Here is a 53,747-nt window from a genome sequence, read left to right as displayed (position 1 = left end):
TGGCAAAGAGATGTGGGCCTATGAGGGTAAGCCGCTTTACACCTATGTCGAGGATAAGAAAGCCGGTGAAGCCAACGGCGATGGCGTTGGAGGAGTGTGGCACGTGGCCAAATAGCTGACTGGCGACGGGTTCGAATGGGCGGTCGTCGGATCGCCCTGAACCAAAAGACCAACTTCTGGAACGACCTATCTCTCTGTGGCTTCGCCGACAAACCCGACCTGCCCGGCACGTCCCATGGAACCGACCGCTCAAGCCTGACTTTCCCGGAATTATGTGGCAAATGCCATCAATGTCCGCCTCTCGCCCGAAGCGGTCATGGACTACCGCAGATCTGACTTCAGCAGGATCCTTCTTCAGAGCGTTCAGGCCCGTGAAGCGCTCACGAAAGATTGGAGTGGCGCGGAGTTCCGACACCCGCGACACCCAGGCTCAAGCACTTATCGCGGCAGTTGGAGCGCCATTGGCCTTCAACTCAGTGGCCGACCCGGTATACGCGCCCGGTCAGCACGCCTTCAACGCTGCGTCTATAGGCCATTGCGACACGAGCTCCCGAGACGCTTTCATTACCGGGAAAGAACGGACCAAAGCGGTCCATCGATTCCGTTAGCATTGTCGGGCTTACTGCATTGATACGGATGCCTCGCGAGAAATCGCAGGCGGCGGCACGGACGAACCCCTCGATCCCGGCGTTGGAGGTTGCGGCGTTAGAGCCTTGCGCAATCGGCTCATCAACAGCGATGCCGGAGGTCAGCGTGATCGACCCTCGGTCATTCAGGTAATGCTGACCAACCAGTGCAACGCGCACCTGACTTAGCAGCTTGTCTTGCAAGCCTTTGTGGAAGTTGGCCGTCGTCATTTCTGCGATCGGCGCCAGGATGACATTGCCTGCAGCAACGATGATGGCATCAATCCGTCCAATCTTCTTGAACAGCGCATCCACGCTTTCATCACTCGCGATGTCGACCTGGTAATCACCCTGGGTGCGACCGACACGAATGATGTCGTGCTTACCATCGCGCGCAAGTTCTTCCACCACGAAGCGACCTACATCGCCACTGGCGCCGATTACAACGATCTTCATAGAATATTCCTTTCAAATTCAGCCTGAAGCGCCGCTATCATTTACCGAACCATTGAGATAATAAATGTGCCATAGCTTCGTTGTTCGCGAACTGGTGGTTAGCAATATGGATCGATTACGCGCCATGGAAACCTTCGTTGCCGTTGTGGAAGGAGGCAATTTCACCGAGGCTGCGCAACGGCTTGAAATGTCGGCTGTCATGGTTGGAAAATATGTGCGCCAGCTTGAAGACAGCCTTGGCGCGCGCTTGCTTGAGCGCACCACACGACGCCAAGGACTAACGGATGCCGGTCGCGTGTATTACGAAGACTCCAAGCGCGCCCTCGAATATGTACGCGTGGCCGAGATGTCGATCGAACGACTGCGTGCATCACCATCGGGCACGTTGCGTATCAGCGCTCCGATCACCTTTGGTTCATGCGTCATCGCTCCTCTGGTGGCGACGTTCCAGCGGACCTATCCGCTTGTGCATATTGAACTGGAATTAAGCAATCGCGTCGTCGATCTTATTGACGAGGGATTTGATATGGCCATCCGCATCGGCGAGCTGGGTGATGTCGACCTAGTAGCAAAACCGTTGACGATGTATCGCATGGTGATCTGTGCGTCGCCGGACTATCTAGCCCGGCATGGCCATCCACAGACTCCGCACGATCTTAGCGCGCATCACTGCCTTTCTCACACGGTATGGAACAGCCGTAATGCCTGGAAACTGAAAGGCTGGGATGAGGTGCAACCACCAATCGAACCGTCTTTCACATGCAATGACGGCAACGGATTGCGTATGGCTGCGCTGGCCGGGGCGGGGTTGTTACTGCAGCCCGAGGTTCTGGTGGCTCAGGACCTGGCGAGCGGGGCACTGATTTCAGTCCTGCAAACTTATCTGCCCGAACCGCGCGCGGTCCATATCGTGCATCGACAGGATCGAAGACCGCTCCCAAAACTCACTCGTTTCATTGGGCATTTGCTCGCGCATGTCGGGGAGCAGGAGACACACTAGCGATTTCGTGTCGAATGGATCTGAAGTCCGCAATTGAGGCATTGCGGACGATGACCACCGGCCGCGCTTTGGCCCAAAGCTGTCAGCGCCGCAGGGCTTTTGGTTGGTGGCATTGCTACATAATTCCGGGCTTTCCCAGCCTCGTCGATCCGGGATTGTCGCGCTGCTCGACCGATGCGTAGGAGGCGTCCATGTCGACATGCACGATCTTGCGCGGCCGCTCGCGGTTGTCTTCGCCTGTCATTCTCTAGCTTCCATCAGCGAGACCGTCACTTAAACATGGGAAGTGTGCCCCACACTTGTCACCCATGGTCGTCTGCATCCGCTCACAGCCCATGGCCATGCGCCGGCGGATTTCCGCGAAGGTGACGCGCTCGCGCCAAACGTTTTCACCAACAACCGGCGCTCGTGCGCACAAGGGCGATCGCAGATACGGCAGATGAGTTCGACCACGGGGACCTTGTGATCTTTCAGTGTCGGGACCGCATCGTCCACAAGCCGCGTTCGGCGCATACGAAAATATTCCTTCCTCATCATCCGATTGAATCTGCTGACGATTTTTTTGCTTTGCACCCGTGCTCAACCTCAGCGGGTCATATGCACATTGACTCATTTATCTCTTGAGAACAAATACAGAACATATTGCTGTTACTCAAGCTGAAAACGGGTTGCCGTCGAAGGAGATCATGAACCCAGCCGTCGCCCGAAACGCCGTCCTAGACGGTCTGCGCCAGCAGATCGCGCACCTTGAAAGCGCCAATCGGCGCAACCGAGGCGTTTTGCCTTTCGGCGTGGCGCAGATCGACGAGCGGCTTCCGGGCGGCGGATTGGCCTATGGGGCGCTGCACGAGTGTGCCGGCGGCGGGGCCGGCACCGTCGACGGGGCGGCGGCCGCTCTGTTCGTGGCCGGGATCGCCGCTCGCACCAAAGGCAAGGTCGTCTGGTGCCTGACACGTCCTGACCTGTTCTTTCCGGCCCTGGCGCAGGCGGGTTTGCATCCGAACCGAGTCGTCTTCGTCGAGTCCGATAGGGAAGAGGACGTCCTTGCGAACATGGAGGAGGGCCTTTCATACGGCGGCCTCGGCGCGGTGATCGGCGAGATCGTCCGGCTTCCGATGGCGGCGTCCCGGCGACTGCAACTCGCAGCCGAGAAGAGCGGCACCATGGCCTTGGTTGTCCGGCGATGGCGGCGGCAGACCGAGGCCAGTGACTTTGGCCAGCCGACGGCGTCGACCACGCGCTGGAGGGTGAGCGTCATTCCGAGCGAGGAGCTGCCAGTTCCGGGGGTCGGGCGGGCGAGGTGGCTTCTGGAACTGATGAGGGTGAAAGCGGGTGAGTGCGCCGAGTTCGAAGTAGGAGCCTGCAATGCCGAGGGTTGTATCGATATTCTTTCCCGATCTGCCGACGGACAGGATCAGGCGGGCCGATCCCGCCATTCCCGTTGAGGAGGCGATCGCCATCATTTCGAAGAGCGGTTCCAAACGCTGGGTGTCGGCCGCCGATCCCGCGGCCAGAAAGGCTGGCGTTCATGTGGGCACGCCGGCCGCCAAGGCGCAGGCGCTCTTCCAGGGTCTCCGGATGATCGACGCCGATGCCGCCGCCGATGCAGCGGCGCTCGAGCGGATCACCATGTGGGCGCTCAGCCAGTATTCGCCGATCGTCGCCATCGATCCGCCGGACGGCATCGTCATGGATACGGAGGGCGCTGACCACCTACAGGGCGGCGAGGAGCGGATGTTGACGAGCATCGCCAACCGCTTCCGCGCCAAGGGCCTGACAATACGGGTCGCCATAGCGGACACATGGGGTGCCGCCCACGCATGCGCCCGCGCCATCAACCGGGAAACCGTCGTCGTCCCGAGTGGGGAGACTATCCGGGCCGTCGAACGCCTTCCGATCTCGCTGCTGCGGCTGCCCGAGAAGATCGTGAGCGATCTGCGCACTTTAGGCTTTCGGACAATAGGGGAGCTTTCGGCGACGCCGCGCGCTCCCTTGGCGCTTCGCTTCGGACCGGAAGTGGGTCGCCGTCTCGACCAGATGTTCGGTCGCGTCTGCGAACCAATAGATCCCATTCGTAGCCCGGAACTCGTCGAGGTCAGTCGATCATTCGCCGAACCGATCGGCGCGGCGGAGACGATCAACAAGTATGTCGGACGGCTGGTCGTTCAACTCGTCGCCGAACTTCAGCGCAAGGGTCTTGGCGTCCGTCGGACCGATCTCATCGTCGAGAAGGTGGACGGAACCAGACAAGCGATCAGAGCGGGCACCGCCAAACCCGCGCGAGACGTCGCCTGGCTGACGAAACTGTTCCGCGACCGGACGGAAAGGATCGAGCCGGGTTACGGGATCGAGAAGCTGACCCTCGTCGCGGTGATGTCGGAACCGCTCGAGGAGAAGCAGAAGGCGTCCTCGCTTGTCGATGACGAGGACGCCGACATCACGCCGCTGATCGACGTCTTCGGCAATCGAGGCCAGCGCGTCTACCGGGTCGCGCCAGTCGCGTCCGACGTTCCGGAGCGTAGCGTCCAGCGGATCGCCGCCGTCGGCGAGGACGTGACGGAAGATTGGGTTCACCATTGGCGACGGCCGGTGCGGCTGTTTGCGCGTCCGGATCCGATCGAGGCGATAGCCCTGCTGCCGGATCATCCGCCGGCCAGCATCACGTGGCGCGGCAAGCGCCATCGCGTGAAACGCGCGGATGGCCCGGAGCGCGTGTTCGGCGAATGGTGGATGCGCGACAGCGAGCTAGAGGCGGTGCGGGACTACTTCGTCATCGAAAACGAGATCGGCGAACGATATTGGATCTTTCGCTCCGGCGACGGCATCGATCCCGAAACGGGCTCCCATAAGTGGTTCATGCACGGGATATTCGGATGAGATATGCCGAGCTTCAGGTCACGACGCACTTTAGCTTCCTTCGCGGCGCGTCCTCTGCCGACGAGCTCTTCGCGACCGCCAAGGAATTCGGCATCGAAGCTCTCGGCGTGGTCGACCGAAACTCTCTGGCAGGCATCGTCAGAGCGCTGGAAGCATCCCGCGCGACGGGCGTCCGCCTCGTCGTCGGCTGCCGGCTCGATCTGCAGGACGGCATGTCGATCCTCGTCTTTCCCACGGATCGTGCGGCTTATTCGCGCCTAACCCGTTTGCTGACGCTCGGCAAGGGCAGGGGTGGCAAGGCGAACTGCATCCTGAACCTTGACGACGTCGCCCTCTATTCTGAAGGCCTCCTCGGTATCCTTGTGCCCGACCTCCCGGATGAAGCCTGCGCCGTCCAGCTTCGCAAGATGGCGGAGATCTTCGGGGACAGGGCGTACGTCTCGCTCTGTCTCCGGCGCCGTCCGAACGACCAGTTGAGGCTGCACGCGTTGTCGAACATAGCCGTCAAGCACCGAGTGAAGACGGTTGTCACCAATGACGTACTTTTCCACGAGCCTTCGAGGCGGCAGCTCCAGGACATCGTCACTTGCATCCGCAATAATACTACCATCGACGACGTCGGCTTCGAGAGAGAAAGGCATGCCGACCGCTACCTCAAGCCACCCGATGAAATGGAGAGACTGTTTCCACGATACCGCGAGGCGCTGGCGAGAACGATTGAGATCGTCGGCCGCTGCCGGTTCTCGCTGGAGGAACTGACCTACCAGTACCCCGAGGAGGTGATCCTCCCAGACAAGACCCCGCAGGAATCCCTCGAGCACTATGTCTGGGAATGTGTGCCCAACCGCTATCCGGAAGGCCTGCCGCCGGAGGTTCTTAAAATCGTCCGTCACGAGCTCGATCTGATCCGGACAATGAAATACGCTCCATACTTCCTAACTGTCTTTTCGATCGTCCGCTTTGCCCGGTCTCAAGGCATCCTCTGTCAGGGGCGGGGGTCGGCCGCGAATTCGGCTGTCTGCTATATCCTTGGCATCACCAGCATCGACCCCTCGACCAACGACCTTCTGTTTGAGCGCTTCGTCTCCCAGGAGCGCGACGAGCCGCCGGACATCGACGTCGATTTCGAACACGAACGCCGCGAGGAGGTCATTCAATGGATCTACAAGACCTACGGCAAGGACAGGGCCGCGCTTTGTTCGACGGTCACGCGATATCGTGCCAAGGGCGCGATCAGGGATGTCGGAAAGGCATTAGGGCTGCCCGAGGATCTCATAAAGGCCTTGTCCTCGGGCATGTGGGCATGGTCGGAGGAGCTGGTCAGCGACCGCAGTCTTCGAGAGCAGGGCTTGAACCCGGAAGACCGCCGTCTGGCGTTGACCCTCAAGCTTGCGCAGCAGCTCATGGGCGCTCCTCGGCATCTGGGGCAGCATCCAGGCGGCTTCGTCCTGACGCATGACCGTCTCGACGATCTCGTTCCGATCGAACCCGCCGCAATGGTCGACCGGCAGGTAATCGAATGGGACAAGGACGACGTCGAGGCGCTCCACATGATGAAGGTCGACGTGCTGGCGCTCGGCATGCTGACCTGCATGGCAAAGGCCTTCGACCTCATCCGAGAACACAAGGACGAAGACCTTGACCTGGCGAAGATCCCCCAGGAGGATCCGACGACCTATGCGATGATCCGGAAAGCGGACACTTTGGGGACGTTCCAGATCGAGTCCCGAGCACAAATGGCGATGCTGCCGCGGCTCAAGCCGCGGACGTTTTATGATTTGGTCATTCAGGTTGCAATCGTCCGGCCTGGTCCGATCCAGGGCGACATGGTGCATCCCTATCTCCGCCGCCGGGAAGGCAAGGAGGCGGTCGTCTATCCGACGCCGGAACTGGAGGCCGTCCTCGGAAAGACCCTCGGCGTTCCGCTCTTCCAGGAGTCGGCGATGAAGGTCGCGATGGTCTGCGCCGGCTTCACCGGCGGCGAGGCCGACCAGCTTCGAAAATCGATGGCGACCTTCAAGTTCACTGGCGGCGTCTCGCGCTTCAAGGATAAGCTCGTGTCCGGCATGATCAAGAATGGCTACACGGCCGAGTTTGCCGAGAAGACCTTCAGCCAGCTTGAAGGATTCGGCAGTTATGGGTTCCCGGAATCCCATGCGGCGTCGTTCGCCTTGATCGCCTATGCCTCCAACTATGTGAAATGCCACCACCCGGACGTCTTCTGCGCGGCGCTGCTAAACTCCCAGCCGATGGGATTTTACGCGCCGGCCCAGATTGTCGGCTGTGCTCGGAACCACGGCGTCGAGATTCGGCCCGTCTGCGTCAACAATTCCCGGTGGGACTGCACGCTCGAGCGTATCGGCGATACAGACCGTCACGCTGTCCGCCTCGGGATGCGCATGGTGCGCGGCCTTGCCGCTGCCGCTGCCGCTCGTATCGTCGCTGCCCGCATGGATCAGTCGTTTGAAAGCGTTGACGACATGTGGCGACGGTCCGGTGTTCCGGTGGCTTCTCTGGTCGAGCTCGCCGAGGCAGACGCCTTCCTGCCGTCGCTGGGACTTCCGCGGCGCGACGCCTTGTGGGCGATCAAGGCCCTGCGTGACGAACCGCTTCCGCTCTTTGCAGCCGCCTCGGAACGCGAGGCGAGGGCGATCGCCGAGCAGCAGGAACCCGACGTCGCCCTCCGTCAAATGACGGAAGGGCACAACGTTGTCCAGGACTACAGTCATATTGGGCTGACGCTACGCGAACACCCCGTCGCATTCCTTCGGAAGGCCTTGACGGAGCGCCAGATCGTCACTTGCGCGCAAGCCATGAACGCGCGGGATGGTCGCTGGTTGATGACCGCTGGCCTCGTTCTCGTCCGGCAGAGACCCGGCAGCGCCAAGGGCGTCATCTTCATGACGATCGAGGACGAGACCGGTCCGGCCAACGTGGTCGTCTGGCCCAAGCTCTTCGAGCAGCGCCGACGCGTCGTCCTCGGGGCATCGATGATAGCGATTAATGGGAGAATTCAGCGCGAAGGCGACGTCGTTCATCTTGTTGCCCAGCAAGCCTTCGACCTGTCCGGCGATCTCTCCGGGCTGGCCGACCGCGACGCCGAATTCCGGCTGCCGACGGGCAGGGGAGATGAGTTCGCCCACGGCTCGCCGGGAGCCCCGGATTCGCGGGATACGGTGGCGGCCGCAAAGCCGAGGAACATCTTCATTCCGGATCTCCACATCGACACCCTGAAGGTGAAGGCGAGGAATTTCCATTAGTCTCCTCTGGCTAGCTTGCTTCGGCACCGTCACGAAAACGCGAGATACGCTCGCCGATTGCCTTGCCAGAGGCTCTTTCGGCAAACACTATGAGCATTCTAATCCAAAGCGAGCGCATGAATGACATCGTATGCAATGGAGCTTCGCGGTTTGATTGGAAACCGCCTACTTCTGCTTCCCTCAGTTGCCGCTGTCATTCATGACCATGCAGGCAATTTGCTCCTCCAAGAGAAGACATCAGGGGAAAGGTGGAGTTTGCCGGCTGGTGCAATCGAGCCTGGCGAGGCGCCGGAGGAGGCTGTCATTCGAGAGGTTTTGGAAGAGACTGGCCTAACGGTCTCTTCAACCAGCATTGTCAGCGTGTTCGGCGGACATCAGTTCAGATACACCTACCCGAATGGTCATCAAGTTGAGTATGTCGTGACCCTGTTCAAATGCCAAGTGTTTCAGGGCGGAGGCGTGTGGACGGATGCCGAAACAAAGTCGCTTCGATATTTTGCCAAAGAGGACATGCCATCCCTTGCGCTGCCTTATCCGGTTTCGGCCCTGTTTTCCTAAACTAGCGGAGGAGTCCGTCGCGCCCGAACTCGTCCCAGCCGCTCAAGTTCGGACGGGAAGCATCGTCAGTGTTTCCCTTGGTCGAAGGTGTTTTGCCACTCCGTAGCGAACGCGTGAGCTTCGCCTTAAGGGCCGCCCGCCGTCTATTCTCGGCCGCAGCTTCGGCGTCCTCTTCACGCCAGACGGTGACCAAGTCTCGGTCGAGGATGTCCTCCACGACTCGTGGGTCGAAAACGTGGAAGGTAATCTTCTTCGCGCGCCCTCGCAGCTTGACGGTGCGCGTCCCTGCGCTGGGTAAGCGGCCGTCATTGAGCCAACGATGCCTCTCAGTCGTCGACATCGTCAAAATGTCCTCAATCTCCCGAGGGATCACGGGTAGTATTTCAATGCCTTCAAGTGTGTTGGCAACGACCGCCGAAGCAGCGCGGAACTCGATCCTGGAGGTCTCCGACATAGCCAGGATTAAAACACCCGCCTCGATATCGAGCGATTTTCGCACTGTTGAAGGCAATCGAGCGCGAACTTCCAGGAGAATTCCCTTCGCGCGGACGGATGATCCGAGCGTAGCCGCAGGCGGCAACGGCCACTCCTTAATCAGCTCCGCATCGTCATTGTTCTTGGGTTTTGTCATGCAAGAGTTAGATGGGCCTTCCGCCCTGCAGCGTCAACGAATAGTGCAGGGCGGAAGCATCGAATAGCGGTACTCAGTCGCGGTGTTCGGGCATGTTCTTCAGTTCATCTTTCGTCCAGTTCGTGACGGCATGGACGTCGCCGTCTTCATCGCGCATGAACTCGAGATCCGAAATGGGAACCGCGACGGGTTTAGCCCCGATGCCCAAAAAACCGCCGACATCGATCACCACGGAGCTTCCGGCGCCAGCGACATGGATGTGGTCGACCTTGCCGACCTTGTTGTCGTCGGCTCCATAGATAGTTGCTCCCTCGAGAACCGCGGGAGTGAGTTCCGAACTCGTCAGGCGAACGTGGTTGGTGTGGTCCATGATGGTTTCCTCCAATATAGGAGGATGGATAATCTTGCATCGGGCCGAATGTTCCGACCGTCGGGAGCCTTGCGGCAGCGGAAGGTTGACCGATCAGGTCATCCGCTTCAGCCTTTCGATGAGCTTGTTCGTCTCGTCATTCGCCGCGATCGAAAGCATGTGGTTGTCGGCGAGGTCGATGAAGGCAGCGACAGCTTCGCTTTCCGACCATCCGGAGGCCACTGCCTGCCGCAACAAATGCTCGAATGCGAACTGGATCGCATCCTGGCAACGGATGTGACGATCAGGATGATCCTCTGGCACCGACGGTCGCGTGATCTCGGTCATGGAAGGCGAAGGTGAGCTGATTTGCCCGGGTTGGCAAGGCCCGCGGCGGCAGCCGTTTCCCAAAGCGTCACGAAGCCCGAGCGATCAACTCGACCAGCCGGGCCTCGTCGTATGGCTTTTCGAGGACAGGCTGGCTGTAGCGGCCGTCCATGGCGGCCTCGTCAAATCCCGTCGAGAAGATGAAGTCCTTCTTCAGTTCGAGGAGAAGATCGGCGACGGGGAAGGACTTTTCGGTTCCGAGCTTCAGGTCAAGAACCGCAATGTCGAACCTCGTCGTCTTGACCATCTCCAACGCCTCGTCGAGCCGACTTGCAATGCCGACCACCTCGTGGCCTAGCTCAACGAGCATTGCTTCCAATGTGAACGCAATGAGCAATTCGTCTTCGACAATCAGGATCCGTGACACAACGATTTTCCTTGGGTGACTACCCCGAGGATTGAGATGAAATTTGGACAGTTCGGAGCACCACCGACAGCCCACAATTGCAGAGGTCCGATATGATGTCCACGACCATCTCGGGGCACTGGATCGCACTAGATGCGCGAAAACCTTCTCGTTCAGGAGAGCTATTTTCTATTGTGGGGAACCGAGAACGCTTGCGTCCGAAAGAACTATTCGGCGGCCTGCCCCATCGGGTATTTCTCCGGGGGTGCCACCGGTCCGACGATCTCAAAATCGGACGGCATGGCGTGCTGGTCGGTGCCAGGCAGTGCAAGCGTCCAGTAGTTGGGCTCTTCCCCGAAGACAGTCGAGACCTGCACGACGGTGAGCTTCCCGTCGAAGTGCTTTGATGAACGCGCCCAGTAATAGGCTTCCGGAACCAAACTCGCGGTAAACATAACACCCACTCCGTTCGATCGCGGAAGATATCAGAATTCTTATAAATGAACATGCCTCATGATGCGCGATCCTCAGGCAGAATCTTTGCAGAAGAATTTTGAGCCCGATGCAACTAATGCCGGGTGTCCAGAAGCGGTTCGTCGTCGTCGAAATTGCCGTTGGTGACGGCATCGTATGAGTTTAAGATTGGCGCACTCCACCGCGCGTCCCGTATGCGGTCAACTGGACCATCATGGCCTTGGCTCTTTCGAGGGCTTCATCGTGATCCATCTGCCACCTAAACATACAAGGGATACGAGCATAACTATAACCCCTGTCGCGAAATGTGAGGTGGCAGGATCAACCTTGTTGGAAAAATTCAGGAGCCATGGCACTGCGAAGATCCAGACGCCGATCGACAAACATACCAAATTCAGCTTCGGCCAGCGGTCTGTTGCAGCAGCGACGGCGGCAACCATCAATGCCAGGCCACCGATCCATGCGTTGATTGATGCAAGCACGAGCCCGTCATAGCTCAAAACCCAGGGGCAGCAAAACAATACCGCTCCTGCTATAGCATTCACCGTATTGAGTTTGGGTAAAAGATTTCCCTGTTGTTCGACCTTCTGCATCCTGAGACCTCTCGATCTGGCGATGAGCCCGCGATCTTCCGTCAACTCCCATGAGCATCGAACAGGCCGGAAGTTTCTCGCTGTCCAGATAGCTCATTGTGGTTGTCCAGCGTCTTAACGCTATCAGACGCCCATGAAGCGAGAAGGGCACGCTTGTCGCCACGACTGATGTCTTCAGCGGCAAGTTCCTCACATGGATCAGCAAAATGTCGAGAAGGATGAAGCAGCTGCCCCGCAGTTATCGTGACAGCGACATCGTGCGTTTTATCTCTTGTCTTAATGTCCTCTCTCATTTCTGGCTCCATGGATAATCAATGGCACCTGTGCATTTATTCTCACGCCTTGGGAACAGGCGAGGCTCGATTGCTTGAAGTGGTGGGTATCTCGGCAATCCGCATTGTTTCAGCCAAAAGAGCGTCGCGTTCGCGGATGCCCTTGTTGTACAGCTTCGCGACCGTGATGGTTAGCGTTGCAATCGCTTGGTGGTCGCCCTTGAGGCCTCGCGCTTCGACAACCTCCTTGATGACGCTGGCGCATAGGCGGGCATCTTCTTTCGACGGTAAGCTCATTTGGTGCTCCGGAAAGGGCCCGCTTCTTGCGGTGAGGCGAGCCCGATTGATCGCTTAAAAATCCTTGCCGGCACAGGCGGGGAGCGCCGGAGGAATGATGATTCCGCCCTTCGTTTTCTCTTCGGACTCAACCCGGCGGACAAGAATGCGATCATGAAGCGGTCGGAACGACATGTTTTCCTCCGATGGACAAACAATGATGACGTTGTTCCCCTGGCCGGACCGGATGACCAGTCCGGGCGGGTGCAAAACCTCAGTCGAGCGTTTTGCGCAAAATGATCTGGTTTGCCGGTTTTTCGATTTCAAGAGGTCAGCACGAAAAAATTAGCACTCGTATTGATCTGCTGCTAACGTGCTGGAAAGGAACAATAAACTGACGTTCTTCCTTGAAAACCTGTTGATGGCCGCAAAATTTTGCGCCCACCTTCAGACTGTTACGAAACGGAGATGAAGCAAGCAATTTTCATCGGATCTGGAACGCCAGCTCAACGGCTATGGTCTCACCACCGCGAATGCATGCTTTGTCCTCGGGACCGTTCGGCGAGACCTATATATGCCAGCCGCGCTGGTGAGGTACTTGAAAGCGCCCTCGCGCTGCCATCGATCCCCTGCCGGCCGATCTCTATGACAGTGAGCCGGCGCCGATCGATATCGATCTGGAGGACGAGCTCGGCGAAATCGTCGACAGCCGAAGGACGGCTCTGTCCGCGAGGGCGGCTTCTTCGTCGACCGGTCAAAGGGCTTGATGCAGATGCTCGGCGGCGCTGCCGTCGGTCAGGCGACGGGATTCCGAAAAAGCATATCCGGACCATCAGCAAGCCGATCCGATCCCTGATGCCGTGCAGGAGGTGCTGAAAGCACAGATCGCCGAGCGTCCTGAAGCGCCCCAGCAGACGCGCGGCATCGATCGACTGACCGGTCATATCAAAGCTCCTTCCCTGTTCTTCGCGGCGACCGCGGCGGCGACAGCCCGGTGATCTCTTCATATTTGCCCGGATCGGTCGCGCCTTCCGTGTTGACGACAAAGATGCGGGAGCGGTGGTCGATCGAGAGGGCCGCCTTGATCACGGGATCGGCGATGGCCTTGAGGGCGCCTGCGAGGCCGACGCCGCCGCTTTCGCCGGCGACGATCGCCTGGTCGCCGGAAACAGGGCGGGCAAGGCGGTTCATGATCCCGGTCGCGTCCACCTCGTCAACCGTCATGAAGGCGTCCGCCGCGCGGGAAAGGATCCGCCAGGCGACAAGCGAGGGCTCGTAGCATTCCAGCATCGCCATAACGGTCGGTTCGCCATGTGCGATCGTCACGGGACGCCCGGCGCGCGCCGTCTCGAACAGGCATGCCGCGCGGGCGGGATCGACGACCGTGAAGACCGGGCGCCGGTCGCCGAGCGCGATCGCCAAATGACCGGCAACCGCCGCGGCAATGCCGCCGACCCCGGATTGGATGAACACATGGGTCGGCGGCTCCGGCATTTGTCTCAGAGCCTCCCTGACGAGAGCGGTGTAGCCCTGCATCACCAGGCCGGGGATCCGCTCATAGCCCGGCCAGGACGTGTCGGAAACGATGATCCAACCCTTTGCCTCGGCGATGCGAGCCGCTTCCCGGACGGAGTCGTCATAGGTTCCCTCGACGGGGATCATCTCCGCGCCGAAGCGGGCAATGGCGGCGACGCGCTCGTCGCTGACGCCAGAATGGACGAAGATTGCGGCGCGCGCGCCGACGAGTTCTGCGCCTTGTGCAACGGAGCGGCCGTGATTACCGTCAGTGGCGCAGGCAACGGTCATCTCACGCGCAACGGCGCGGACCTCCTGCGAATGCAGCTCGGCCAGATCGACGGTGCGGCCGAGTCGCTGCCCGGCCTCTTCCAGAACGAGGCGGATCACCGCATAGGCACCCCCGAGCGCCTTGAAGCTTCCAAGCCCAAGGCGGTGGCCTTCATCCTTGATATGGATTGCAGCGACGCCAACCTCGCGCGCCAGCCCCGATAATGCGACAAGCGGTGTAACCGCATGGTTTTCCCGGACCGAGAGGTGGCGTTCCACTTCCTCGGCAGCGGCGGGTCCGAGCGTTTCCGCATCCCTCGGATCAAGCGGCTGTCGATAGTCTGCGGTGGCGTTCAGGAGAACCATGAGGATCCTCAATGTGTGGTTTCGCTGAACTCTATTGCAACGATTGCGCAAAAGGCGCTGATATTTTGGCGTTTATTTGCAAGTTTGTTTCATCGGAGCATGGATTTGAGCAAGCGCGATCAGCCCACGCATCTCGACGAGTTCGATCGGAAGATCCTCGCCATTCTGCAGCGGGACAATATGACCCCGCAGCGAACGATCGGCGACGCGGTGAACCTTTCCGCGCCGGCCGTTCAGCGCCGAATCAAGCGCATGCGGGAGGAGGGCGTGATCCGGGCGGATGTCTCGGTCGTCGAGCCGGAGGCTCTGGGGCAGTCGATCACGATCTTCGTCGAGGTGGAAGTCATCAGCGAAACCGCCGAGCAGATCGAGCGCGCCAAGAGCGAATTCGCAGCCGCCGCCGAGATCCAGCAATGCTATTACGTCACAGGCGAAGCGGATTTCATTCTTGTTGTCATTGTGCCTTCGATGGCCCACTACGAAGCGCTGACGCGGCGGCTCTTCTTCGGCAACAACAACGTCAAGCGCTTCCGGACCTTCGTCGCGATGGATCGCGTCAAGGTCGGGCTTGGCGTGCCTGTGGGATAGCGCGATGCGGCGACTGTTTACCGCCGCATCGGTGTCTATGCCGCGCGCTTCAGCGCGTCGCCGAGTATCGAGACGATTGTGTCGATCTGGCCCTTTTCAATGATGAGCGGCGGCGAGAGCGCGATGATGTCGCCGGTGACGCGGATCAGCAGGCCCTTTTTGAAGCAATCGACGAAGACGTCGTAGGCTCGGGTTCCCGGCGCTGCGGCCCTCGGCGCCAGTTCGACTGCGCCGACCAGGCCGAGATTGCGGATATCGACCACATGAGGCGCGTCCTTCAGCGAGTGGAGAGCCTCCAGCCAGTGTTCAGCCAGCTCTGATGCGCGGGTCAGCAGGCCTTCCTCCTCGTAGATTTCGAGGGTGGCGAGGCCGGCGGCGCAGGCGACGGGATGGCCGGAATAGGTGTAGCCGTGGAAGAGCTCGATCGCATTGTCAGGTCCGACCATCAGGCCGTCATAGACCTTGCGGCTGGCAAAGACCGCGCCCATCGGAATCGCACCATTGGTGAGGCCCTTTGCCGTGGTGACGAGATCGGGCACGACGCCGAAGTAATCGACCGCGAAAGGCGTGCCGAGACGGCCGAAGCCGGTGATGACTTCGTCGAAGATCAGCAGGATGCCGTGCTTGTCGGCGATCCCGCGCAGCTTTTCCAGATAGCCCTTCGGCGGCAGGATCACGCCCGCCGATCCTGACATCGGCTCGACGATGACGGCGGCGATGGTTTCGGCGCCGTGCAACTGCACCAGGCGCTCGAGATCGTCCGCCAGTTCCGCGCCGTGAGCGGGAAGCCCCTTGGAAAAGGCATTGCGCTCGATGTCGAGCGTATGGCGCATGTGGTCGGCCGGTATCTGCGGGAAGACCCGGCGATTGTTGACGAGGCCGCCGACGGAAATGCCGCCGAAGCCGACACCGTGATATCCCTTTTCGCGCCCGATGATCCGCGTGCGGGTGCCCTGGCCGATGGCGCGCTGATAGGCGATGGCGATCTTGAGGGCGGTATCGACCGATTCCGAACCCGACCCGGTGAAGAAGACCCTGTCGAGCTTGGCCGCTGGGCCCCCGGGTGCGTTCGCGGCCAATTTCGCGGCGAAGTCGAAGGCGATAGGATGCCCCATCTGGAAAGTCGGGGCATAGTCGAGCGTTGCCAGCTGCCGCTCGACGGCGTGGGAGATCTTCTTGCGGCCGTGGCCGGCATTGCAGCACCAGAGCCCGGCTGTGCCGTCGAGAACCTGATGTCCGTCGACGTCGGTGTAATACATGCCCTCAGCGGCAGCGAGAAGCCGCGGCGCCGCCTTGAACTGCCGGTTCGCGGTGAACGGCATCCAGAAATTTTCGAGTACGGGCGCGTTCGTCTTGCTGATCTGGTCCATCCTGGCCTCCTTTGGGATGGTGTGAAGGATGGCGATTTCCTCTCTGCAAACAAGTCCTTTTCTTTGTCGGCGCAAGCCATTGAAATTAAAGAGATTGGAAGATATGTTTTGGGTATTCTGCACAACGCAAACGGACCCACATGTCAGTCGATATCGGCAGCCGCCTTCGCCATCTCCGCATCGCCCACAAGCTTTCACAGCGGGAGCTCGCCAGGCGCACCGGCGTGCCGAATTCGACGATCTCGCTCATCGAATCGAACGCCTCCAACCCTTCGGTCGGCGCTTTGAAGCGGATCCTCGACGGTATTCCCATCGGTCTGGCGGAATTCTTCGCCTTCGAGCCCGACCGTCCGAAGAAGGCTTTTTATGCGGCCGAAGAGCTGGTGGAGATCGGCAAGGGCGCCATCTCCTACAGGCAGGTCGGGGAGAACCTGTTCGGCCGCAGCCTGCAAATACTGAAGGAATGTTACCAGCCGGGTGCGGACACCGGAAAGGTTCCCCTTGTCCACGAAGGGGAGGAGGGCGGGATCGTGCTTTCGGGACGACTGGAGGTGACTGTTGACGACGAGCGGCGCATCCTTGGCCCGGGAGACGCCTATTATTTCGAAAGCAGGCGCCCGCACCGCTTCCGCTGCGTCGGGCCGGTGCCCTGCGAGGTCATCAGCGCCTGCACGCCGCCGACCTTCTAGATCTTGCTAATTCTTGCCTTCGATGCGGGCAAGCACGCCGTCGAGCGCGGCGGTCAGCGCTGCGATGCCGCCGTTCTTCTCGAAATCGGAAAGAACCTGCTCGTTCAATCCGCCCCTGGTCGCGAATTCGCGGCTCAGCGTGCTGAACGGCTCGCCGCTGGGGCCTGTCGCCTTCTGCGCCAGGCTTGCGAAGAGCGGGGCGATGTAGGCGTGGCCCTTCGCCCTTTCGAGGCCGCTTTTCTCAAGCCAGCCAGCAACCGTCTCCATGATGCCGAAATAGGTCGACATCATGGAACTCGCGGCTGCGAGAAGATCGTATTCCTTTCTCGACTGGCACTGGACGGCTGTTCCGAGCGTGTCGAACAGCGCTGCGACCGCGTCATCGGGCGGATAGAGGGCGGTTGCGCCTTGCCGCTTCGCGACGAAGGGCAGGGGGATCGCCTGGACGAGATGCACGTTGGCGCCGATCCAGTCGGAGAGGGCCTCGCGTTCCGTCGCCGCCACGAGGCTGACGACCATTTGGCCATCCCTGAACGACAAGGCGCGCACGACCTCCTCGGCGACCTGCGGCCGTATCGCCAGGAACACCATGTCGCTGCGATCGACAACGTCCTGATTGTCTTCTGCGACCCTTACGGCAGCGAATTCGTCCGCCAGTGTCGCCGCAATATGAACGCTTCGCGGAGAAACGTGAATCGCCGAGGCATAGGCCGGCTCAGTGAGAAGCCCGCGAACCATTGCTTCGGTGATCGCGCCGGTTCCGACGAACCCGATGTTGTCTATCGTCACGTGATTGCTCCAATATGCTCCGAGATGAAAATAACAGAAACGACCGGAGCCGACGAGTGGAACCGCACTCTTCGCCCGCAGTGCGTTCCCTGTATCGCTCGCTGACGCCGTCTCAAGTCATGATCCTGCTTTCGTTTTGGAATTCATACGCTTACAAGGTCGTGGCTCGTGAACATTCGACCGAACGGAAGGTTTCATGAATCTCATGCGTCGCACGCTTCTTGGGTCCATATTGGCGATGATCGGCTGGAAGCCGTCGTCGGCCAAGCAATCCGGCCCTGAAGCCGGCGAGCAAACCAAGGCGCATGCCGAGGCTTCATCGGTGACGCCCCGGCATGTCCTCTGCTTTCTCGGAAAGGATCGTGATCTGAGCCACCTGTCCGAGGCGGCATCGCAGGCGATCGCCGATTTCGCCGCCGGGTTCAGCATCGACGAGAGCTACTCGCAGGCCGAGCCGGATGACCGGATGAGCCAATCGTTTGCCGTATGCTGGGACCGCGTCGAGCCCGATGCCTGGAGCGCGGCGGACGAGGACGCCGTCGCTCATCATCAATCCGTCCTCTATATCCTCGGGCCGAGCATGCAGCAGGGCGAGACCGTGACGGTTTCGATGGCGGCTCTCCTCCTTGTCGAACGGTTGATTGGCGCAGGAGCGGTCGCCGTCAAGGGCGAATCCGCCGGCATCGCCCACGGGCTGGACCGATGGCGAGCGCTGATCGTGCAGGGCGCCAAGGCCCTGAAGGCAAAGGATACGCTCTCCCAGCAGCAAATCGGCCGCCTGGCTTTCGCGAAGCGGCCGCTATCGGATCAGGAATATCTGGAGAGCGTCGGGTTTCATCTCGTCGGACTGCCGGAGGTCTATGTGCCGAAATCGGCCGGAAGCGAAAGGCAGGTCGTCGCCATCATGGATGCGGTTGCCGATGAGATCGCCGAGCGGGGACTTGAGCCGACGCTTGAGGCGCGCCGCGCGAAGCTCTCCTTCGATTCGACCTACGACGTGGATGAGTTCAAGTTCAATCCGTACGGCATTGTCAGGCTCGCCGGGTGAGCCCTGCCGACAGCGCTGCCAGAAAGGATCGCCGTTGCAGCCTCTCGCCCATACTCAATCCGTCTGCTGTTCCAGTGTCTTGGCCAGCTCTTCATAAAAGCGGGCAGATCTCGCATTCTTCTCGGCGGCATATTTGGTGCTGACGGACCGGGCCGCCTCGGCTGCGACACGAAAGGCATCTATCCGGTTCTGCGGGTCGGACTCGGCTTGCCCGCCGATGTCGCCGTCGGTGAAGCTGCCGGCTTTATATCCCTCGCTGAGATCGACGACGCCGATCTCGGGCACACCGTCCTTCATTCGGCCGAAAAAGGCTGCACCGGCCTTGTCGCCGTCCCGGCGGCGCAGCATTCCTTCCCCGGAGGCCTTTCCATCGACACAGGCGCCGATCCAGAAGGTTGGGCCGCTGGTCAGGGAAGATGGCGCCACGAAATTGCAGTGGTTGCCCGGATCCTGCGACCATTGAAGATCGGCAGCCGCAGCAGTAATGCCCTGCGAACACACCATTGCCACCAGGCCGATAGGCACGAAGATAGGTAATTGCCGCATGCCGCTGAAAACTCTTTCCGCCATCACGTCATGCCCTTCATATCCAATCATTCATTGCGATTCCCTCGGAAAAGCCGATCCATCAACCAGCGGAAGCAATGCACAATTGTCGGCCCGGCGACAACGGCCTGAATGTCAGCGGACGGTTTGTTCGTTCGATCGCGACGGAGCCCGTGGCTCAGTTGTATTTAATCGTGTCGCTGACCCGGGGACGATTGAAGAAATGGTGGTCGAAGCTGTAGCCGTTCTGTCCGGTAAAGTTTGAAAAGAACGCCGAGACCGGTGTCGTCAGTTTGTATTGCACCCGCGTCAGTACGACCTGCACGCCGGCATCCTGTATTTGTGCCGGTATGTCGATCGTGCTCGCCGTGCCGGAAGCGGGCGCCGAAGTGTTGAATGAAGCAGACCAGTTGACGGTTGCCTTGCCGCTGCTGTCGACATCCTCGACCGCGACCGTGATCGTCAACTGGCTGGTGTCATACGGCTGCAGGATGAAGGAGGCGCCGGAAAGTAGCTTGGCGACGTCGGACTTCGTCCAGGTTCCCTGCTGTGCGATCATGTCGCCGGTGCTGGAGGTGATCTCGTCTATCTTCCGGCTGACGGTCAGGGCATGGCCGAGATCGACGGTGCCGAACAGCAGCATCACCAGGATCGGCAGCACGAGCGCGAATTCCACGCCGGAGGCGGCCGACCGGTCGCGCGCAAGACGGCGGATGCGGGATCGGACCAGGCGGAAGAAGGACGGGCTCCGGTTCTCGGTCATGTCAGAACGGCTCGTTGCGAAACAGCGCGGAAGATCCGAGGAGGTAGCGGCCGTCGGACAGTTTGGCGCTCGACAGGCTGAAGAAATTGGCGACGGTTCTCCAGGGCAGGAATGCCTGGACCAGAATATAGTCGCTGCCCTTGCCGATATCGAAGGTCTCGGCGACGACGAGATTGCCGCTCTTGTCGATGGGATTGGCGTTGGTGGCCGAAGACAGGTCGGAAAGTACGTTCACCTTGACCAGGAGATTGTCGGAGCAGCCGAACGAGAAAAGCATGTCGTTGCAGATTCGTGTTTTGAAATCGGCCAATGTGATCTTGGACGATGCAACCTCGCCGGTGCGGACCATGCGGGAGATCTTGTGAACCGAAGCATCCAGCGCGGAGTTGATGAAGAACATCAGCGACACTTCGATTATGGCGAAGATCATCATGAAAAGCGGCAGGGCGAGGATCGCAAATTCGATCGCAGCCGCTCCCTTGCGATCGGCAAGCAGGCGGCGAGGCCGCGTAAACAATTTCCCCGACATCATTGGGTCAGCCGGACGGAAGAGAGATATTGGTTGAAAAGTGCCGACAAGCCCGCCGTGATCTCGGTCGAGGACGCCGCTGAAATGAACAGGCTCTTCGAGGATGCGCAGTCGGCCAGAGCGTAGGGAATGTAGTCCCGCCGCGTGATGCTTGTGGATACGCCGCTGTCCATGGTGCCGCCCCAGGTGTTCTTCCAGTTGGCGCTGGCCATGGTCGCGCCGACGGTTGCGTTGTAGCCCCAGTCCGTGGTGATCGGCAGATATTCGGTGTAAAGCACCGCCATCGTGTTGGATTGATTTTTCAAGGGGCTGCACCAAGCCGGGTTGAGGGGCGCCACTTTGGGCCAATAGTTCGAGCCATTCGTCACCCATTCGCGCTGCGATTGGACACCGTCCGTCAGTAGCAGGATCAGCTTGAGCGGTGAGGCGGCGGACGTTCCGTCTCCTCCGGGGCCGACTTTCTGCTTGAGCGTCGCAAGCGAAACGTCGAAATAGGTAGCGGCCGTCGAGGTAGCGCTGGTCAGGCCGTAGCTCTGGTCCGCCAGGCGGTTTCGCGCCGTATCCGTGCTCAGCGTCGGGCTCAGAGCTTCCGTGAGAGTATCTCCCAGACTGTATAACCCGACCTTGATCCGTTCATGGCTTTTGTCGGATGCGTCGACCATGTCGAGCACGTCTCGGACGGCGTCGCCGGCGACGTCAGCGCGCAGTTTTATGTTCTTTGCCGTGCTGTATTCGTAGTTGTTGGCGTATTTCGTCTTGCCGACGGTATGCGCATCGCCGGTGTGGCAGGCGAACTGGCATTTGATGCCGGAATACATCGCCGACTGACCTGCCGTCGTCGCCGCCAGAAGCATCGACGGGGATGTGTCGATGACGATGTAGACATTGAGAAAGGATGTAGCCGGCCCCTTGACGGCGCTTGATACGCTGACATCGACGGTATCGATGTTGGCGATCTTCATGAAGGTCGTCGGAACGGTGCCGCTCGCCGTCGCCGTTATGTTGTGGTTGGTGGTATCGATACTGATTGCGCCCAGCGTGTAGCTGCTTTCCGCCTGCGCATGGAACCAGTCGGAGATCTTCCGTTTGAGAGCTTCGGTATCCCCGGTGTTGTTGATCTGCTTGACGGCGGCGATCAGTGCCGCGTCAAGGTCGCTCTGCATCCTTTGGCGGATATTGTAGCTGCGGATGTAGTCGAAGCTCGCGCCGACCGCGACGAGCATCGGCACCAGGCAGAATGCAACGACCATCGCGACGTTGCCGCTCCTGTTTCGACCGAAATTGCGAAGGGTTCGGGAGACCTGACCAAGTGAATATGAAAGAGCAGATTTCAAAAAATACACCGTTACGCAGCACGTAAAAAATAGTAAAAGCAGGATGGGTCGATAAAACCTAAACCTCTGTTAATTCTTCAAGTCTCGGCGGAAAGCCGGCCGTTGGCGTGCTGTTTTCTGCGCGCATCGGACATGGTTGCGGTTTATGGATATTCACGGGCGGCGCATGGTCCCGTCTTAGGAAGACTTGAAGGCCGGGTATGCCTCCTTTCCATGCGAGAAACCCGCAGTTTGAGCCGCGGGTTTTCGGGTCTGATGGCATGACGCCGCCGAGCTGTCGACGGAAGGACTGAAGTCAGGCCTGGTCGATTTCGGCGAAGACTTCGCGCGCCAGCCGGAACGCTTCCACGCCCGCTGGGATGCCGGCATAGATCGCGAGCTGCATCAGTGTGTCCTTGATTTCCTCGCGGGTGCAGCCGTTCGTCAGGGCGCCCTTCAGATGCAGCTTGAACTCATGGCTTCGGTTCAAGGTGCCGAGCATGACGAGGTTCAGAAGGCTTTTGTCGCGGCGCGTAAGAGCGGACCGCCCCCAGCCTGCGCCCCAGCAATATTCGGTGACGAGGTTCTGGAAATCCCGGTTGAAATCGTCGGCCGCATCCAGCGACTGCTCCACATATTCGGCGCCGAGAACCTCCTTGCGGATCGCCAGGCCGCGTTCGAACATTTCCTGCGACATTACAAGTCTCCTTTGTTGACGACGGGATTGTAGGAATACCTATGGCCGGGATTTCCACCAGTGAAGGGCATGTCTATGCGCTAAGCGCGCATCGATCCGAAATGGCGATAGACCGGCATAGGGGCTGCCGCTATGCGCAAGGGGCGCGGCCTTCGACAAAGGCGGCAACATCAGTCAGCAAAGATGATTTAGGCGTAAGAGCGTCGATGCGATAAAAGTCGTGCTGCTTGCCGGTATAGGTTTTGCAACATCCCGGAACAGTATCGTTCCAGCTTTCAGTTGGTCGATGTGGATCGAATTCTGCCCAGACAACCATGGTGGGTATATGCAGGGGAGATGTTTCGAAGCGTAGCCTGGTCGATGATACGCAGATCAGGGCCTGGAGATCCAACCCGGCTTTGACCGCTTGCCAGAGAGCCGTTCCGCCAGCGCTAAAGCCGATTCCGACGCAGGCGCGTCCATCAATTTCGCAAAGCGCCCGAACTGCACGCAATATGCCGTCTTCGTTGAAAAGTTGATCGTGAAGCTCGTCTCCACGCAGACCAGGACGCCCACTCAAGTCGGCCAGTTGCAACGCGCGATGCTCAAAGCGTCCAATACCCAGCAGTTCGACAGATGTTTCGGGAAAGCCATGGATATCGCCGACGATCAACAAGCGTTGCGTCCTTAAATCGTTCATGATGAGATTCATTTTCGCCGGCGCCCCGTTCATACTCAGCGGGCCGGCTGCCCAAGCGCGGCGATCAATGCGTCGGCGGCAATTTCGGCTCTCTCCTCCTGCTCCTGCAGCGACGGACCGGGCAGTCCCATCAGCACGCCGAGCATATGGGTGCCGAGCAGCCGGTCGATGAAACGAACGGCAAGTTCGTGCCGGCGCTCGGCGTTGGCGCCGGCCGCCTCCTGCTTGAGGCCGAGCATGAAGGCGACCATGCCTTCAAGATTGCCCACAAGGCTCTTATGGGCCATCTCCGCCAGGCCGGGAAACCGGCTGGCGCCTGCTATGACGGTGCGCATGAGGGCGATCGTGTCGGGATCCGTCAGGCGGCTTTGCGTCATCGCCGCCGCCCAGAGCAGGACGTCTCTCAGGGGCTTTTCCAGAAGCGCTTCCATTTCAGCCCGTTCGGCCTCGTCATCCGGATCGCAGGCATTGGAGATCACGGCCAGAAACAGATCGTCCTTGCTCTCCGCATGCCGGTAGAGCGTCATGATCGAGACATTCGCCGCCTTGGCGATGCTTTCCATGCTCGTTCCCTCATAGCCGGTATCAAGGAACGATGCTTTGGCGGCCGCCAGGATATCTGCCCGCTTGCTCGCCATCAGCTTTGCTTTCGGATGATCGGATGACCACGACTTCATGCGCTTGACTCCATGCGATAATCAATCATATCGTATCAACGATAATGAACGTTATCGTATCTCCAACCAGAATATACAAAGGTGCCGATCCATGAAAGCTGCCTGTCTCAATTCCTATGGCGATGTCGACCAGTTTTCGATCGATGACGTCGCGAGGCCCGAGCCCGAAGCCGGCCAGGTCCTGATCAGGATCGAAGCGTCCGCGGTCAACCACTTCGATCTCCTGATCCGCCAGGGCTATGTGGCCCAATATATTCCGCTGGAGCTTCCCGCCGTGCTCGGCGGTGACGCGGCCGGCACCATCGTCGAGCTCGGCTCCGGCGTGACCGGATTTGCCGTCGGCGATCGCGTCATTGCCGACTTCGCCCCGAACGGCCGTGGCTCGCATGCCGAATATGGTGTCGTTCCGGTTTCGGCGATTGCCAAACTCCCGGCCAATCTCAGCTTCGAACAGGGCGCCGCCCTGCCTAAGGCCGGGCTCACCGGCCGGCAATCGGTCGATGCTCTTGGCGTCAAGGCGGGCGACCGCGTGCTGATTTCCGGCGGTCTTGGCGGCGTCGGCCGCGCCGCGATCCAGTATCTCCAGGAGATCGGGGCCAAACCGGTGGCCGGTGTCCGCTCCGACAGGCTCGCCGAGGCGCGCCGACTTGCCGGCGAGGCGCTCGACATCGGCTTGGCCCCGGCCGACGCCGCGTTCGATTACGCGATCAGCGCTGCAGTCCCTGTCGCAGCCAATCTCATCGGACATGTCAGGGACGGCGGCCGGGTCGCCAGCATCGTTCCCGTGCCCGAGGGTGCAAATGCCGGCAATCGTGTGACTATCCACGAACTCTATCACCGCGCTGATGCCGCCACGCTTGCAGCCGTGGCCGACGCCGCGTCCCGCGGCATTTTGGTTGTGCCGGTTGCAAAGACTTTCCCGCTCGACGAAATCGGCGCGGCGCAAAAGGCCGTCGCCGCCGGCATCCAGGGCAAGGTCGTGCTGAAACACTGAGCACGCCATGGAATGCGGCAGGCGATCGCCGGAGGGCCGTTCCGCAATCGCCTGCCATGAAGACGGATCACGGGCTTTGCCCGCACGCTGCCGGCTCGTGCGGGCGAATTCTATTCGTCCTGCATCAGGAGGTCGTGCAGACGGTGCTGCGCGTCTTTGGCGGTGATGGTCCCATCGTTGAAAAAATCACCGATAACGCCGATCCAGCCTTCCGACATCTGGCTCGGCATGGCCTGGGATTGCGCGCTGACTTCACCCTTCCTGGCCTTGATCATCTCCAATCCGAGCTTGCCGCAACGATCGAGCCCCGATGGATCGACATCGGTGCGTACGGGAAGCGATCCCTTTAACCGGCTGAACGCAACCTGATTGTCCCGATCGAGCACCATGCGGGCGAAAGCCTGCTGCGCTTCCGCCGTGCCCTCCCGATTTGTCAGCGGGAAGGCAAAGGCATCGATTACCATGAAATATGCGATCGACGTGCCGGGAACGAGGCTGCAATCGAAATCCTTGTCGACGCTATAGCCGCGCGCGACAAGCTCGCCCTTGGCCCAGTCGCCCATGAACTGCATGCCGGCCTTGCCCTGGCCCACGGCCGCGGCGGCATCGGCCCAGGTCTTGTCCTTTCGCTGCTCGATCGGTTCCACATAGCTGGACAGACGTCGCAGCATGTCCAGGGCTTCGATCATGCGGGGATCCTGCACCAGGGCGGCATCGCCGCTCATGAGACGGGCATAACCTTCCGGACCGAACTTCAGATAGATGATGTTGTTGAAGATGAGGGACACTTCCCATCGCGTGCCGCCGAGTGCGATCGGCAGGCGCCCGGTCGCCTTGATCTTGTCAGCCGCGTCGAAGATGTCGTCCCAGGACTGCGGCGTCTTCACGCCGGCTTCGGCCAACGCCGCCGTGCTGGTCCAGAGCCAGTTTTCGGCGTGGATATTGGTCGGTGCGAAGTAGACCTTTCCCTTGTCGGAAATCCGGTCGAGAACCGTCGCGGGAATGACATCCTGCCAATGATCCGCCTTGGCGACGTCGTCTATATCAAGCACGATGCCCATTTCCGGTAGTTCGCGCGCGCCGTAGTTGGCGTTCCACTGCATCACCGCCGGCGCATATCCGTTCGCGATGCGGTCGCTGACCACGCGCTGGACGGCAACCTTGTTCTCCGCCGGCATGTCGATCCACCGGTTGCCGGAGGCGGCCCAGGCCGTGCGGTAAACGTCAAGCGCCGCCGACTCGCTTTTCGATACCCAGAAATGCACGACATCCACGGCCAGGCCCTGTTCCGCAAAAGCTTGTGCCGCGGGAGCCGCGGCCGCCAAAACCGCGGCAAGCCATGCCCGTTTGATTGCCTGTTTCATTCTTTCTCCCCTCGTTCATTGATCAATCCTGCCGCACCGTTCCCGCGGCGCTTTCCAGGAAAGGCTTTCAGCCCGCGATGTTCTTGACCGCTTCGAGTTTTCGCGGGGCTCGCCTGCGCGCCAATCGTTCGACCGCCGCAAAAGCTGCTTCCGGCTTGGCGTAGAGATAGCCCTGGCCGATCTCGCAGCCGGCATTCAGCAGGAAATCGCGTTGGCCCTCCTCCTCGATGCCTTCCGCGACGCATCGTTTGCCGAGGTTGCGGGCCAGATCGATGATCGCCCGGATGATCTGTTCCGAGCGAATATCCTTGCCGATCTCGGCAACGAAGCTGCGGTCGATCTTGAGTTCGTCGAAAGGGAAATCGCGCAGATGCACGAGAGATGCGAAGCCGGTGCCGAAATCATCAAGCGAGACCGACACTCCCTGTTTCCGGAAGCGGGAGATGGTCTCGGCGATCTGATCGGCGCCGCGATTGAGAAAAACGTCTTCGGTGACTTCGATGGCAAAATCGCGCCAGTCGAGCCGGTTGGCGTTGACCGCTGCCGCAATGAGGTCATAGCCGTCCTGGCTGACCAGCAGGGCTTCCGGCAGATTGATGGCGATCGACCCCACGTGCAGCCCCGCCGTCTTCCACGCTCTCAGATCACGAGCGACGATATCGACGATGCAGCGCGTCATGCTTTGTATGAGATGGCCCTCCATGAGCGGCAGGAAGCGGCCGGGCGGCAGAATGCCGAGCTGGGGATGACGCCAGCGCACCAGCGCTTCGAAGCCGAGATGTTCGCCGGTCTGCAGATTGACCTTCTGCTGGTAGTAGACGACGAACTCGTCGCGGTCGGCGGCGAAGGCGAGGGCGGCTGCAAGCCGGTTCTGTTCCAGGCGCTGGGCGAACGATGATTCATCGAAGATGACGGCCGTGTTGCGTTTGGCCTTGGCGGCATAGAGCGCCAGATCGGCGATGCGCATGAGGGTCACCTCCTCAGACGCATAGCCAGGCACGACGGCGCCGCCGACACTGGCCGAAACCGATATCTGCCGGCCCTCGAAATTGCATTCCGCCGCAATGGCGGCAACCGCGCGCCCGGCAATGTCTTCCAGCTTCGCCGCATCGGAAATTCCGGGAAGGAGAGCGGCAAATTCGTCGCCGCCAAGCCGTGCGACGAAGTCGCCGGCACGGAACGTCTTCTGCAGCGCGGCGGCGACATGGTTCAGAACCGCATCCCCGGCCGGATGGCCGAAGCTGTCATTGGTTGCCTTGAAGTGATCGAGATCGACCAGCAGCATGGAAAAGCCTGTGCCCGTCCGCTCGAGGGAGCCGAATAGCCCGTTCAGAGCCTCATTGAAGGAGGATCGGTTGCCGAGGCCCGTCAGCGTGTCGGTATGGGCGAGATGCGTCAGCTTGATCTCGAAATCGAGTGTGCGGCGGTGCTCCGTGCGCAGCTTGATAAGCAACGGGATGAAAAGGATGAGGGTCGCCAGGATGAGCGTGGCCGCCGTCAGGCCGAGGAGACCGGCGCTGATCAGGCGGGCATGATCTATGCTCCCATCGCTTCGGTCATGCGCGCTCTCGATCACGGCGCTGAACTGACGCATGAGCATGCTGTCGGACGAAACGGCGAAGTCGATCGGTCCCCAGAAGCTGTAGCGCTCCCGCCGCTCCTGCAGTTTCGTCGAGACGACGCGTTCTGCCCTTTGAAGGAAATCCTCCAGGCGTCCGGCAAGCTCGATGCGCATTTTTTCCGACGCCTCGTCGTGGCCGTTCAACCGTTCGAGGAGGTTTGCCTCCACCTGATTGTTGAGGCCCTCCAGCTGGACGCTCATGGCACGGATGTCGTCGATCGCCTTTTGAATGTCTTCGACCATCGGCCGGATAATATATTCCGGCATATTCGGATCGGCAGAGGCCCGCATGACCGCCCGCGTCTGGTTGGCGAGCTGCTGAAAGCGAATGAACTGGCGTCCGATGATGTAACTGATGTTCTGCTGCAGGGAGTGGCGATCGAGCGCCACCTTGACGGTGAAGAAGGTCGCCGCGAGAAGAGCCGTCATGACAACGACGGCGATGACGTAATGGCGCCCGATGGAGCGGATATATCTCGCCACGGAGGAATGGGACTCTCCTGACGGCGTCACCGTATTTTTCAAATCCGTACCCTCCGCCGATTGCGCTCCATCTGAAAGACATGAAGCCGGCTAAGCAGATTGCGGCGTCTTGCCCGTTCTGCTCGTCCTTGAAAATGCATTAAAAACCCCTGCTGCTTCCAGCCCGCGGCTTGGTGCCGAACGCCTTTGCGCCGGACAGTTGCGTCACGATGATGAGAGATCGGCCGTCATGGCCCAGGTCCGCGCGTCGAGCACTGGCGCGCCGGAAAACATAAAATATACCTGAGCCACGTGGCGGCGCCCATTCGGCCAAGGCTTTCAGCGGCCGTTCGCAGTCGGCCCCTTTAGTCAGTCGCTCCAGACAGTGCCCCGGTTTCCAGTGCCGGCATAATCGCGCCATCTGCATTGCTGGGAAATTAATGATCGTCATGCACATATGAATTATCGAACTTTTCCGCCCCGGCACGCGCGCCATCGTGCATTGACGAACAACGCGGATTGCCGGCTCGTCCCAAACCCGTTTTCTTGGGGAAAGTACAAGCAGCCCGCATCTGGATGCCAAATCTGTGACGCTCAGGTTTCAGAAGCGTAAATGTTTTTGTGAAAGGGCAGAAAAATCAGCTCATTGCGCAGAGTTTGCCATGAAATTATCGCGATTTGGCCAAGGGTCTCGGCTTATGGATAAAGGGCAGCACGGATGGAATTCATGGTCGGCCGAAGCGTCCCGGCTACCGCGGAATGAGGCGAGCGCCGCACATCCTATCCGGCGGAGGGCGTCATGAATCTCAAAGTTCAAGGAAGATTCAGACAAGCTCAGGCTTGCCCAGCTTTCGCAGGACAACAGGCTCTTTCGAAGCAGGAGGATTTCCCGAAGAATGTTCGGATCGTTGAAGGAACGGTCAAGGAAACCGGAAGCCAAGCATTGCCGGGGCCGAACGAGAAACACGAAAACCTCGTAAAATACGCATACATCCTCATCGAGACGGACAAGGACATCTTCAAGGTGGAGATACTTGCCGCGAACGCCGATTTGACGCTCTGCTGATGATGTCGATAAGAAAGCGCCTCTGAATTGAATACGAGGGGGCGGCTCCAGAGAGAAAGTTTGACCTCCTGATCGGAAGGGTTACGCTGTCGACCACGGGAAACCGAGGTCGTTGTAGTCATGTGCAATCTCTACCGCATGGAGGACAAGGACTGGGTCGGCAAATGGGCCCAGGATGCCGAGAGCCTGATCAACCTGATGCCCGCCTACCAAATGAACCCCGACCAGGCTGGACCAATCGTCCGCAACACAGCCGACGGCCGCAAGCAGCTCGTGCATGCGCGTTGGGGATTGCCATCGCCGCTTTTCGCGATCAAGCAGGCTGCCGAGGCACGGGCTGAAAAATTGCGGCAGAAGGGTAAGCCCGTCGAGATGGACGTGCTCATCCGGATGGAACCGGACAAGGGCGTCACCAACATTCGAAATCTCAATCTTCCGCATTGGAAGAAATGGTTCGGCGTCCAGAGCCGTTGCATCGTGCCGGTGACAAGCTTTGCCGAACCTGATCCCACCAGCAAACAGGAGGGCGGGAGCACACCGAACGCATGGTTCGCCCACGGCGAAAGCAAACCCCTGATGTTCTTCGCCGGGGTACATGTCCCGCAGTGGCAAAGCGTCCGGAAGGTCAAGGACGGGCTGACGACCGACGACCTCTACGCCTTCCTAACCACCGATCCCAATGACATCGTCAAGCCGATCCACCAGAAAGCAATGCCGGTTCTCTTGCTGACACAGGAAGAAGTGGACGTTTGGATGCGTGCACCGTGGGAGGAAGCGAAGGCGCTCGCCCGGCCGCTTCCAAACGACCAGATCGTAGTGACGTCGCGGGAGCCCTATGGTTCGACCATCGTGACCACGTCTGGCGATCCGGTGTCCCAGCCGACGCTGCTCTGAGCGATGTTCGCATCGAAGCTTTTCCGTGACAAAATATCGGTCGGCGGAAAAGGTAACGATTACCCTCACGGCGGACATGTTGCAGGGCATCCGCGATACGGTAGAGGCCGGCGAGTTCGCCACCACGAGCGAAGCGATGCGCGATGCGGTGAGGGTGTGGCAGCGACAGCGGCTCGAGGATGCCGAGCGCCTCAATGCGATGCGGGCTCGCATCCGGCGTTCTTTGGACGATCCGCGCCCGAGTCTGACGGAAGACGAGGCGGAAGCGGACATGGACCGCTTCATGAAAGGTCAGGAAAAAGCATCCCGCAATGCGGCGCGTTAAGGTCGTCTACCGGCGCGAGGCACTGAGCGACCTTCGCCAAATCTATCTCGACATTGCAGAGATGAGCCAGAGCCACGTCACGGCAAATCGTTTTGTGAAGCGCATTATGGCGAGGTCGTTCCCAGCCTGACGCCGCCGCAAGATCCTCACCTCGAAGCTGGTTTCACCGCTCAGTTCAGGACAAGACATCGAGCAGGTCCCGCGGGATGGCGTAATCATTACGGCGTCTGACGAAGGGTGACGATGACGCGATCGGCCATGGCAGCACAGCGGGCGCCGTCGAAGGGGAAGAGGGCCGAGAATGCGCCGGAAAGCTGTTTTTCGATCGACTGGCGCATCATCTTCCGCGCCCGATGCAGCCGGGTTTTGGCTGTCTCGGGCTTGATGCCGAGATAGGACGCGGTCTCGTCGGTGCTCATGCCCTCGACATCCCGCAGCACGAAGACGGCGCGAAAATCATCCGGAAGGTCGTCGACCGCATGTTCGAGAAAGTGCCGCGCCTGGCTTCGTGACAGCTCGGTTTCCGGGTCGGTTGCCGAAAGCGAAGATGGAAACTGGAGTACTTCGCCGCCCGGCGACGTCGTCTGCATGTCGATTTCCTCAAGCCCGGTCGTGTTCTTTCGGCTCCGCACGCGGCCCAGCGCCTCGTTGAGCGTAATCCGGGTCAGCCATGTCGAAAGCTCGGCCTCACCGCGGAAGATCGCGAGATTGGTAAAGGCTTTCACATAGGCTGCCTGCACAATATCTTCCGCTTCCCAATCGCTGCGGATGACGGCGCGGGCCGTGCGGAACAGGCGCTGGTTGTGACGTTGGATGATGGCGCGGATAGCGGGCTCTTCGCCCATCTTCGCAAGCGGCACGAGTTCGGCGTCGGAGAGTGTCGATAAGTGCTGCCGGTGTCGTTCGACCGGAACCGGAGTGGCTGCCATGGAAACCTCCGCCTGCTTGCCTCATTTTTGCAGGAGTCCGGCCCTATGGCTGGACGTCCAGTTTGCCCGTCATGGCGGGATGAAAGCGGCAATAGAAATCGACCGCTCCCGCTCGGCTGATCGTCATCCGTCCCTCCGATTTCGGCGGCAGGTCGATATCGAAGCTCTTGTCGCGCGCCGTTGCCGTGTGCCGGAATATATCATCGTTTCGCCAGACGATCACATCGCCGACATGCGGCTTGGCCGGCGGCGCGCCGAATTTCATGCCAGCGATGGTGATCTGATATTCCGCCGCTGCGGCAACTCCGCTGCCTGCCCAAAACAGCGCGAACAAAAGCGGCAGCCGTTTCGTCAGCGATCCCATCGCGACCTACTTGATCATCGAAGCGAGATGCTCGGCATGCATCTGGTGCTCCTTGAACAGGGTCAGGCCCGTTTCCAGCAGCGATTTCAGTTCCTTGTTCTGAGCCGAAGGGATCAGCACCTTGGCCAGAGCGTCGTTTACCAACTTGTGGTAGGTGACCTCGTTTTCGATATAGGCCTTGTCGAACGCCGCGCCGTCGAGTGCGGCGAGCGTCGTCAGTTCCTTGCTTGCCTGCGTCGACAAGGACTGGCTGACGGCATTGTCCTCCGGCGTTACCTTCAGCTTCTTGACGAGAGCAAGCGCCTGGTCGTTGACGGCCTTGTGGTCGCGTTCCATGGTCTTGGCGAAGTCGACCTCCTCGGCATTCTTGCTCTTTTTCAGCGCCTGCTCGGCGGCGGTGACATCGATCTGCCCTGCTGTATAGGCGATGTGGGCGATCTGAGGATCGGTCGGCTTGGCGTCGGCGGCGATCGAAGCCGTGCCGAGCGACGCCACTATGAAGGTTGCGCCGAGAATTCGTTTCAACATGATCTGTCTCCTTTGCAAAGGGAATGCCTGCCGGCAGCGGCGCTGCCACGTCTTTGGCGGCGGGCATTGGATGCAGCTCGGCCAAAAAGGTTCCCGGAAATTTTTGATGCGGGAGAGGGCGGCCCTCACACCGCAGCTCCGCCGCAGCCACGGCGAGCTTTCGCAAAACGAGATCTATTTTCGAAATAGAAATGCGGGACAAAATACAGCTGACCATTATCAAAAACTGAAAATTTCCGAGGCTGTCTCGCGGGTGCCTGACGAAATCTATTGTTCATTTGCAGTCGAAGTCGGAGGGCAGCAGCAAATTGTATCTCAAACGATCCCTGCTGGTAGCGTCCGGTAATTTGCCCCGGTAGGTTTCCTCTTGAAACCGTTGCAGACAGAATCTCATGATTGAATGCAAGACGACATCAGCCTCAAATGCAAGTCCAGGTCAAAGCGTTGTGAAACCGAACACCTCTGGCGCCTTGCCGCGGTTCAGGGCATCCTATGATGGCTGAAAATTGTGTTTATGGCAGTTGGAGGAATGCCGATGCGCTGCTTTACCGTGCTTGGACCCTCGCAGACCGGAAAATCAACAGTCGTGGAAAAGCTCGGCTCGCTGGAGGGGGCGCCGAGAAAATCCAGCTCCCCTTATGGATTGAACCTCACAGAATTCACCTTTGGAAACGAGGCGTGGTGTGCGCTGGATGCGCCAGGACCCAACGAAGCGTTGGCGCATGCACAGCACGCGCTTCTTGCCAGCGACGCCTGCATCCTGTGTGTTTCATCGGCACCCGAGGAGGCTGTGCTCGCCGCGCCCTATCTGCGGGTAATCGAGGCCTCGGAGACGCCGTGCATCCTCTTCGTCAACCGGATGGACGAACCGAGAGGGCGGCTGAGGGACGTGATCGCCGCGCTTCAAGACTACGCCAACCACACGCTCTTGCTTCGCCAGATCCCGATCCGTGAGGGGGACAGGATCATAGGCAGTTGCGATCTGATTTCGGAGCGGGCGTGGCGCTACCGGGAGGGCCAGACTTCGGCGCTGATCGCAATCCCCGAAAGCGCCGCCGAGCGCGAGCACGAAGCGCGCAGCGCGCTCCTGGAACACCTGTCCGAATTCGATGACTGGCTTCTCGAGGAACTGATCGAAGATCGCGAGCCGCCCAGCGACGCGCTCTATGCCATTTCATCGCGGGTTCTCAGGGAAAACAGGATTATTCCAGTCCTGATCGGTGCCGCAAGTCACGGCAACGGCATGATGAGGCTGATGAAGGCGCTGCGCCACGAGGCGCCGCCGGTGGGGGTTCTTCGACAGCGCCTGGCTCGGGCGGGCAGTGTCGATGAAAACAAGCTGACCGCCGTGAGCTTCCATGCCTATCATCGCCAGAATGTCGGTAAGACAGTGCTCGTGCGCGCGCTTGGCGAGGGACTGCGGCAGGGCGCATCACTGGGCGGCTCCAGCCTCGGCGCCGTACAGCATCTCGCAAACGGGCGGTCCAGTTCGGCGGTTGTGCCTGCGTCGGGGGATGTGTTTGCGACGGTCAAGTCCGACCATTTGCCCGTCCCTTCGCTGTTGACATCAGACGCGGTGGTCGCCCCGCCTGAATGGACGGAGCCACCCACGCCGATGCTTGAAAGGATCCTAGTCCCAGGCAGCGAGCGCGATGAAAACAAGCTCTCCGAAACGCTGGCAAAACTTTCCGAGACGGATCGCGGCCTAACGGTCTTGCAGGAGGAAAGCACCGGCGCCCAGCTCGTCTGCGCTCAGGGGCCGGTTCATCTGCGCGATCTCTGCCGAACCCTCTCCGACGTGTTTCACATCCACGTAACCGATCGAACGCCCAGCCCGATCTACCGCGAGACAATTGCGAAACCATCTGAGGTTCATTACCGTCACCGCAAACAGACCGGCGGTGCCGGACAGTTCGCGGATGTGAAGCTGAGCATTCGCCCTAATGAGCGGGGCCGGGGCTTCACCTTTAGCGAAACCGTCAAGGGTGGCGTCGTTCCGCGCAACTACATCCCTGCTGTCGAAGCAGGCGCGCGCGAAGCGATGGAGAAAGGGCCGCTAGGCTTCCAGGTCATCGATGTCGGCGTAACGCTGTACGATGGTCAGTACCATGCCGTCGACAGTTCGGAACACGCCTTCCGGACTGCGTCGAAAATGGGAGTGCGACAGGCGCTTTCCGAAGGGTCGGCCGTTTTAATGCAACCGGTCTTCCGCAGCGAAATTCACATTCCGTCGATCTATTCCGGTAGCCTCGTCCAGATCGTCTCCGCTCTCAAGGGTCAGGTTCTCGGCTTCGACCGGGATGAAACCGCTAAGGGATGGGACATCTTCCGGGCACTCATTCCGGGCAGCGCCCTTGACGATCTGGCGCGGGCGCTGCGCTCGGCGACGCAGGGCATTGGTTATTTTTCCAAGACCTTCGATCACTTCGAGGAGCTATACGGCAAGGAAGCGGACGCCATCGTGAGGGCACGCGAGGAACCAGGCGTCGCACACTGAAACGTTCGCGCCACTTCATGCTCGTTCGCAGAACGGGGCTCATGTCGTTTGGCATTTAATCTGAGATTCGCGGGAGCGATTATCGGCCACTAACCGCTCTAATGCATCAGCAACGTTTTGAAATGGCGGCAATTTCTCGAAAGAGTTTAGCCTCCGTCGCCGGGCGACATCGTCGTCCTCGACAATCTCGGCAGCCATAAAGGCCAGGCTGTGCGCCGGGCTATCCGAAAGACAGGGGCCGGACTCATCTTCCTGCCTCCCTACATCCCCCGACATCAATCCCCTCGAAGTCAGAATGCCGCCGCCCTGATCGAAATGCGTAGATGCTATCCGTTTTGCGCGCAAAAAATCCGACCGTCGAGGCGCCGAAGGACTTTCTTAAGCGCTGCCGCCTTGGATGGGGTCGCTCTTGTCACCGGACGATGCCGGCTTGTGTGGCAGTGGCAGGATTGGTCAGCAGGCAGACGGGAATAGGATATGGTTCATAGCATTTATGCGCTTGTGCTCGGCCGCGGGTTTTGCGGCAACGGCGTTTCACGCTAGGGCTGCGCGCGCATGGTCGAGAGAGCGAACGGCCCGATAGCCGATCTACACGATCAGAAGGCCCGCTTCTGCGCCGAGATGGCGGGGTTGGTCACCGCCGTCATTGGCGGGGACGTGGCGCGGCGAATGAATACCGATTACGCCGATCCGGATCTTCGCCGTTCGGCGGCCATCCTCAACGAACTGATCGTGTCGATCGACGATAACCTTTCCGATTTCAACCAGGCGACAGCCGCTCTTGCCCAGGGAGATCTCCATGGAAGCATGCGGGAGAAACACCGTGGCGCGTTCGGGCAGCTCCAGAGGAACTTCAATCTCGCCGTAGCAACATTCCGCGCGGTACTGGGGGAACAGGGGGGCGACCAGTTCGCGGACAAGGCTGCAAAATTTCGCCAGATGCTGACGACTTCCAAATCGAACGAGGTTTCCTTCGGACTTCGGATTTCCGACGAGGGTTCGCGCCCCATCCCCTCGCCAGCCCATGATCTCTGGGTGAAGCTTGCCGACGCGCTGGATGGTCCCCAGAACGATTCCGGCAAAACTGCGTAAAAGGCAGCGCCACGACAGCAGTGGCCGTAGCGGCGCCGGTGATGCCCTGCGCCGTCAGAACGGATAATGCCGGGCGGAATCCTCCGCTGTGATCCAGCGCAGCCGTGGCATCGGCGATCAGCGCCTCCATTTTCTTCGCCGCGTCGCGGCTGATCAACGAGCCGAGCACGACATGGCCGCGGGGATCGCCGGCTGGCAACTGGCTGGCGCGGGCCGCCAGCTTGGCGAGGAACTCATCAGCGATCGCCTCGTCGACGATGATCCACTCCGTCGACATGCAGATCTGACCTTGGTCCATGAATGTGCTGAAGATGGCGGCATTGACCGCGCCGTCGATATCGGCGTCGCTGCAAGCCGTGGAGAGGAAGTGGTCCGTTTGCGCAAAACTATCCGAACGGCGCACAATTGCGTCACGGGAGCGCCTATCCCCGAGCAGAGGGCGCGCTTGTTAAGCATGCCTTATGGCAGCGGATGTTAGCGGCTGGACTGCAGCGCGTTGCGGACATGATGTCTTCTGCCGTCCTTGGGCATGATCTTTCCATCCCGGTTTGCGTACGTCTCATGTGGTCCACTCTGGCAGGGCGTGTTCGCGCCCATATCTCCCCCATTGCTGCGGCGACCGCCTGCTTTCTGGCCGTGGCATTCCTGCTGACCGGCCTTGAGACACATGTCGTCATGACGATGACGCGGTCGGCAAATGAAATCGACGATGCGCGCGCCAATCGCGCAGCGCATGCCGCTCTCGATGCGTTTGCAAGCAGGCTGGGAGCGACCGTCAAGGACAATGCCATTTGGGACGACGCCTATGCGACCGTCGGTTCCTCCACGTTCGCCGACTGGGCCTATGAGAACTGGGGCAAGACTTCAGCCGATTATCCGCTCTATGACGCCGCGATCGTGATCGGCCCGGGCGGCAATGCCATTTCCGCCTTTTCGAAAGGCAAACCGTTCGAGCCACGTGAATATTTCGGGAAAGCCTTCGACAGGCAGATCGAAGCCGCCGCCAGCCCGCATTCGGCGCCGCTGATCAATTTCTTCAAGACGAAGACCGGCGTCGCGCTTGCGGCATCCCAGGCGATCCAACCCTTCAACGCCGCCAAAGGGCTTCCAAGACCCAGTGTCCTGACGTTCTCGAAGGAGTTGACGCCGGAGGCTATCGATACGCTCTCGCAAGAGTACGGGCTGGATGGGTTGCTGCTACAATCGACACCGGAGCCCGGGCTGCTCAGCATTGCGATCACCGACATGAACGGCGGCGCCATCGCCTACCTCGTCTGGCCGAGCAAGGCGCCCGGAAACGCCGTCTTCGAAGAGGTCTATCCCTATATCGCCGCCTCCGTCGGCATTCTCATGTTTTTCCTGATGGCCGCCCTATTGGCCGGCATGTTCGAGACGCAGCGCCTGCGCCGACAGGCCGAGGCCGCGCGTTTCGTCGCAAGCCATGACTGTCTGAGCGGCCTGCTCAACAGGCATGGCCTCCTCGAGGCCCTGGAACATGTCGATAGCGTAGCGCCTGACGTGTCGCTCTACGTGATCAATCTCGACGGATTCAAAGCCGTCAACGATGCCTGGGGCCATGCGGTTGGAGATGAGCTCATCAATATTGTCGCCAACGCTCTCCAAGCGTGCCACCGGCAAATCCTTGCGGCGGCCAGGCTGGGCGGCGACGAGTTCGCGCTGGTGCGTCTTGGCTCGGCTGCGGGAAGCGGGATGGAGAACGCAATCCTCGGGCTCTTTGCCGAGCCGTTCAAGATCGGCGGCCGGACGATCGAGGTCAGGGCGAGCATCGGCGTTGCGGTTCGAGCCAACGATATCACGCCCCTGGAGTTGCTGCGCCGGGCCGGCATGGCCCTTTGCCGCGCCAAGGAAAATGGCAAGAGCCAGGTCGTCGCATATGATCCGGAATTCGATCGCGAGCGCCAGCGCGGCGCGGAGCTGGAAGGCGGATTGCGAAGCGCGATCAGCAATGGCGTGATCGAACCTGCCTTTCAACCGCTCGTTTCGGCTGCGACGGGCGCCATTATCGGCCTCGAGGCCCTGGCGCGCTGGCGCAGCCCGGCCGGAAACATCAGCCCTGAAGTTTTTGTTCCGCTCGCCGAAAAATCCGGCCTCATCGATGCGCTGGGCGCGCATATGCTGCGGAGGTCGATCGAGCATGCCAGGAACTGGCCGGGCCTTTCCCTGTCGGTCAATGTCTCGCCGGTCCAGCTCTGTAATCCGGATTTTGCAGCCCAGGTGACAGCAATCCTGGAGGAGTCCTGTTTCGATGCCACCCGCCTGACGCTTGAAATAACCGAAGGCGTGCTGATGACGAGCCCCGATCAGGCTCGCCGCTCCATCGATCAGCTCAGGCGCGTGGGCATCAAGTTCGCGCTCGATGATTTCGGTTGCGGCTATGCCAGCATCGGCGCTTTGCGGCAGTTCGGGTTCGACCGCGTGAAGATCGACCGCTCGCTGGTCTCCGGCGTCGGGGAGAACGACAGCGGCGTCGGCGTTCTGCGCGCGACCATCGCCCTGGCGACCGCACTCGGGATTCCTGTCACGGCCGAGGGCATCGAGAACCAGTGGCAGATGGAGATATTGCGAGACTGCGGCTGCGATCAGCTTCAGGGTTTCCTGGTCGGAAAACCCGCGCCGCCCTACGAGATTTCGCTCAGACTGCATCGGGAAAGCGCAGGCGCACAACTTTCGGGGCAGTCGATGGTTCAGGAAGAGACAATGTCTGCGAGCAAATACAGGCCGCTGGGCCTTCGATTTAACTAAGCTCAAACCAGTGTTGCCCTATGATCAGTTCGTTACAAGTCTTGGAAGGTGGATCCACGTGGTGAATGGCATCTGGACGCAATTCGGTGGCAATCTTTCCTTCGTATGCTTGGCAATATCGCTCTGGGCGCATTTTTCGACGCAGTTTCAGCGTCATTCGCTCCTGCAGCAAAAAATCGCGTTCGGAATCATCGCCGGTGGCGCCTCTATCGGCTCGATATTGCTGGCCGTCGAATTCCATCCCGGCATCTATATCGATCTGCGCTTCTCGCCGCTTGCGCTGGCGGGTATGTTCGGCGGGCCGATTGCGGCGGCCTTTGCGGTTGCGCTGGCGGGAGCTTTCCGTTTTGCCGTCGGGGGCGCGGTAATGCCTGACGCTATCGTCTCGATGGCTGCCGCGACAGCCATCGGCTTGATTGCCCATTTCTGGATTCGCAAGAGATCGCCCAGGTTCACGGACGTTGTGCTGCTGAGCATTGCTCTTGCCGGCGTGATCGTCGCATCGATGACGCTGCTTCCCACCCTGGCGAGTGCCGATGTGCTGGCCGGCATCGGTTTTCCCCTGACGGCACTGAATTGCCTGGCGACGATACTGTGCGGTTTCGTTCTCCTGAAGATGCAGCAATGGCAGCTGGAACGCAGCATCTTGGTGACCGCATTTTCGCAGTCGCCCGACTATCTCTATGTGAAGGATCGAAACAGCCGCTTCATCACCGTCAATGAAAACATGATCCGTCTCTACCGTTTCCGGACGACGGCGGAGATGACGGGATTGTCGGATTTCAATCTCATGTCGCGGCCGCTCGCTGAGGAGTTGTATCATCGCGAGCAGCAAGTGATGGAGACAGGCGAGCCTCTGATCGACTGCCCCGAACTTATCGAAGGCAGAGCCTTGCTCGCCTCCAAGGTGCCGCTGCGAGACAAGCAGGGCCGGGTGATCGGCCTTGCCGGCGTGACACGTGATGTGACAGAGCGTGCTGCGCTGGAGCGGGAATTGCGCGAAAGCAAGAACCTGTTGTCGCATGCGATGGCCGGCATGTCCGACGGCATCGCCATGTACGACAAAAGGGGTTTCCTGATCTTCTGCAACGAGCAGTATCGCAGCGCGTTTCCGCTCTCCGGAGATGCCCGTGTGGTCGGCGCGCATATCAGCGATATTCTTCGCCGGGTCGCTGAAACGGAGGAGCGGGCCGGCATCCCGGAGGATCGCGAGGAGTGGATCAAGGCCGCCAGCGCCTCGTTGCACACCAATAAGGATGAGGAAGTTCAGCTTCATAACGGCGACTGGCGCAGCATCCGGACGAGGCTTGCCGAAGACGGTGCGGCAATGGCCGTCGTTTCGGACATCACGGCGACGAAGGAGGCGGAAATCGCGCTCAGGCTATCGGCGGAGCAACTGAGGAATCTTGCCGAGACCGATGGATTGACGGGTATGGCCAACCGCCGCGCTTTCGACGAGGCTTTCGCCCGCGAGACCGCCGGCAGCGCCAGGAAGAACACGCCCTTCAGCCTTCTCATGATCGATATCGACCGCTTCAAGGCCTATAACGATACCTATGGCCATCCCGTCGGAGACCAATGTCTGCGTATCGTCAGCAAGTGCCTGCACCAGTCCGTCAGCCGGCCGGCAGACATTGTCGCGCGCTACGGCGGAGAGGAATTCGTGGTTCTGCTCCCCGCAACCAGTGCGAAAGGAGCGATGATTGTCGCGGAGCAATTCGCCCGTCGCCTGGCCCAGGAAAATATCGTTCATTCCGGCAGCGAATTCGGACGGGTCACGGCCAGCATCGGCATTTCCTGCGCTACGGGAGCCACCTTGCGGGTCAACCCGACCCGCCTCCTAACCGAGGCCGATGCCGCGCTCTACGACGCCAAGACGCAAGGCCGCAACCGGATTCTCGCCCATTCGCCGGACGAAAGGCATAGCATGAAGGACGTCGGCTAGATCGAAATCCCCGGCGAAGACGGTCATCCGCCCGCATCGATAGGTTTTTTCTATCGAACCATCGTTCCTGCAGGCTTGATGTTTTCCGCGCTTCGACAATACAGGGCGCATGGACACAAAATTCATTGGCAAGAAATCGGCGGCAGCCGGCGGCTGGGGCGCGTTGAAGAGCTGCGGCAAGCAGTTGCTTCAAAGCGGCATGCCTCTATCAGGGGCTCGAACCATGCTGAAGGCGAACCAGCCTGATGGCTTCGATTGCCCGGGCTGCGCCTGGGGCGATCCGGAACACGGATCGTCGTTCGAATTCTGCGAGAACGGTGTGAAGGCTGTCGCGTGGGAGGCGACGGAGAAACGGGCGACGCCCGCCTTTTTTGAGGCAAACACGGTCTCGCAGCTTCGCCAGCTGACCGATTACGAGCTGGAACTTAATGGCCGCCTCACGCATCCGATGCGCTATGACGGGGCGAGCGACCGTTACCTGCCGGTTTCGTGGGAGGATGCCTTTGCCGAGATCGGCGGCATTTTGAAAGGCCTCGACAATCCCGATCGGGCGGAATTCTACACTTCGGGCCGGGCAAGCAACGAGGCCGCCTTCCTCTATCAGCTGTTCGTGCGCATCTTTGGCACCAACAATTTTCCCGATTGCTCCAACATGTGCCATGAGGCGAGCGGCATCGCCATGCGTCAGGCCGTCGGCGTCGGCAAGGGCACCGTGCTTCTGGAGGATTTCGAAGAGGCCGATGCGATCTTCGTGATCGGCCAGAACCCGGGCACAAACCATCCGCGAATGCTCGGCGACCTGCGCCGCGCGGCGATCCGCGGCGCCCGCGTCGTCGTCTTCAATCCCATTCGCGAGCGCGGCCTGGAGCGCTTCTCCGACCCGCAGGACAAGATCGAGATGATGCGCGGCGGTTCGACCGACATTGCCAGCCATTATCTGCAACCGCAGCTCGGCGGCGACATGGCCGCCGTGCGCGGAATGGCGAAGGCCGTCCTGGCCGCAGAGGATGCTGCGGTCGCCGCCGGCCTGCCGCCCGTTCTCGACCATGCCTTCCTCTCCGCACATTGCGCGGGTTTTCAGGAATATCGCGCCGCGGTCGAGGCGACCAGCTGGGCAGAGATCGAGGACCAGTCGGGACTGAGGCGCGAGCAGATCGAGCGGGCGGCCGAGGTCTATATCAAGGCCGAACGGGTGATCTGCACCTGGGCGATGGGCGTCACCCAGCACCTGGATTCGGTGGCGACGATCCGAGAAATCGCCAACTTCATGTTTCTGCGCGGCAATATCGGCAGGCCGGGTGCCGGCCTCTGCCCGGTTCGCGGCCATTCCAATGTTCAGGGCGATCGCACCGTCGGCATCAACGAACAGCCGCCGGAGGATTTTCTCGATGCGCTGGAGAAACACTTCGGCTTCGCCGTCCCCCGCCGCCATGGCCACAACGTCCTAGCCGCGATCGGAGCGATGCTCGATGGCTCGGCCGAAGCCTTCATCGGCCTCGGCGGCAATTTCGCGCGTGCCACGCCCGACAGCGCGCTGGTCGAAAAGGCGCTTCGGCGGCTGAAGCTGACGGTCCACATCGCAACCAAGCCCAACCATTCGCATCTCATGCCGGGCGAGGCGTCTTTCATCCTGCCATGCCTGGGCCGCACCGAGATGGACCGCGATGCGGCCGGCGGCTCGCAGCTGGTGAGCGTCGAGGATTCGATGAGCATGGTGCATGGCTCCGCCGGCATCAACCGTCCGGCTTCGCCGCATCTTCTCTCGGAAGTCGCCATCATCGCCGGCATCGCGGAAGCTGCGGTCGGCTCCGCCGTGGTCGACTGGGCAGAGCTTGCCGGCGACTACGACCGCATCCGCGATCATATCGAGGCGACCATTCCAGGCTTCGAAGACTATAACAAACGCCTGCGCAAGCCGCGCGGTTTCCATCTCCGCAACGCGGCCGCCCATCGGGAGTGGCAGACGCCGGCGGGCAAGGCATCGTTCTCTTCCGGGCCGCTTCCCGAGGAGACGGTGCATCAGCGTGCGCGGAAAGGCGAGGGGCGTTTTGCGCTGCAGACGTTCCGCTCGCACGATCAGTATAATACGACGGTCTACGGCCTCGACGACCGGTACCGCGGCGTCTATGGCGAGCGGCAGGTCATCTTCATCCATCCTGAAGACCTGAAGACGATGAATGCTGGAGCCGGTGAACGGGTCGACGTGATCGGCGAGCATGATGACGGCATCGAGCGCATCGCGCGGGATTTCCGCTTCGTGCCCTACGACATTCCGAGGGGCAGCATCGCGGGCTATTATCCCGAGCTGAACGTGCTCGTGCCGCTTGGCAGCGCCGGCAAGGAGAGCGATACGCCCACCTCCAAATCGATCATGGTGTCCTTCCGCCGGCGAAACGCCGCGTGAGCGAAGAGGTCTCCGACGTCGACCGATTTCTCGCCCTCGTTGCGGTCGCACGGGAGAGGGATATTAGGCTGACATCCATCCAAGCCGGTCTCCTCGTCGCCGCCGAGCTCGGGATTGCAAATGACAGCCGCTCCTTTGCGCGCATGCTGGGGATCGCACATTCCCTCGTGCTGCGCGAACTCAATGCGCTGGCGGAACGCGACGGTGTGCTTGAGATCGTCAGGCGGGATGCGAGGACAATGAGGGTGCACTATGCACTCCCGCCGCGGGACGAGACGCCGCCGTCATAGGGAAACCGCGGCCGTTATCGTTGGCCGACGCGTTTGCGGGTGTCGGAAGGATATTCCCCGTATGTCGACTTGTAGACTGCGGAAAACCGGCCGAAATGAAAGAAGCCCCATTTGAGACAGATCGCTTTCATGGTCTCCCTGCTCTCGGGATTGAGCAGGTCCTGGCGCGCCGCGCGCAGTCGAAGCGTCAGCAGATAGACGGCCGGAGACGTCCCCCGAAACGCGCGAAAGCCGGTTTCGAGCGCCCGGCTGGAAACGCCAGCCGCTTCGGCGACCTTCGGCATGGTAATCGGCTGATCGATATTGGCATGCATGAATTCGATCGCCTTGCGCACATGCCGGGGAGCGATCAGGGCCGGCCCCGTCTCCAGGAAATGCGACAGCTTGTGGGGCAGCAGGCGCACCACCAGATCGGCCAGCGCCTGCGTCATATGCGCCATGGCGATCGGCGATTGCAAAAGCGGGCCGTCGTCACGCATGCCTGACATGATCGTTTCCGTCAGGTTGCCGATCGTCTGGCCGACGGGCGTCGACAGATCCAGTTCGGGCAGCAGGTCGAGAGATCCGCTGAACGGTATTTCGAAGGTTTGACCGATGGTCTGGAGGATGACGGACCAATTGATCAGCAATTCGTCTATGACATTCGACTGCCCGTACATGATGACGCTGTCCGGCTCGAAATTGTTATAGAGAAGCAATTTTCCCTGTCCGGCCTCGGCGATGCGGTCCCCATAGGTGACGGCCATGCCGCCGCTGCGCGGCACCACAAACGACAAATACTCCGCCGTATCGACGGTCGGCTCGATATTGAACTGAAACTCCGCCTCGTGATAACCGGTGAGCATGACCGCGCTGCTGCCCGCGGAAATATCCAGCCCCCAGCGGAAGTTCTCGGCGCGGCCGACAGGCGCGGCATCAAATGCGCCAAACGCGCCTCCCAGGGTTTCGACCATATTGTCGAAGGATGAACCGCGAAATCGAAACGAGAATTGCGGCGTATTGTTTTCTGACATGCTGCTCCCATCGAATGCGGCTGCGTCGGCTTGCATCTTTGTCCGCTCGCAGATACCGGTTCGGCGCTTAGGCCGAATTCAGTGATTTACGTCCCTCTTTTTGCTTCGCACATTGCTCGCTATCCTCCGTTGCCCCCAGCGCCCGGCAGAGGCGTGGCGGACGAAGCCAGATGAGGATATTAGCCGATCAGAGCCCGAAATGCAGCAGGCCCTGGTTGAGCTGGTGGAATTTGGGGCCAGAGCGCGTCGCGATCATTCAAATCGCTCATTGCACCTTAATGTCTTTGATTTTCCGCATGTCGTGATCGCCAAACCTCTGTCCCTTTGCGCGGCATGCCGCGTGTCGGCGGCGCGCCAGTTGATTCAGGCTCAGGCGGAATTGTCAGAAAGCCGACCCGTTCCCGGGGAGATTTTTCCCAGCGAGGCGGCAGGAAACTGACAGAGGTCGAGGTGATTGGGGAGAGCCGGGCGGATGGTTTCGATATGGTCTCAGGATGAGACGATAGCCTCAATCGAAGCTATTTATCTCTGTTCGCTTGGGGGCGACGCAGGCTCAAGCGCGGCATTGGTGGGCGCGGTTGCCTGCCGAAGGTTCTAGTGGACCGCTGAGAGGGCCTCCGGCAGGCAGACAGGCAAGCATACGCACGGGATGGAGCGCGTATGGATAGAGTCCCTTCCATCCCAATGGGGTGACGATGGATGGGCTTTGCTTCGGGACCGCAGACCATCATGGTCCGGGTCGAATGTCATCTTATTGTTTCGCAGCCATGGAGCAATTGTCGTGGCGCGATATTGTCCGCGGATCTGTGTTTCGTGACGCAGACCGGATCGATCTTGCGCAAATTGTACACAGGGAACTCCCGTGAAGCCTTTTGTTCCGGGGGCTGACCTGTGAAAACCGGGCAAAAATCTTGAATCACGCGTTCGGGACGAAGGAAGAATTCGATTCAGGCACTGCGCCGGAAAGCACCTGCACCATCGCGATTCCAAGGAAACGTTTTCAGATGTGGCGCAGGAATTCAAAACTGCAGTGCCCGCAGCGCGTCCCGAAAGATGCGCTGCGGGCACTGTAGGCCAGGCGGCATTCCGCCTCGCCGCTGCCTATTGCTTCAGAGCGCGACCGAAAGGGGGCTATCGTGTCGAGCTGCCATCTCTTTCGAGTTCACCATTGCGCTTGCAAGCTGGCGGAAAGTGACGAGACCCAGCGTTTCCCCGGACGGGGACACCACCTTGGCATTGCCCTCCGGCGCAGATGCCATCATCCGGACGGCCTCTTCGACCGTCGTTCCCGCCGCAATCGCCAGTCCGATCGGTGCCGCACCGGCGTGCACCGGCGTCATGACGGCTTCGACATGGATGACCCGGCCGCGATTGACCTCCTTGACGAAGTTGGCGATGTAATCATCCGCCGGACGCAGAACGATATCCTGGCTGGTGCCCTGCTGGATGACTTCGCCGTCGCGCAGGATGGCGATCTGGTCGCCGAGGCGCAGGGCCTCGTCGAGGTCGTGGGTGATGAAGACGATCGTTTTCTTGATCTCCTTCTGGATGTCGAGCAGGACCGTCTGCATATCCGTGCGGATCAAGGGGTCGAGTGCCGAATAGGCCTCGTCCATCAAGAGCACCGGCGCATCGTTGGAAAGGGCGCGCGCCAGGCCGACACGCTGCTGCATGCCGCCGGAAAGCTGGTTCGGATATTTCTGTTCGAAACCTTTGAGCCCCACGCGCTCGATCCAGCCCATGGCGACGTCGACCGCTTTCGCACGCTCCATGCCCTGCACTTCGAGGCCGAAGATGGTGTTGTCGAGGACATTCCGGTGCGGCAGCAGCGCGAATTTCTGGAACACCATTGCCGTCTGCTGCCGGCGGAATGTCCGCAGTTCGGTCTCGTTCATCTTCACGACATCGACGCCGTCGACCAGAACTTCGCCCGCCGTCGGATCGATCAGGCGATTGATGTGACGGATGAGCGTCGATTTGCCCGATCCCGAAAGGCCCATGATGACCTGGATGCGGCCGGAAGGGATCTCGACATTGATATCCCTGAGGCCGAGCACGTGGCCGTGCTTTGCGTTGAGTTCGGTCTTCGTCAGGCCTTTCTGAACCGCGTCGACATAGGCGGAGGGGTTGGGACCGAAGATCTTGTAGAGATTGCGGATCTTGATGCCGCCGAAACGATGGTCAGCCATGGACGGTCTCCCGATGCTTCTGGAGCCTTTTGCCATACGCCTGGCTGACCCGGTCGAAGATGATGGCGATGCCGACGATGGCAAGCCCGTTGAAAATGCCAAGCGTGAAATACTGGTTGGCGATCGCCTTCAGCACCGGCTGGCCAAGGCCCTGGACACCGATCATCGAGGCAATGACCACCATGGCGAGCGCCATCATGATCGTCTGGTTGATGCCGGCCATGATAGTGGGAAGGGCGAGCGGCAGCTGTACCTTGAACAGCTTCTGCGACCTCGACGTCCCGAAGGCGTCTGCCGCCTCGAGCACGTCCTTGTCGACCAGGCGGATGCCGAGGTCGGTCAGCCGGATCATCGGCGGGATGGCATAGATGACGACGGCGATCAGTCCCGGCACCTTGCCGATGCCCAAGAGCATTACGACGGGAATGAGGTAGACGAAACTCGGCATGGTCTGCATGACGTCGAGGATCGGATTGACGATGCGCTGCAGCCGGTCGGAGCGCGCCATCATGATGCCGATCGGGATGCCGATGGCAATGGAGAGAACCGTGCAGACGAAGATCATCGAGACCGTCCGCATCGTATCGTCCCACATGTCGAAATAGCCGATCAGGAGCAGTGTCACGAGACAGCCGACCACGATCTTCAGGCTGCGGCTCGCAAACCAGGCAATGACCAGAACGATCAGGGTGATGATCGGCCACGGCGTCTGCGTCATGAAACGTTCGGCGCCGATGAGGAAATGCTGGAGCGGGATGAAGAGATTTTCGATGCCGTCGCCATAGGCGCGGGTAAAGGCACGAAAACCGTCATCGATCGCCTTCTTCAGATTTCGAAGCGCGTCGTCGTTCATATGCGGGAATTTATAAAACCATTCCATTCGGTTCCCCTTTTCTTCAAAGAGCCGTGGCAGTCTTTTTGATTTTATCGGCAGCGAGAAGCGGTGCGCTTTCGCGCACCGCAATATTTGCTTTAGAGGGCAGCTTCGATCTTCTTGGCTGCCTCAGGCGAGACCCACTTGGTCCAGACGTCCTTGTTTTCCTGCAGGAAGTGTTTGGCGCCATCTTCGCCGGTCGCCTGGTTGTCGGTCATCCAGGCCATCAGCTTGTTGACCGTTTCGTTGCTCCAGGAGCGCTTCTTCAGGTAGTCCATGACCTCAGGGCCGACCTTTTCAGAGAAAGGCTTGGCAACGAGGGTGACGACGTGATCGACCGGCCATGCATTGGGCTTCGGGTCGGGGCAGTCGGCAACGGTGTTGCAGCGCTTCCATTCGGCGGCATCGTTCGCCACGCCGGCTTCGAGCTTGACCATCTCATATTTGCCGAGCAGCGCGGTCGGCGCCCAGTAATAGCCGGCCCAGCCTTCCTTGCGTTCGTAAGCCTTGGCGATCGAGCCGTCGAGGCCAGCAGCCGAACCGGTGTCGACGAGGGTGAAGCCGGCCTTGTCGGCGCCGAACGCCTTGTAGAGCTGCGAGGTGACGACGGTGCCGCCCCAGCCCTGCGGGCCGTTGTAGATGGCGCCCTTCTTCGGATCCTCGGGATCGGGGAAGAGTTCCGGATGCTTCAGCACGTCACCGATGGTCTTGATATCGGGATGGGCGTCGGCGAGATATTTCGGAATCCACCAGCCCTGCACGCCGCCGTCGGGCAGCGGCGAGCCGACCTGAACGATCCGGCCTTCGTCCGTGCCCTTCTTGACGACATCCGGCAGCAGGTCGATCCAGGCTTCAGGCGCGATATCCGGCTGGCCCTTTTCGGCCATGGACGTAATGGTGGGGACGGTATCGCCAACGGTGATATCGGCTTCGCAGCCATAACCTTCGTTCAGGATGAACTTGTCCAGGTTGGACAGAACTTCGGCGCTCTGCCAGTTCATGCTGGCGATGGTCACGCTGCCGCATTCGGCGGCGCTGGCGAAAGACGCCCCGCCGATCAGGCCGAACGTCAGACACGTCGTTGCGAGTAGTTTCTTCATTCTCGTTCCCTCTGCTTAGCGGCTTGTTGTGTCGAACGGGGCACCGCAGAACCCGCTCCAACGGTTGTCAGGAAGCTTCTCCCATACTTACCGATTTCTTGAATGCCGCCGACAGTCCGTCGGCGACAGAAGCGTCGAACCCGGCAACGCGCATGCCTTCGATGGCCGCCGCGGTGGTGCCGCGATAGCCGAGGAAGGTTTGAACGACATCGTCGGGAGATCCGTCATGGCGCTCCAGCAAGCGGCCGGCGCCCGATATCACCGTGTTGACGGCGCGGCGCGCAATCTCCGCCGGCAGACCTTGGGCAACGGCGTCGCGCATCATGGCGGCCGCAAGCAGCGCCGGGAATGCCGGTCCGGACCCGGAAAGGCCGGTGAGGTAGTCGATGTCGCTTTCCCCCGCGACCTCGTCTTGCGCTCCGCAGGTTTCGAAAATGGCGCGGACGACAGCGCGGTCGTCTTGCGTGACGTCACGCGCGGCGATCCAGGGCGTATAGGATTTCGCAACTTCGGCGGCGGCATTCGGCAGAGCACGGACGACGCGGCCGGTCTTGTGGCGCTCGGAAAGGGCGGCAAGACGGATGCCGGCCATCACCGAGATGACGAGCTTGCCGCCGGCATCGACCGCGAGGGGACGCCAGTCATCGGGACGGACAGAGAGAAGGATCACGTCCGAGCGGTCGGCAAGTTCCTGATTGTCTGAGGTCCAGAAGGAATTCGGGAAACGGGAGGGCGGTTCGCTGCGATAGGAGAGGGAGAGATCTTGAGAATTGATCAGGCCGGCATCGAGGATCGAGCCGGCGATTGCACCGCCGAGCCAGCCACTGCCACCGATTATGCCAATTCTCAAAGGAGCGCTCACCTCGGGTTTCCCTCATCCGGTCTATAGCCATGCCGGGAGAAGAAGCGGTCAAGCTCCCTCTGCTGTGGTATTTCACCCGTGTAGATCGCGATATATTCCGGAATCCGTTTCATGCGGACGGCGATATCCTCCTTCGACTGCATGGAAATATATCCGATCTGTACGAGGTAGGTTGTTCGGGCTCTGACATCTGATGTCGTTTCTGGTAAACCGAAGCGCATGAACATGCGCTTGAGTGCTTCCAGCCGAATTTGATCCGCCTGCTGGACCTCTGCGAGAAGCTCGTCGGACTGCAGCGCCCAGCTGCGCACGGCGAATTCGAACCTGGCATCGAATAGATCGGTGCTGAGCCAGCAATCGAAGACGTTGAGCATCGCCTCGGCCAGCGATTCCGCATAGGCTTCGGATTGCTTGATGATGTTGCCGGTATTTTTCTCTCGCCACCGCGTCACGAGGGCGCTCAGGAGTTCTTCCCGATCCTTGAAGAACCAGTAGAAGCTCGTTCGCGAGAGGTTGAGCTTCTTGGCGAGCGGTAGAATTTTTACCGAATCCACGCCGGATTCCAGCAGTGACTGGTAGGCTGCTTCCAGCCACCCCTCCTGTGATCCGCGCCAACCGGTGTCGTTCAAAGCCTGGTCCATGGGCTTATCTCCTATCAAATTGTGAGGCGATGCACAAGAAAAATGTACATCTGTGTCGATATTGAAGACTTAACTGTTTTCAACGTTGACACATATGTACATTGCGCTTAGCGTCTGCCCCGATGTTTTTAATCCGGAACCACGGCCCATGTCGAATGACCCTCTCCTGCAACCCTACCAGCTCAAGCATCTGACGCTGCGTAACCGTATCATCGTGACGTCCCACGAGCCGGCCTATCCCGAGGACGGCATGCCGAAGGAGAAGTATCGCGCCTATACAGTGGAGCGGGCGAAGGGCGGCGTGGCCTTGACGATGACAGCGGGTTCGGCCGCGGTTTCCAGGGACAGCCCGCCTGTTTTCAACAACCTGCTCGCCTACAAGGACGAGATCGTGCCCTGGATCAGGGAAATGACCGACGCCGTGCACGAAGAAGGTGCGGCGATCATGATCCAGCTGACCCATCTCGGCCGGCGCACCCGCTGGGACAAGGGCGACTGGCTGCCGGTCGTCGCCCCGTCGCATCACCGCGAAGCCTCGCACCGCGCCTTTCCGAAGAAGGTGGAAGATTGGGACATCGAGCGCATCATCAGGGATTTCGCCGATGCGGCCGAACGCATGAAGGCGGGTGGCATGGACGGTATCGAGCTGGAGGCCTATGGCCACCTGATCGACCAATTCGCGTCTCCGCTGACCAACGAGCTCGACGGTCCCTATGGCGGCGCGCTCGAAAACCGTCTGCGCTTCTGTTTCGATGTGTTCAGGGCGATCCGCAAGAGAGTGGGAGACGAGTTCATTCTCGGTGTGCGCTACACGGCGGACGAATGTCTGCCCGGCGGCAACGGGCCGGCGGAAGGCATTGAGATTTCGAAGCGGCTGCGCGACAGCGGCCTCATCGACTACCTGAACGTCATTCGCGGCCACATCGATACCGATCCAGGTTTGACCGACGTCATTCCGATCCAGGGCATGGCGAACTCGCCGCACCTGGACTTTGCCGGTGAAATCCGCGCCGCGACCAACTTCCCGACATTCCACGCGGCGAAGATTCCTGATGTCGCCACCGCGCGCCACGCGATCGCGGCCGGCAAGGTCGACATGGTCGGCATGACCCGCGCCCACATGACCGACCCGCATATCGTGCGCAAGATCATGGAGAAGCGGGAGGAGGATATCCGTCCCTGCGTCGGCGCCAACTACTGTCTCGACCGCATCTACCAGGGCGGCGCGGCCTATTGCATCCACAATGCCGCCACCGGCCGCGAACTGACCATGCCGCATATCCTGGCCAAGGCCGACGCCAGGAAAAAAGTCGTCATCGTCGGCGCCGGCCCGGCCGGCCTGGAGGCGGCGCGCGTCGCCGGCGAGCGTGGCCATGAGGTCGTCGTCTTCGAAGCCGCCAACAATCCCGGCGGCCAGATCCGGCTCACCGCCCAGAGCGAGCGCCGCAGGGAAATGATCAGCATCATCGACTGGCGCATGAACCAGTGCGAGAAATACGGCGTCACCTTCCGCTTCAACACCTGGGCGGAAGCCGACACGATCGAAGCCGAGAAACCCGACGTCGTCATCATCGCGACCGGCGGCTTGCCGCATACGGAGGTTCTGACAAGCGGCAACGAGCTGGTGGTCTCCTCATGGGACATCATTTCCGGCGACGTGAAGCCGGGTTCGAACGTGCTTGTTTTCGACGATGCCGGCGATCACGCCGGGCTTCAGGCGGCGGAGTTTCTCGCCAAGGCGGGCGCCAAGGTCGAGATCATGACGCCGGACCGGTCCTTCGCGCCGGAGGTCATGGCCATGAACCTCGTGCCTTACATGCGCTCCCTCCAGAAGCATGACGTGACCTTTACCGTCACCTATCGCCTGGACGCCGTCGAAAAGAGCGGCAACCAGCTCGTCGCCCATGTCGGCAGCGATTACGGCGGGGTTGCCAAGCAGCGCAGCTTCGACCAGATCGTCGTCAACCACGGAACTATTCCGCTCGACGAGCTCTATTTCGAGTTGAAGCCCCGTTCGAGCAACCTCGGCGAGGTCTCGCACGACGAGCTTCTTTCGGGGAAACCCCAGTCCATCCTTCGCAATCCCGAAGGCCGGTTCCAGCTGTTCCGCATCGGGGATGCCGTCGCTGCGCGCAACACGCATGCCGCCATCTATGACGGTCTGCGCATCGCGAAGGATCTATGATCGCAGCAGCGGCGTCGCCGGTCGATCGTCTCGGGAGGGGATGAGATGAGTTTACGCAATGAAAGCCTCCAGCATTTCCTGGAGGCGGCATCCCTGGCTTTCGGTCAGTTCGCCACCGCCCCGGAAGCCCGCCGCTCGATCGGTCAGTTCTTTGCGGCGCTGGAACGTCCGGGGACCGCGCGAGCAGGAGAAGGAAGCCGCTTGCCTGTCTGCGCCGACCTCGATATGGCGCTCTCGGTCGATACGTCCTATGCTTCTCTGGCGCGATTGATCGAGGGCTTCAAAGGCATCGAGCCAATGCTTGAATGGCGTCGGCGCACCAAGTATGACCACACGGCCAGCGACAATTTCGTCGATGGGCATGCCAATGCGATGATCATCGGCCCGGGCGGATTGGAGGAGCGAAGCGACCTGTGGCTCGGCGTGACGTTGATGGCGCCTCACGTGCGCTATCCCGATCACGACCATGCGCCGGAGGAAGTCTATCTCGTGCTTTCCGAGGGAGAGTTTCGACAGGGGGAGGGGGACTGGTTTTCGCCTGGAATCGGCGGATCGTTCTACAATATCCCTGGGATCAAACATGCCATGAGATCGGTCGACACGCCGTTCTTCGCCTTCTGGGCACTGCTCGCCGACCGGCCGCACTGACGGCCGGAAAGTCTAGACATAAAGGGGTTCGCAAATGAAGATTCTCGTCCCAGTCAAACGGGTTGTCGACTACAACGTGAAGATCCGGGTTCGTCCGGATGGCACGGGTGTTGAGCTTGCCAATGTGAAGATGTCGATGAACCCGTTCGACGAGATCTCGGTGGAAGAGGCGCTGCGGCTGAAGGAAGCCGGCAAGGCGGAGGAAGTGGTGGTGGTGTCGATCGGTCCTGCCAAGGCCGAGGAGACGCTGCGCACGGCACTCGCCATGGGCGCCGACCGCGCCATCCTGGTTGAGACCGACGATCAGGTCGAGCCGCTGGCGGTTGCCAAGATCCTGAAGGGCGTGGCCGAGGCCGAGCAGCCGGGGCTTGTTATCGTCGGCAAGCAGGCGATCGACGACGACTCGAACCAGACCGGCCAGATGCTGGCGGCACTGATGGGCGCCGCCCAGGCGACCTTTGCCTCGAAGATCGAGATCGGCGATGGCAAGGCGACCGTGACCCGCGAGGTCGACGGCGGCCTGCAGACGATCGAGATCAAGCTGCCGGCGGTGGTCACATCGGATCTGCGCCTGAACGAGCCGCGCTACGCCTCGCTGCCGAACATCATGAAGGCGAAGAAGAAGCCGCTCGACAAGAAGAGCCCGGCCGATTTCGGCGTCGACACGACGCCGCGGCTGAAGGTGCTGAAGACCGAGGAGCCGTCGGGCCGCAAGGCCGGCGTCAAGGTCAAGTCGGTCGCCGAACTGGTCGA

The 53,747-nt window shown here is 60.4% G+C and carries 54 protein-coding genes and 6 pseudogenes; 26 read left to right on the top strand and 34 right to left on the bottom strand.

The features are described 5' to 3' along the window. A pseudogene (locus tag EFD55_RS30910) lies at positions 1-115 on the top strand (hypothetical protein); the annotation flags it as partial. Between the two features lie 358 nt (positions 116-473). Here the strand turns inward: EFD55_RS30910 and EFD55_RS30905 are convergent. Next, on the bottom strand, positions 474-1,082 hold the full coding sequence (locus EFD55_RS30905; RefSeq protein ID WP_125850650.1) for a short chain dehydrogenase: 609 nt from the start codon (positions 1,080-1,082) through the stop codon (positions 474-476). Between the two features lie 64 nt (positions 1,083-1,146). Here EFD55_RS30905 and EFD55_RS30900 point away from each other — a divergent pair, with 64 nt between their 5' ends. After that, the gene (locus EFD55_RS30900; protein WP_205909815.1) at positions 1,147-2,082 is read left to right on the top strand and encodes a LysR family transcriptional regulator; all 936 of its coding nucleotides are present in this window, start codon (positions 1,147-1,149) and stop codon (positions 2,080-2,082) included. A 115-nt stretch (positions 2,083-2,197) separates the two neighbouring features. Here EFD55_RS30900 and EFD55_RS34155 read toward each other — a convergent pair whose 3' ends face one another. Then, a complete protein-coding gene (locus EFD55_RS34155; protein WP_281040004.1) occupies positions 2,198-2,326 on the bottom strand; it encodes a hypothetical protein in 129 nt (42 codons plus the stop codon). 3 nt (positions 2,327-2,329) lie between these two features. Beyond that, positions 2,330-2,595: pseudogene (locus EFD55_RS33990) on the bottom strand (hypothetical protein). A 173-nt stretch (positions 2,596-2,768) separates the two neighbouring features. Between EFD55_RS33990 and EFD55_RS30890 the strand changes: the two are divergent. The 4 genes from EFD55_RS30890 to EFD55_RS30875 all read left to right on the top strand — a co-directional run bounded on the left by EFD55_RS30890 (position 2,769) and on the right by EFD55_RS30875 (position 8,777). Beyond that, positions 2,769-3,527, top strand: coding sequence for an ImuA family protein (locus EFD55_RS30890; RefSeq protein ID WP_125850648.1), 759 nt, complete (start codon positions 2,769-2,771; stop codon positions 3,525-3,527). Continuing rightward, complete coding sequence (locus EFD55_RS30885; protein ID WP_125850646.1) at positions 3,448-4,959, top strand: Y-family DNA polymerase; 1,512 nt, start codon at positions 3,448-3,450, stop codon at positions 4,957-4,959. Before EFD55_RS30890 ends, EFD55_RS30885 begins: the two co-directional genes overlap by 80 nt. Further along, positions 4,956-8,219, top strand: coding sequence for an error-prone DNA polymerase (locus EFD55_RS30880; protein ID WP_125850644.1), 3,264 nt, complete (start codon positions 4,956-4,958; stop codon positions 8,217-8,219). Before EFD55_RS30885 ends, EFD55_RS30880 begins: the two co-directional genes overlap by 4 nt. 120 nt (positions 8,220-8,339) lie before the next feature. Beyond that, positions 8,340-8,777, top strand: a complete 438-nt coding sequence (locus tag EFD55_RS30875; RefSeq protein WP_125850642.1) for an NUDIX domain-containing protein — start codon at positions 8,340-8,342, stop codon at positions 8,775-8,777. Between the two features lies 1 nt (position 8,778). Here the strand turns inward: EFD55_RS30875 and EFD55_RS30870 are convergent, their stop codons facing one another. From EFD55_RS30870 to EFD55_RS30830, 9 genes and pseudogenes are all read right to left on the bottom strand, one after another. Next, entirely contained in the window at positions 8,779-9,408 is a 630-nt protein-coding gene (locus EFD55_RS30870; RefSeq protein ID WP_125850640.1) for a hypothetical protein, read from the bottom strand. A 73-nt stretch (positions 9,409-9,481) separates the two neighbouring features. Then, entirely contained in the window at positions 9,482-9,778 is a 297-nt protein-coding gene (locus tag EFD55_RS30865) for a PRC-barrel domain-containing protein (RefSeq protein ID WP_125850638.1), read from the bottom strand. A gap of 93 nt (positions 9,779-9,871) precedes the next feature. After that, positions 9,872-10,012, bottom strand: coding sequence for a hypothetical protein (locus tag EFD55_RS30860; protein WP_245438652.1), 141 nt, complete (start codon positions 10,010-10,012; stop codon positions 9,872-9,874). A 160-nt stretch (positions 10,013-10,172) separates the two neighbouring features. Then, positions 10,173-10,511 carry a response regulator gene (locus EFD55_RS30855; RefSeq protein WP_245438271.1) on the bottom strand — a complete coding sequence of 113 codons (339 nt, stop codon included), beginning with the start codon at positions 10,509-10,511 and terminating at the stop codon, positions 10,173-10,175. A 206-nt stretch (positions 10,512-10,717) separates the two neighbouring features. Continuing rightward, positions 10,718-10,945 (bottom strand): hypothetical protein, encoded by a 228-nt coding sequence (locus EFD55_RS30850; protein ID WP_125850634.1) that lies wholly within the window; start codon positions 10,943-10,945, stop codon positions 10,718-10,720. Positions 10,946-11,176: 231 nt separating this feature from the next. After that, positions 11,177-11,557 (bottom strand): SPW repeat domain-containing protein, encoded by a 381-nt coding sequence (locus EFD55_RS30845; protein WP_125850632.1) that lies wholly within the window; start codon positions 11,555-11,557, stop codon positions 11,177-11,179. A gap of 41 nt (positions 11,558-11,598) precedes the next feature. Continuing rightward, positions 11,599-11,850: a hypothetical protein gene (locus EFD55_RS30840; protein WP_125850629.1), complete on the bottom strand. Its 252-nt coding sequence runs from the start codon at positions 11,848-11,850 to the stop codon at positions 11,599-11,601. A 42-nt stretch (positions 11,851-11,892) separates the two neighbouring features. Beyond that, a complete protein-coding gene (locus tag EFD55_RS30835) occupies positions 11,893-12,126 on the bottom strand; it encodes a hypothetical protein (RefSeq protein ID WP_125850627.1) in 234 nt (77 codons plus the stop codon). Positions 12,127-12,216: 90 nt separating this feature from the next. Next, positions 12,217-12,300, bottom strand: a pseudogene (locus tag EFD55_RS30830) (co-chaperone GroES); the annotation flags it as partial. Between the two features lie 341 nt (positions 12,301-12,641). Between EFD55_RS30830 and EFD55_RS34360 the strand changes: the two are divergent. Further along, positions 12,642-13,025 (top strand): annotated as a pseudogene (locus EFD55_RS34360) (hypothetical protein); the annotation flags it as partial. A gap of 25 nt (positions 13,026-13,050) precedes the next feature. Here EFD55_RS34360 and EFD55_RS30820 read toward each other — a convergent pair. Further along, a complete protein-coding gene (locus EFD55_RS30820; protein ID WP_125850625.1) occupies positions 13,051-14,256 on the bottom strand; it encodes a diaminopropionate ammonia-lyase in 1,206 nt (401 codons plus the stop codon). 105 nt (positions 14,257-14,361) lie between these two features. Here EFD55_RS30820 and EFD55_RS30815 point away from each other — a divergent pair, with 105 nt between their 5' ends. Then, complete coding sequence (locus EFD55_RS30815; RefSeq protein ID WP_125850623.1) at positions 14,362-14,844, top strand: Lrp/AsnC family transcriptional regulator; 483 nt, start codon at positions 14,362-14,364, stop codon at positions 14,842-14,844. A gap of 35 nt (positions 14,845-14,879) precedes the next feature. Here EFD55_RS30815 and aptA read toward each other — a convergent pair whose 3' ends face one another. Then, complete coding sequence (gene aptA, locus EFD55_RS30810; RefSeq protein ID WP_125850621.1) at positions 14,880-16,214, bottom strand: omega-aminotransferase AptA; 1,335 nt, start codon at positions 16,212-16,214, stop codon at positions 14,880-14,882. Between the two features lie 140 nt (positions 16,215-16,354). On the opposite strand from aptA, the gene EFD55_RS30805 reads away from it, so the two are divergent. Continuing rightward, entirely contained in the window at positions 16,355-16,903 is a 549-nt protein-coding gene (locus tag EFD55_RS30805) for a cupin domain-containing protein (RefSeq protein ID WP_125850619.1), read from the top strand. A gap of 6 nt (positions 16,904-16,909) precedes the next feature. Here EFD55_RS30805 and EFD55_RS30800 read toward each other — a convergent pair whose 3' ends face one another. Further along, the gene (locus EFD55_RS30800; protein WP_125850617.1) at positions 16,910-17,692 is read right to left on the bottom strand and encodes a pyrroline-5-carboxylate reductase; all 783 of its coding nucleotides are present in this window, start codon (positions 17,690-17,692) and stop codon (positions 16,910-16,912) included. A gap of 196 nt (positions 17,693-17,888) precedes the next feature. Here EFD55_RS30800 and EFD55_RS30795 point away from each other — a divergent pair, with 196 nt between their 5' ends. Beyond that, entirely contained in the window at positions 17,889-18,740 is an 852-nt protein-coding gene (locus EFD55_RS30795) for a hypothetical protein (RefSeq protein ID WP_125850615.1), read from the top strand. Positions 18,741-18,794: 54 nt separating this feature from the next. On the opposite strand, the gene EFD55_RS30790 is transcribed toward EFD55_RS30795, so the two are convergent. From EFD55_RS30790 to EFD55_RS30760, 7 genes are all read right to left on the bottom strand, one after another. Continuing rightward, positions 18,795-19,337 carry a hypothetical protein gene (locus EFD55_RS30790; protein ID WP_183736874.1) on the bottom strand — a complete coding sequence of 181 codons (543 nt, stop codon included), beginning with the start codon at positions 19,335-19,337 and terminating at the stop codon, positions 18,795-18,797. A gap of 127 nt (positions 19,338-19,464) precedes the next feature. Next, entirely contained in the window at positions 19,465-20,049 is a 585-nt protein-coding gene (locus EFD55_RS30785) for a TadE/TadG family type IV pilus assembly protein (RefSeq protein WP_125850613.1), read from the bottom strand. A 1-nt stretch (position 20,050) separates the two neighbouring features. Continuing rightward, complete coding sequence (locus EFD55_RS30780) at positions 20,051-20,581, bottom strand: TadE/TadG family type IV pilus assembly protein (protein WP_125850611.1); 531 nt, start codon at positions 20,579-20,581, stop codon at positions 20,051-20,053. Continuing rightward, positions 20,578-21,912 carry a TadE/TadG family type IV pilus assembly protein gene (locus tag EFD55_RS30775; protein WP_125850609.1) on the bottom strand — a complete coding sequence of 445 codons (1,335 nt, stop codon included), beginning with the start codon at positions 21,910-21,912 and terminating at the stop codon, positions 20,578-20,580. Before EFD55_RS30775 ends, EFD55_RS30780 begins: the two co-directional genes overlap by 4 nt. 295 nt (positions 21,913-22,207) lie before the next feature. Further along, entirely contained in the window at positions 22,208-22,588 is a 381-nt protein-coding gene (locus EFD55_RS30770) for a carboxymuconolactone decarboxylase family protein (protein WP_125850607.1), read from the bottom strand. 130 nt (positions 22,589-22,718) lie between these two features. After that, entirely contained in the window at positions 22,719-23,279 is a 561-nt protein-coding gene (locus EFD55_RS30765) for an alpha/beta fold hydrolase (RefSeq protein ID WP_245438650.1), read from the bottom strand. A gap of 23 nt (positions 23,280-23,302) precedes the next feature. Next, complete coding sequence (locus tag EFD55_RS30760; protein ID WP_125850605.1) at positions 23,303-23,944, bottom strand: TetR/AcrR family transcriptional regulator; 642 nt, start codon at positions 23,942-23,944, stop codon at positions 23,303-23,305. Between the two features lie 91 nt (positions 23,945-24,035). Here EFD55_RS30760 and EFD55_RS30755 point away from each other — a divergent pair, with 91 nt between their 5' ends. After that, positions 24,036-24,938 (top strand): NADP-dependent oxidoreductase, encoded by a 903-nt coding sequence (locus EFD55_RS30755; protein ID WP_125850603.1) that lies wholly within the window; start codon positions 24,036-24,038, stop codon positions 24,936-24,938. Positions 24,939-25,048: 110 nt separating this feature from the next. On the opposite strand, the gene EFD55_RS30750 is transcribed toward EFD55_RS30755, so the two are convergent. Then, the gene (locus EFD55_RS30750; protein ID WP_125850601.1) at positions 25,049-26,302 is read right to left on the bottom strand and encodes an ABC transporter substrate-binding protein; all 1,254 of its coding nucleotides are present in this window, start codon (positions 26,300-26,302) and stop codon (positions 25,049-25,051) included. A 67-nt stretch (positions 26,303-26,369) separates the two neighbouring features. Next, a complete protein-coding gene (locus tag EFD55_RS30745; protein WP_376774114.1) occupies positions 26,370-28,352 on the bottom strand; it encodes a putative bifunctional diguanylate cyclase/phosphodiesterase in 1,983 nt (660 codons plus the stop codon). Between the two features lie 832 nt (positions 28,353-29,184). Here EFD55_RS30745 and EFD55_RS30740 point away from each other — a divergent pair. From EFD55_RS30740 to EFD55_RS30730, 3 genes are all read left to right on the top strand, one after another. Continuing rightward, the gene (locus EFD55_RS30740) at positions 29,185-29,451 is read left to right on the top strand and encodes a hypothetical protein (RefSeq protein ID WP_125850597.1); all 267 of its coding nucleotides are present in this window, start codon (positions 29,185-29,187) and stop codon (positions 29,449-29,451) included. A 120-nt stretch (positions 29,452-29,571) separates the two neighbouring features. Further along, complete coding sequence (locus EFD55_RS30735) at positions 29,572-30,345, top strand: SOS response-associated peptidase (protein ID WP_125850595.1); 774 nt, start codon at positions 29,572-29,574, stop codon at positions 30,343-30,345. Between the two features lie 76 nt (positions 30,346-30,421). Next, positions 30,422-30,670: a ribbon-helix-helix domain-containing protein gene (locus EFD55_RS30730; RefSeq protein ID WP_125850593.1), complete on the top strand. Its 249-nt coding sequence runs from the start codon at positions 30,422-30,424 to the stop codon at positions 30,668-30,670. 218 nt (positions 30,671-30,888) lie between these two features. Here EFD55_RS30730 and EFD55_RS30720 read toward each other — a convergent pair whose 3' ends face one another. Genes EFD55_RS30720 through EFD55_RS30710 form a run of 3 tightly spaced genes read right to left on the bottom strand, consistent with a single transcriptional unit; the run spans position 30,889 to position 32,491 of the window. Further along, positions 30,889-31,599, bottom strand: coding sequence for an RNA polymerase sigma factor (locus EFD55_RS30720; protein WP_125850591.1), 711 nt, complete (start codon positions 31,597-31,599; stop codon positions 30,889-30,891). A 43-nt stretch (positions 31,600-31,642) separates the two neighbouring features. Then, on the bottom strand, positions 31,643-31,963 hold the full coding sequence (locus tag EFD55_RS30715; RefSeq protein ID WP_125850589.1) for a cupredoxin domain-containing protein: 321 nt from the start codon (positions 31,961-31,963) through the stop codon (positions 31,643-31,645). A 6-nt stretch (positions 31,964-31,969) separates the two neighbouring features. Continuing rightward, positions 31,970-32,491: a DUF4142 domain-containing protein gene (locus EFD55_RS30710; protein WP_125850587.1), complete on the bottom strand. Its 522-nt coding sequence runs from the start codon at positions 32,489-32,491 to the stop codon at positions 31,970-31,972. A 70-nt stretch (positions 32,492-32,561) separates the two neighbouring features. Here EFD55_RS30710 and EFD55_RS30705 point away from each other — a divergent pair, with 70 nt between their 5' ends. From EFD55_RS30705 to EFD55_RS30690, 4 genes and pseudogenes are all read left to right on the top strand, one after another. Beyond that, the gene (locus tag EFD55_RS30705; protein WP_125850585.1) at positions 32,562-32,837 is read left to right on the top strand and encodes a hypothetical protein; all 276 of its coding nucleotides are present in this window, start codon (positions 32,562-32,564) and stop codon (positions 32,835-32,837) included. Positions 32,838-33,026: 189 nt separating this feature from the next. Further along, on the top strand, positions 33,027-34,988 hold the full coding sequence (locus EFD55_RS30700; RefSeq protein WP_125850583.1) for an elongation factor G: 1,962 nt from the start codon (positions 33,027-33,029) through the stop codon (positions 34,986-34,988). Between the two features lie 159 nt (positions 34,989-35,147). Further along, positions 35,148-35,277, top strand: a pseudogene (locus EFD55_RS30695) (transposase); the annotation flags it as partial. Positions 35,278-35,543: 266 nt separating this feature from the next. Next, positions 35,544-36,080, top strand: a complete 537-nt coding sequence (locus EFD55_RS30690; RefSeq protein ID WP_125850581.1) for a methyl-accepting chemotaxis protein — start codon at positions 35,544-35,546, stop codon at positions 36,078-36,080. A gap of 100 nt (positions 36,081-36,180) precedes the next feature. Here the strand turns inward: EFD55_RS30690 and EFD55_RS30685 are convergent. After that, a pseudogene (locus EFD55_RS30685) lies at positions 36,181-36,426 on the bottom strand (aldehyde dehydrogenase family protein); the annotation flags it as partial. Positions 36,427-36,641: 215 nt separating this feature from the next. Here EFD55_RS30685 and EFD55_RS30680 point away from each other — a divergent pair. The 4 genes from EFD55_RS30680 (at position 36,642) to EFD55_RS30665 (ending at position 43,482) form a co-directional block, all read left to right on the top strand. Further along, complete coding sequence (locus EFD55_RS30680) at positions 36,642-38,843, top strand: bifunctional diguanylate cyclase/phosphodiesterase (RefSeq protein ID WP_125850578.1); 2,202 nt, start codon at positions 36,642-36,644, stop codon at positions 38,841-38,843. A gap of 61 nt (positions 38,844-38,904) precedes the next feature. Beyond that, positions 38,905-40,788 (top strand): diguanylate cyclase, encoded by a 1,884-nt coding sequence (locus EFD55_RS30675; RefSeq protein ID WP_125850652.1) that lies wholly within the window; start codon positions 38,905-38,907, stop codon positions 40,786-40,788. A 109-nt stretch (positions 40,789-40,897) separates the two neighbouring features. Then, a complete protein-coding gene (locus EFD55_RS30670; RefSeq protein ID WP_125850576.1) occupies positions 40,898-43,192 on the top strand; it encodes an FdhF/YdeP family oxidoreductase in 2,295 nt (764 codons plus the stop codon). Then, the gene (locus EFD55_RS30665) at positions 43,189-43,482 is read left to right on the top strand and encodes a hypothetical protein (protein ID WP_125850574.1); all 294 of its coding nucleotides are present in this window, start codon (positions 43,189-43,191) and stop codon (positions 43,480-43,482) included. The genes EFD55_RS30670 and EFD55_RS30665 overlap by 4 nt, the downstream gene beginning before the upstream one ends. A 14-nt stretch (positions 43,483-43,496) precedes the next feature. On the opposite strand, the gene EFD55_RS30660 is transcribed toward EFD55_RS30665, so the two are convergent. After that, positions 43,497-44,495, bottom strand: coding sequence for an AraC family transcriptional regulator (locus EFD55_RS30660; RefSeq protein ID WP_125850572.1), 999 nt, complete (start codon positions 44,493-44,495; stop codon positions 43,497-43,499). Between the two features lie 199 nt (positions 44,496-44,694). On the opposite strand from EFD55_RS30660, the gene EFD55_RS30655 reads away from it, so the two are divergent. Then, positions 44,695-44,934 carry a hypothetical protein gene (locus EFD55_RS30655; protein WP_125850570.1) on the top strand — a complete coding sequence of 80 codons (240 nt, stop codon included), beginning with the start codon at positions 44,695-44,697 and terminating at the stop codon, positions 44,932-44,934. Between the two features lie 670 nt (positions 44,935-45,604). On the opposite strand, the gene EFD55_RS30650 is transcribed toward EFD55_RS30655, so the two are convergent. The 5 genes from EFD55_RS30650 to EFD55_RS30630 form a co-directional block, all read right to left on the bottom strand. Beyond that, a complete protein-coding gene (locus EFD55_RS30650) occupies positions 45,605-46,684 on the bottom strand; it encodes a quaternary amine ABC transporter ATP-binding protein (RefSeq protein ID WP_125850569.1) in 1,080 nt (359 codons plus the stop codon). Then, entirely contained in the window at positions 46,677-47,564 is an 888-nt protein-coding gene (locus EFD55_RS30645) for an ABC transporter permease (protein ID WP_125850567.1), read from the bottom strand. The genes EFD55_RS30650 and EFD55_RS30645 overlap by 8 nt, the downstream gene beginning before the upstream one ends. Before the next feature lie 92 nt (positions 47,565-47,656). Further along, a complete protein-coding gene (locus tag EFD55_RS30640; RefSeq protein WP_125850565.1) occupies positions 47,657-48,658 on the bottom strand; it encodes an ABC transporter substrate-binding protein in 1,002 nt (333 codons plus the stop codon). Between the two features lie 67 nt (positions 48,659-48,725). Next, the gene (locus EFD55_RS30635; RefSeq protein WP_125850563.1) at positions 48,726-49,520 is read right to left on the bottom strand and encodes a pyrroline-5-carboxylate reductase family protein; all 795 of its coding nucleotides are present in this window, start codon (positions 49,518-49,520) and stop codon (positions 48,726-48,728) included. Then, complete coding sequence (locus EFD55_RS30630) at positions 49,517-50,161, bottom strand: TetR/AcrR family transcriptional regulator (protein WP_125850561.1); 645 nt, start codon at positions 50,159-50,161, stop codon at positions 49,517-49,519. Before EFD55_RS30630 ends, EFD55_RS30635 begins: the two co-directional genes overlap by 4 nt. A gap of 148 nt (positions 50,162-50,309) precedes the next feature. Between EFD55_RS30630 and EFD55_RS30625 the strand changes: the two genes are divergently transcribed. The 3 genes from EFD55_RS30625 to EFD55_RS30615 all read left to right on the top strand — a co-directional run. Beyond that, positions 50,310-52,346, top strand: coding sequence for an NADH:flavin oxidoreductase (locus tag EFD55_RS30625; protein ID WP_125850558.1), 2,037 nt, complete (start codon positions 50,310-50,312; stop codon positions 52,344-52,346). 45 nt (positions 52,347-52,391) lie between these two features. After that, positions 52,392-52,994, top strand: coding sequence for a dimethylsulfoniopropionate lyase (locus EFD55_RS30620; RefSeq protein ID WP_125850556.1), 603 nt, complete (start codon positions 52,392-52,394; stop codon positions 52,992-52,994). 34 nt (positions 52,995-53,028) lie between these two features. Continuing rightward, a partial coding sequence (locus EFD55_RS30615; protein ID WP_148102916.1) for an electron transfer flavoprotein subunit beta/FixA family protein occupies positions 53,029-53,747 on the top strand: 719 nt, incomplete at its 3' end.

It is taken from the genome of Rhizobium pisi, from assembly GCF_003938655.1.
Classification (GTDB): domain Bacteria; phylum Pseudomonadota; class Alphaproteobacteria; order Rhizobiales; family Rhizobiaceae; genus Rhizobium; species Rhizobium pisi.
This window is presented reverse-complemented; position numbering and strand designations above follow the sequence as displayed.

What these genes read in the sequence shown, in the direction of transcription:
- EFD55_RS30660 (WP_125850572.1), bottom strand. Translation starts at nt 44,495, where the DNA reads ATGTCAGAAAACAATACGCCGCAATTCTCGTTTCGATTTCGCGGTTCA.
- EFD55_RS30820 (WP_125850625.1), bottom strand. Translation starts at nt 14,256, where the DNA reads ATGGTTCTCCTGAACGCCACCGCAGACTATCGACAGCCGCTTGATCCG.
- EFD55_RS30875 (WP_125850642.1), top strand. Translation starts at nt 8,340, where the DNA reads ATGACATCGTATGCAATGGAGCTTCGCGGTTTGATTGGAAACCGCCTA.
- EFD55_RS30845 (WP_125850632.1), bottom strand. Translation starts at nt 11,557, where the DNA reads ATGCAGAAGGTCGAACAACAGGGAAATCTTTTACCCAAACTCAATACG.
- EFD55_RS30805 (WP_125850619.1), top strand. Translation starts at nt 16,355, where the DNA reads ATGTCAGTCGATATCGGCAGCCGCCTTCGCCATCTCCGCATCGCCCAC.
- EFD55_RS30620 (WP_125850556.1), top strand. Translation starts at nt 52,392, where the DNA reads ATGAGTTTACGCAATGAAAGCCTCCAGCATTTCCTGGAGGCGGCATCC.
- EFD55_RS30905 (WP_125850650.1), bottom strand. Translation starts at nt 1,082, where the DNA reads ATGAAGATCGTTGTAATCGGCGCCAGTGGCGATGTAGGTCGCTTCGTG.
- EFD55_RS30740 (WP_125850597.1), top strand. Translation starts at nt 29,185, where the DNA reads ATGAATCTCAAAGTTCAAGGAAGATTCAGACAAGCTCAGGCTTGCCCA.
- EFD55_RS30835 (WP_125850627.1), bottom strand. Translation starts at nt 12,126, where the DNA reads ATGAGCTTACCGTCGAAAGAAGATGCCCGCCTATGCGCCAGCGTCATC.
- EFD55_RS30625 (WP_125850558.1), top strand. Translation starts at nt 50,310, where the DNA reads ATGTCGAATGACCCTCTCCTGCAACCCTACCAGCTCAAGCATCTGACG.
- EFD55_RS30730 (WP_125850593.1), top strand. Translation starts at nt 30,422, where the DNA reads ATGTTGCAGGGCATCCGCGATACGGTAGAGGCCGGCGAGTTCGCCACC.
- EFD55_RS30790 (WP_183736874.1), bottom strand. Translation starts at nt 19,337, where the DNA reads ATGATTGGATATGAAGGGCATGACGTGATGGCGGAAAGAGTTTTCAGC.
- EFD55_RS30645 (WP_125850567.1), bottom strand. Translation starts at nt 47,564, where the DNA reads ATGGAATGGTTTTATAAATTCCCGCATATGAACGACGACGCGCTTCGA.
- EFD55_RS30900 (WP_205909815.1), top strand. Translation starts at nt 1,147, where the DNA reads ATGTGCCATAGCTTCGTTGTTCGCGAACTGGTGGTTAGCAATATGGAT.
- EFD55_RS30850 (WP_125850634.1), bottom strand. Translation starts at nt 10,945, where the DNA reads ATGTTTACCGCGAGTTTGGTTCCGGAAGCCTATTACTGGGCGCGTTCA.
- EFD55_RS34155 (WP_281040004.1), bottom strand. Translation starts at nt 2,326, where the DNA reads ATGACAGGCGAAGACAACCGCGAGCGGCCGCGCAAGATCGTGCATGTC.
- EFD55_RS30720 (WP_125850591.1), bottom strand. Translation starts at nt 31,599, where the DNA reads ATGGCAGCCACTCCGGTTCCGGTCGAACGACACCGGCAGCACTTATCG.
- EFD55_RS30750 (WP_125850601.1), bottom strand. Translation starts at nt 26,302, where the DNA reads ATGAAACAGGCAATCAAACGGGCATGGCTTGCCGCGGTTTTGGCGGCC.
- EFD55_RS30705 (WP_125850585.1), top strand. Translation starts at nt 32,562, where the DNA reads ATGCAGCTCGGCCAAAAAGGTTCCCGGAAATTTTTGATGCGGGAGAGG.
- EFD55_RS30745 (WP_376774114.1), bottom strand. Translation starts at nt 28,352, where the DNA reads ATGACGGCTCTTCTCGCGGCGACCTTCTTCACCGTCAAGGTGGCGCTC.
- EFD55_RS30630 (WP_125850561.1), bottom strand. Translation starts at nt 50,161, where the DNA reads ATGGACCAGGCTTTGAACGACACCGGTTGGCGCGGATCACAGGAGGGG.
- EFD55_RS30715 (WP_125850589.1), bottom strand. Translation starts at nt 31,963, where the DNA reads ATGGGATCGCTGACGAAACGGCTGCCGCTTTTGTTCGCGCTGTTTTGG.
- EFD55_RS30710 (WP_125850587.1), bottom strand. Translation starts at nt 32,491, where the DNA reads ATGTTGAAACGAATTCTCGGCGCAACCTTCATAGTGGCGTCGCTCGGC.
- EFD55_RS30700 (WP_125850583.1), top strand. Translation starts at nt 33,027, where the DNA reads ATGCGCTGCTTTACCGTGCTTGGACCCTCGCAGACCGGAAAATCAACA.
- EFD55_RS30840 (WP_125850629.1), bottom strand. Translation starts at nt 11,850, where the DNA reads ATGAGAGAGGACATTAAGACAAGAGATAAAACGCACGATGTCGCTGTC.
- EFD55_RS30880 (WP_125850644.1), top strand. Translation starts at nt 4,956, where the DNA reads ATGAGATATGCCGAGCTTCAGGTCACGACGCACTTTAGCTTCCTTCGC.
- EFD55_RS30765 (WP_245438650.1), bottom strand. Translation starts at nt 23,279, where the DNA reads ATGAATCTCATCATGAACGATTTAAGGACGCAACGCTTGTTGATCGTC.
- EFD55_RS30870 (WP_125850640.1), bottom strand. Translation starts at nt 9,408, where the DNA reads ATGACAAAACCCAAGAACAATGACGATGCGGAGCTGATTAAGGAGTGG.
- EFD55_RS30640 (WP_125850565.1), bottom strand. Translation starts at nt 48,658, where the DNA reads ATGAAGAAACTACTCGCAACGACGTGTCTGACGTTCGGCCTGATCGGC.
- EFD55_RS30670 (WP_125850576.1), top strand. Translation starts at nt 40,898, where the DNA reads ATGGACACAAAATTCATTGGCAAGAAATCGGCGGCAGCCGGCGGCTGG.
- EFD55_RS30690 (WP_125850581.1), top strand. Translation starts at nt 35,544, where the DNA reads ATGGTCGAGAGAGCGAACGGCCCGATAGCCGATCTACACGATCAGAAG.
- EFD55_RS30865 (WP_125850638.1), bottom strand. Translation starts at nt 9,778, where the DNA reads ATGGACCACACCAACCACGTTCGCCTGACGAGTTCGGAACTCACTCCC.
- EFD55_RS30680 (WP_125850578.1), top strand. Translation starts at nt 36,642, where the DNA reads ATGTGGTCCACTCTGGCAGGGCGTGTTCGCGCCCATATCTCCCCCATT.
- EFD55_RS30735 (WP_125850595.1), top strand. Translation starts at nt 29,572, where the DNA reads ATGTGCAATCTCTACCGCATGGAGGACAAGGACTGGGTCGGCAAATGG.
- EFD55_RS30760 (WP_125850605.1), bottom strand. Translation starts at nt 23,944, where the DNA reads ATGAAGTCGTGGTCATCCGATCATCCGAAAGCAAAGCTGATGGCGAGC.
- EFD55_RS30770 (WP_125850607.1), bottom strand. Translation starts at nt 22,588, where the DNA reads ATGTCGCAGGAAATGTTCGAACGCGGCCTGGCGATCCGCAAGGAGGTT.
- aptA (WP_125850621.1), bottom strand. Translation starts at nt 16,214, where the DNA reads ATGGACCAGATCAGCAAGACGAACGCGCCCGTACTCGAAAATTTCTGG.
- EFD55_RS30885 (WP_125850646.1), top strand. Translation starts at nt 3,448, where the DNA reads ATGCCGAGGGTTGTATCGATATTCTTTCCCGATCTGCCGACGGACAGG.
- EFD55_RS30650 (WP_125850569.1), bottom strand. Translation starts at nt 46,684, where the DNA reads ATGGCTGACCATCGTTTCGGCGGCATCAAGATCCGCAATCTCTACAAG.
- EFD55_RS30755 (WP_125850603.1), top strand. Translation starts at nt 24,036, where the DNA reads ATGAAAGCTGCCTGTCTCAATTCCTATGGCGATGTCGACCAGTTTTCG.
- EFD55_RS30785 (WP_125850613.1), bottom strand. Translation starts at nt 20,049, where the DNA reads ATGACCGAGAACCGGAGCCCGTCCTTCTTCCGCCTGGTCCGATCCCGC.
- EFD55_RS30890 (WP_125850648.1), top strand. Translation starts at nt 2,769, where the DNA reads ATGAACCCAGCCGTCGCCCGAAACGCCGTCCTAGACGGTCTGCGCCAG.
- EFD55_RS30780 (WP_125850611.1), bottom strand. Translation starts at nt 20,581, where the DNA reads ATGATGTCGGGGAAATTGTTTACGCGGCCTCGCCGCCTGCTTGCCGAT.
- EFD55_RS30655 (WP_125850570.1), top strand. Translation starts at nt 44,695, where the DNA reads ATGCAGCAGGCCCTGGTTGAGCTGGTGGAATTTGGGGCCAGAGCGCGT.
- EFD55_RS30795 (WP_125850615.1), top strand. Translation starts at nt 17,889, where the DNA reads ATGAATCTCATGCGTCGCACGCTTCTTGGGTCCATATTGGCGATGATC.